Source organism: Aeromonas sp. FL131, from assembly GCF_049860615.1.
GTDB lineage: Bacteria > Pseudomonadota > Gammaproteobacteria > Enterobacterales > Aeromonadaceae > Aeromonas > Aeromonas hydrophila.
In genome coordinates this window covers 2988773-3043617 of record NZ_CP187595.1, presented here as the reverse complement: position 1 = coordinate 3043617, position 54845 = coordinate 2988773, and the positions used below count along the sequence as shown (strand labels likewise).

59 protein-coding genes, 1 tRNA gene and 3 pseudogenes (2 of these 63 running past the window's edge) are annotated in these 54845 nt (G+C 61.2%); 30 read left to right on the top strand and 33 right to left on the bottom strand.

All coding sequences use genetic code 11. From position 1 onward, the window contains the following. A protein-coding gene (locus ACPW75_RS14025) for a Tn3-like element ISPa38 family transposase (RefSeq protein WP_003100881.1) crosses the window boundary here: on the bottom strand, positions 1-51 show its 5' end (the start). Its footprint begins 2916 nt before the window's first position; the window shows 51 of its 2967 coding nt (coding positions 1-51); it begins with the start codon at positions 49-51; its stop codon lies off the left edge, out of view. 182 nt (positions 52-233) lie between these two features. Here ACPW75_RS14025 and ACPW75_RS14020 point away from each other — a divergent pair, with 182 nt between their 5' ends. The 9 genes from ACPW75_RS14020 to ACPW75_RS13980 all read left to right on the top strand — a co-directional run bounded on the left by ACPW75_RS14020 (position 234) and on the right by ACPW75_RS13980 (position 4581). Further along, the gene (locus tag ACPW75_RS14020) at positions 234-500 is read left to right on the top strand and encodes a nucleotidyltransferase family protein (RefSeq protein ID WP_016487057.1); all 267 of its coding nucleotides are present in this window, start codon (positions 234-236) and stop codon (positions 498-500) included. Continuing rightward, entirely contained in the window at positions 497-883 is a 387-nt protein-coding gene (locus ACPW75_RS14015) for a HepT-like ribonuclease domain-containing protein (RefSeq protein ID WP_003100872.1), read from the top strand. Before ACPW75_RS14020 ends, ACPW75_RS14015 begins: the two co-directional genes overlap by 4 nt. 236 nt (positions 884-1119) lie before the next feature. Further along, positions 1120-1476 (top strand): cupin domain-containing protein, encoded by a 357-nt coding sequence (locus ACPW75_RS14010; protein WP_003465043.1) that lies wholly within the window; start codon positions 1120-1122, stop codon positions 1474-1476. Positions 1477-1730: 254 nt separating this feature from the next. Further along, a complete protein-coding gene (locus ACPW75_RS14005; RefSeq protein ID WP_003100858.1) occupies positions 1731-2057 on the top strand; it encodes a hypothetical protein in 327 nt (108 codons plus the stop codon). Continuing rightward, positions 2054-2554, top strand: coding sequence for a hypothetical protein (locus ACPW75_RS14000; RefSeq protein WP_003100856.1), 501 nt, complete (start codon positions 2054-2056; stop codon positions 2552-2554). Before ACPW75_RS14005 ends, ACPW75_RS14000 begins: the two co-directional genes overlap by 4 nt. After that, on the top strand, positions 2551-2922 hold the full coding sequence (locus ACPW75_RS13995; RefSeq protein WP_003100853.1) for a hypothetical protein: 372 nt from the start codon (positions 2551-2553) through the stop codon (positions 2920-2922). Before ACPW75_RS14000 ends, ACPW75_RS13995 begins: the two co-directional genes overlap by 4 nt. Next, positions 2916-3473, top strand: coding sequence for a recombinase family protein (locus ACPW75_RS13990; protein ID WP_003100847.1), 558 nt, complete (start codon positions 2916-2918; stop codon positions 3471-3473). Before ACPW75_RS13995 ends, ACPW75_RS13990 begins: the two co-directional genes overlap by 7 nt. A gap of 257 nt (positions 3474-3730) precedes the next feature. After that, positions 3731-4369, top strand: coding sequence for a DNA-binding protein (locus ACPW75_RS13985; protein WP_077096050.1), 639 nt, complete (start codon positions 3731-3733; stop codon positions 4367-4369). Further along, complete coding sequence (locus tag ACPW75_RS13980) at positions 4369-4581, top strand: hypothetical protein (protein ID WP_077096051.1); 213 nt, start codon at positions 4369-4371, stop codon at positions 4579-4581. The genes ACPW75_RS13985 and ACPW75_RS13980 overlap by 1 nt, the downstream gene beginning before the upstream one ends. An 11-nt stretch (positions 4582-4592) precedes the next feature. Here the strand turns inward: ACPW75_RS13980 and ACPW75_RS13975 are convergent, their stop codons facing one another. From ACPW75_RS13975 to traD, 4 genes are read right to left on the bottom strand one after another with little or no spacing between them, the layout of a single operon-like run. After that, positions 4593-4904, bottom strand: coding sequence for a hypothetical protein (locus ACPW75_RS13975; RefSeq protein ID WP_077096052.1), 312 nt, complete (start codon positions 4902-4904; stop codon positions 4593-4595). Positions 4905-4918: 14 nt separating this feature from the next. Then, positions 4919-5632: a hypothetical protein gene (locus ACPW75_RS13970; protein ID WP_218668661.1), complete on the bottom strand. Its 714-nt coding sequence runs from the start codon at positions 5630-5632 to the stop codon at positions 4919-4921. Continuing rightward, complete coding sequence (locus ACPW75_RS13965; protein ID WP_179101394.1) at positions 5626-5874, bottom strand: hypothetical protein; 249 nt, start codon at positions 5872-5874, stop codon at positions 5626-5628. Before ACPW75_RS13965 ends, ACPW75_RS13970 begins: the two co-directional genes overlap by 7 nt. Then, entirely contained in the window at positions 5875-6348 is a 474-nt protein-coding gene (traD, locus tag ACPW75_RS13960; RefSeq protein ID WP_077096053.1) for a conjugal transfer protein TraD, read from the bottom strand. A 505-nt stretch (positions 6349-6853) separates the two neighbouring features. On the opposite strand from traD, the gene mobQ reads away from it, so the two are divergent. The 6 genes from mobQ to ACPW75_RS13930 all read left to right on the top strand — a co-directional run bounded on the left by mobQ (position 6854) and on the right by ACPW75_RS13930 (position 10292). After that, the gene (gene mobQ / locus ACPW75_RS13955; protein ID WP_077096054.1) at positions 6854-8077 is read left to right on the top strand and encodes a MobQ family relaxase; all 1224 of its coding nucleotides are present in this window, start codon (positions 6854-6856) and stop codon (positions 8075-8077) included. A 225-nt stretch (positions 8078-8302) separates the two neighbouring features. Next, a complete protein-coding gene (locus ACPW75_RS13950) occupies positions 8303-8635 on the top strand; it encodes a hypothetical protein (RefSeq protein WP_077096055.1) in 333 nt (110 codons plus the stop codon). A gap of 1 nt (position 8636) precedes the next feature. Beyond that, positions 8637-9245, top strand: a complete 609-nt coding sequence (locus ACPW75_RS13945; RefSeq protein ID WP_077096056.1) for a hypothetical protein — start codon at positions 8637-8639, stop codon at positions 9243-9245. Then, positions 9245-9520, top strand: a complete 276-nt coding sequence (locus ACPW75_RS13940) for a hypothetical protein (RefSeq protein WP_077096057.1) — start codon at positions 9245-9247, stop codon at positions 9518-9520. The genes ACPW75_RS13945 and ACPW75_RS13940 overlap by 1 nt, the downstream gene beginning before the upstream one ends. Further along, positions 9517-9975, top strand: a complete 459-nt coding sequence (locus ACPW75_RS13935; RefSeq protein WP_205733762.1) for a hypothetical protein — start codon at positions 9517-9519, stop codon at positions 9973-9975. Before ACPW75_RS13940 ends, ACPW75_RS13935 begins: the two co-directional genes overlap by 4 nt. A gap of 146 nt (positions 9976-10121) precedes the next feature. Continuing rightward, positions 10122-10292, top strand: a complete 171-nt coding sequence (locus ACPW75_RS13930) for a recombinase family protein (protein WP_081398589.1) — start codon at positions 10122-10124, stop codon at positions 10290-10292. 34 nt (positions 10293-10326) lie between these two features. On the opposite strand, the pseudogene ACPW75_RS13925 reads toward ACPW75_RS13930, so the two are convergent. The 11 genes and pseudogenes from ACPW75_RS13925 to lolB all read right to left on the bottom strand — a co-directional run bounded on the left by ACPW75_RS13925 (position 10327) and on the right by lolB (position 21622). Further along, positions 10327-11596: pseudogene (locus ACPW75_RS13925) on the bottom strand (transposase). Between the two features lie 273 nt (positions 11597-11869). Continuing rightward, a complete protein-coding gene (locus ACPW75_RS13920; RefSeq protein ID WP_077096058.1) occupies positions 11870-12445 on the bottom strand; it encodes a hypothetical protein in 576 nt (191 codons plus the stop codon). A gap of 72 nt (positions 12446-12517) precedes the next feature. Further along, positions 12518-13222, bottom strand: coding sequence for a hypothetical protein (locus ACPW75_RS13915; protein WP_077096059.1), 705 nt, complete (start codon positions 13220-13222; stop codon positions 12518-12520). Further along, positions 13209-14396 carry a tyrosine-type recombinase/integrase gene (locus tag ACPW75_RS13910; protein WP_077096093.1) on the bottom strand — a complete coding sequence of 396 codons (1188 nt, stop codon included), beginning with the start codon at positions 14394-14396 and terminating at the stop codon, positions 13209-13211. Before ACPW75_RS13910 ends, ACPW75_RS13915 begins: the two co-directional genes overlap by 14 nt. 220 nt (positions 14397-14616) lie before the next feature. Then, positions 14617-15708: a redox-regulated ATPase YchF gene (gene ychF / locus ACPW75_RS13905; protein WP_016351608.1), complete on the bottom strand. Its 1092-nt coding sequence runs from the start codon at positions 15706-15708 to the stop codon at positions 14617-14619. A 234-nt stretch (positions 15709-15942) separates the two neighbouring features. Continuing rightward, positions 15943-16539, bottom strand: coding sequence for an aminoacyl-tRNA hydrolase (gene pth, locus ACPW75_RS13900; protein WP_077096060.1), 597 nt, complete (start codon positions 16537-16539; stop codon positions 15943-15945). 197 nt (positions 16540-16736) lie between these two features. Then, positions 16737-18728 carry a bifunctional metallophosphatase/5'-nucleotidase gene (locus ACPW75_RS13895; RefSeq protein WP_077096061.1) on the bottom strand — a complete coding sequence of 664 codons (1992 nt, stop codon included), beginning with the start codon at positions 18726-18728 and terminating at the stop codon, positions 16737-16739. Positions 18729-18830: 102 nt separating this feature from the next. Continuing rightward, complete coding sequence (locus ACPW75_RS13890; RefSeq protein ID WP_005298464.1) at positions 18831-19778, bottom strand: ribose-phosphate pyrophosphokinase; 948 nt, start codon at positions 19776-19778, stop codon at positions 18831-18833. A gap of 309 nt (positions 19779-20087) precedes the next feature. Further along, positions 20088-20162 (bottom strand) — tRNA-Gln (locus ACPW75_RS13885). Next, positions 20142-21011 (bottom strand): 4-(cytidine 5'-diphospho)-2-C-methyl-D-erythritol kinase, encoded by an 870-nt coding sequence (gene ispE / locus ACPW75_RS13880; protein WP_077096094.1) that lies wholly within the window; start codon positions 21009-21011, stop codon positions 20142-20144. The genes ACPW75_RS13885 and ispE overlap by 21 nt, the downstream gene beginning before the upstream one ends. 26 nt (positions 21012-21037) lie before the next feature. After that, positions 21038-21622 (bottom strand): lipoprotein insertase outer membrane protein LolB, encoded by a 585-nt coding sequence (gene lolB, locus ACPW75_RS13875; RefSeq protein ID WP_077096062.1) that lies wholly within the window; start codon positions 21620-21622, stop codon positions 21038-21040. Between the two features lie 121 nt (positions 21623-21743). Between lolB and hemA the strand changes: the two genes are divergently transcribed. The 7 genes from hemA to ACPW75_RS13840 all read left to right on the top strand — a co-directional run bounded on the left by hemA (position 21744) and on the right by ACPW75_RS13840 (position 28847). Then, positions 21744-23003, top strand: coding sequence for a glutamyl-tRNA reductase (hemA, locus tag ACPW75_RS13870; protein WP_016351604.1), 1260 nt, complete (start codon positions 21744-21746; stop codon positions 23001-23003). 51 nt (positions 23004-23054) lie between these two features. Further along, positions 23055-24143 carry a peptide chain release factor 1 gene (gene prfA, locus ACPW75_RS13865; protein ID WP_011706935.1) on the top strand — a complete coding sequence of 363 codons (1089 nt, stop codon included), beginning with the start codon at positions 23055-23057 and terminating at the stop codon, positions 24141-24143. Then, entirely contained in the window at positions 24143-24991 is an 849-nt protein-coding gene (gene prmC / locus ACPW75_RS13860; RefSeq protein ID WP_049046181.1) for a peptide chain release factor N(5)-glutamine methyltransferase, read from the top strand. Before prfA ends, prmC begins: the two co-directional genes overlap by 1 nt. 43 nt (positions 24992-25034) lie before the next feature. Next, positions 25035-25418 carry a SirB2 family protein gene (locus ACPW75_RS13855; RefSeq protein ID WP_077096063.1) on the top strand — a complete coding sequence of 128 codons (384 nt, stop codon included), beginning with the start codon at positions 25035-25037 and terminating at the stop codon, positions 25416-25418. Between the two features lie 11 nt (positions 25419-25429). Further along, a complete protein-coding gene (locus ACPW75_RS13850; RefSeq protein ID WP_011706932.1) occupies positions 25430-26230 on the top strand; it encodes a SirB1 family protein in 801 nt (266 codons plus the stop codon). Between the two features lie 175 nt (positions 26231-26405). Beyond that, a complete protein-coding gene (gene kdsA, locus ACPW75_RS13845) occupies positions 26406-27260 on the top strand; it encodes a 3-deoxy-8-phosphooctulonate synthase (RefSeq protein ID WP_011706931.1) in 855 nt (284 codons plus the stop codon). A 306-nt stretch (positions 27261-27566) separates the two neighbouring features. After that, positions 27567-28847 carry a dicarboxylate/amino acid:cation symporter gene (locus tag ACPW75_RS13840; protein ID WP_029304184.1) on the top strand — a complete coding sequence of 427 codons (1281 nt, stop codon included), beginning with the start codon at positions 27567-27569 and terminating at the stop codon, positions 28845-28847. Between the two features lie 131 nt (positions 28848-28978). On the opposite strand, the gene grcA is transcribed toward ACPW75_RS13840, so the two are convergent. Beyond that, complete coding sequence (gene grcA, locus ACPW75_RS13835; RefSeq protein WP_011706929.1) at positions 28979-29359, bottom strand: autonomous glycyl radical cofactor GrcA; 381 nt, start codon at positions 29357-29359, stop codon at positions 28979-28981. Between the two features lie 829 nt (positions 29360-30188). On the opposite strand from grcA, the gene ung reads away from it, so the two are divergent. Both ung and ACPW75_RS13825 read left to right on the top strand, forming a co-directional pair. Continuing rightward, positions 30189-30857: a uracil-DNA glycosylase gene (ung, locus tag ACPW75_RS13830; RefSeq protein ID WP_077096065.1), complete on the top strand. Its 669-nt coding sequence runs from the start codon at positions 30189-30191 to the stop codon at positions 30855-30857. A 158-nt stretch (positions 30858-31015) separates the two neighbouring features. Then, a complete protein-coding gene (locus ACPW75_RS13825) occupies positions 31016-31564 on the top strand; it encodes a hemerythrin domain-containing protein (protein ID WP_077096066.1) in 549 nt (182 codons plus the stop codon). Between the two features lie 51 nt (positions 31565-31615). On the opposite strand, the gene ACPW75_RS13820 is transcribed toward ACPW75_RS13825, so the two are convergent. Then, positions 31616-31798 (bottom strand): DUF3545 family protein, encoded by a 183-nt coding sequence (locus ACPW75_RS13820; protein ID WP_016351599.1) that lies wholly within the window; start codon positions 31796-31798, stop codon positions 31616-31618. Between the two features lie 160 nt (positions 31799-31958). Next, positions 31959-32909 carry a transaldolase gene (gene tal, locus ACPW75_RS13815; protein WP_016351598.1) on the bottom strand — a complete coding sequence of 317 codons (951 nt, stop codon included), beginning with the start codon at positions 32907-32909 and terminating at the stop codon, positions 31959-31961. A gap of 743 nt (positions 32910-33652) precedes the next feature. On the opposite strand from tal, the gene ACPW75_RS13810 reads away from it, so the two are divergent. After that, on the top strand, positions 33653-35095 hold the full coding sequence (locus ACPW75_RS13810; RefSeq protein WP_011706925.1) for an alanine/glycine:cation symporter family protein: 1443 nt from the start codon (positions 33653-33655) through the stop codon (positions 35093-35095). 76 nt (positions 35096-35171) lie between these two features. Here ACPW75_RS13810 and ACPW75_RS13805 read toward each other — a convergent pair whose 3' ends face one another. From ACPW75_RS13805 to ACPW75_RS13795, 3 genes are read right to left on the bottom strand one after another with little or no spacing between them, the layout of a single operon-like run. Beyond that, entirely contained in the window at positions 35172-37145 is a 1974-nt protein-coding gene (locus ACPW75_RS13805; protein ID WP_252410852.1) for a transglutaminaseTgpA domain-containing protein, read from the bottom strand. Then, positions 37132-38118, bottom strand: a complete 987-nt coding sequence (locus tag ACPW75_RS13800) for a DUF58 domain-containing protein (RefSeq protein WP_077096067.1) — start codon at positions 38116-38118, stop codon at positions 37132-37134. Before ACPW75_RS13800 ends, ACPW75_RS13805 begins: the two co-directional genes overlap by 14 nt. After that, positions 38118-39038, bottom strand: a complete 921-nt coding sequence (locus ACPW75_RS13795; protein ID WP_077096068.1) for an AAA family ATPase — start codon at positions 39036-39038, stop codon at positions 38118-38120. The genes ACPW75_RS13800 and ACPW75_RS13795 overlap by 1 nt, the downstream gene beginning before the upstream one ends. A gap of 190 nt (positions 39039-39228) precedes the next feature. Here ACPW75_RS13795 and ampC point away from each other — a divergent pair, with 190 nt between their 5' ends. Continuing rightward, positions 39229-40377 carry an FOX/MOX family class C beta-lactamase gene (ampC, locus tag ACPW75_RS13790; RefSeq protein ID WP_077096069.1) on the top strand — a complete coding sequence of 383 codons (1149 nt, stop codon included), beginning with the start codon at positions 39229-39231 and terminating at the stop codon, positions 40375-40377. Positions 40378-40891: 514 nt separating this feature from the next. Continuing rightward, positions 40892-42397, top strand: coding sequence for a dipeptide/tripeptide permease DtpB (dtpB, locus tag ACPW75_RS13785; protein WP_077096070.1), 1506 nt, complete (start codon positions 40892-40894; stop codon positions 42395-42397). A gap of 46 nt (positions 42398-42443) precedes the next feature. Here the strand turns inward: dtpB and ruvX are convergent, their stop codons facing one another. Together ruvX and ACPW75_RS13775 are read right to left on the bottom strand one after the other, a co-directional pair. Then, the gene (gene ruvX / locus ACPW75_RS13780) at positions 42444-42866 is read right to left on the bottom strand and encodes a Holliday junction resolvase RuvX (protein WP_011706917.1); all 423 of its coding nucleotides are present in this window, start codon (positions 42864-42866) and stop codon (positions 42444-42446) included. Between the two features lie 46 nt (positions 42867-42912). After that, entirely contained in the window at positions 42913-43467 is a 555-nt protein-coding gene (locus ACPW75_RS13775; RefSeq protein ID WP_016351591.1) for a YqgE/AlgH family protein, read from the bottom strand. A gap of 118 nt (positions 43468-43585) precedes the next feature. Between ACPW75_RS13775 and ACPW75_RS13770 the strand changes: the two genes are divergently transcribed. Beyond that, complete coding sequence (locus ACPW75_RS13770; protein WP_077096071.1) at positions 43586-45211, top strand: methyl-accepting chemotaxis protein; 1626 nt, start codon at positions 43586-43588, stop codon at positions 45209-45211. 97 nt (positions 45212-45308) lie between these two features. Here ACPW75_RS13770 and gshB read toward each other — a convergent pair whose 3' ends face one another. The 5 genes from gshB to metK form a co-directional block, all read right to left on the bottom strand. Then, the gene (gene gshB, locus ACPW75_RS13765) at positions 45309-46262 is read right to left on the bottom strand and encodes a glutathione synthase (protein WP_077096072.1); all 954 of its coding nucleotides are present in this window, start codon (positions 46260-46262) and stop codon (positions 45309-45311) included. Positions 46263-46376: 114 nt separating this feature from the next. Next, on the bottom strand, positions 46377-47108 hold the full coding sequence (rsmE, locus tag ACPW75_RS13760) for a 16S rRNA (uracil(1498)-N(3))-methyltransferase (protein ID WP_077096073.1): 732 nt from the start codon (positions 47106-47108) through the stop codon (positions 46377-46379). Between the two features lie 63 nt (positions 47109-47171). Continuing rightward, on the bottom strand, positions 47172-47855 hold the full coding sequence (locus tag ACPW75_RS13755) for an endonuclease (RefSeq protein WP_060390007.1): 684 nt from the start codon (positions 47853-47855) through the stop codon (positions 47172-47174). A gap of 77 nt (positions 47856-47932) precedes the next feature. After that, positions 47933-48478, bottom strand: a complete 546-nt coding sequence (locus tag ACPW75_RS13750; protein WP_077096075.1) for a SprT family zinc-dependent metalloprotease — start codon at positions 48476-48478, stop codon at positions 47933-47935. 69 nt (positions 48479-48547) lie between these two features. After that, positions 48548-49699, bottom strand: a complete 1152-nt coding sequence (metK, locus tag ACPW75_RS13745) for a methionine adenosyltransferase (RefSeq protein WP_011706910.1) — start codon at positions 49697-49699, stop codon at positions 48548-48550. Between the two features lie 342 nt (positions 49700-50041). Here metK and tkt point away from each other — a divergent pair, with 342 nt between their 5' ends. Together tkt and ACPW75_RS13735 are read left to right on the top strand one after the other, a co-directional pair. Beyond that, the gene (tkt, locus tag ACPW75_RS13740) at positions 50042-52033 is read left to right on the top strand and encodes a transketolase (RefSeq protein ID WP_016351585.1); all 1992 of its coding nucleotides are present in this window, start codon (positions 50042-50044) and stop codon (positions 52031-52033) included. Between the two features lie 410 nt (positions 52034-52443). After that, complete coding sequence (locus ACPW75_RS13735) at positions 52444-52845, top strand: hypothetical protein (RefSeq protein WP_081398590.1); 402 nt, start codon at positions 52444-52446, stop codon at positions 52843-52845. A 145-nt stretch (positions 52846-52990) separates the two neighbouring features. On the opposite strand, the pseudogene ACPW75_RS13730 reads toward ACPW75_RS13735, so the two are convergent. The 4 genes and pseudogenes from ACPW75_RS13730 to ACPW75_RS13715 form a co-directional block, all read right to left on the bottom strand. After that, positions 52991-53305 (bottom strand): annotated as a pseudogene (locus tag ACPW75_RS13730) (RidA family protein); the annotation flags it as partial. A gap of 13 nt (positions 53306-53318) precedes the next feature. Beyond that, complete coding sequence (locus tag ACPW75_RS13725) at positions 53319-54101, bottom strand: IS3 family transposase (protein ID WP_223936907.1); 783 nt, start codon at positions 54099-54101, stop codon at positions 53319-53321. A 35-nt stretch (positions 54102-54136) separates the two neighbouring features. Next, positions 54137-54451: a transposase gene (locus ACPW75_RS13720; protein WP_039026396.1), complete on the bottom strand. Its 315-nt coding sequence runs from the start codon at positions 54449-54451 to the stop codon at positions 54137-54139. Between the two features lie 53 nt (positions 54452-54504). After that, positions 54505-54845: pseudogene (locus tag ACPW75_RS13715) on the bottom strand (RidA family protein) (its annotated part continues 628 nt past the right edge of the window); the annotation flags it as partial.

Here is a 54845-nt window from a genome sequence, read left to right as displayed (position 1 = left end):
CGCCAGCAGGCTTTCGCGCTCGGCGGCGGAGAGGATCGAACGGCGGGGCATGCGGTTTCCTTCTTCTTGAAAACGTAGGTTTGTGACAAGCCCGCCAAGGCAACCGGCGCGGCACGGGAATCAAGGCATTGCGATTCTCGAAAATAGTTCTTGAAATTCTATTCTTGATTGCATATCATCTCAACGAGTTTCGATAAGAAAGGATGCGCATGCGACCGTCTGTTGTGCTTGACATGAAGCGAAGCGCAGTGCGTGAAGCGGTAGGCCGCTTTCGCGCCGCGAACCCGCGCGTCTTCGGCTCGGTGCTGCATGGCACCGACCGGGATGGCAGCGACCTCGACCTGTTGGTCGATGCGCTGCCCGGTGCCACGTTGTTGGACTTGGGCGATTTGGAAGAAGAACTGAAATCGCTGCTCGGCGTTGACGTCGATCTGCTGACTCCCGGCGACCTGCCGCCGAAGTTCCGGGCCAAGGTGCTCGCGGAGGCGCAACCGATATGAGCGAGAACCGCCTGCCCGATTACCTCGACCACATTCAGCAGGCCGCAACCGATGCGCGCAGCTTCGTGGAAGGGATGGCCAAGGACGACTTCTTGGCCGACAAGCGCACCCAGCAGGCCGTCATCATGAGCCTGATCGTCATCGGCGAGGCGGCCACAAAGGTGATGGATGGCTACGTCGAGTTCACCCAGGCGCATGCCGACGTGCCGTGGCGCAGCATGCGCAATATGCGTAATCGCATGGCTCACGGCTATTTCGACATCAACCTCGATGTGGTGTGGGAGACGGTACAGGAATGGCTGCCGGCGTTGCTCCAGCAATTGCCCGCCGTGCGTCAGGATGCCGACGATGAAGACCGTAACGACAAAGGCATGGAGCCATGACCAATCAAGCCGCCGATGTTCGGCCCCTCTGGCGTGTTCGATCCCGCGACCTATGAGCCGCGCTCGGGCAAGACCTTCTGGATGGCCGCAACGGACGTGAGTTCGCTGGTGGGCAAGGAGGCAGCAGCCGACACGCTCATCGGCAACTGCACGACCGCACGACCAGCCTCCCGTTCAAATTCGAGTTAGAACTCATATCCAGCCTGTCTGGGGGCACTGTGAAAGAGGGATCTCCGATGACTGTTGAATCGAGAATATTTTCTGTAGCCGAGTATGTTCAGCCGTCCGAAGGCGAGCCTATTCGTTCCGTTGTGCTTGAAACCCGAGACTCAATTATCGTGGTTTGGCATGTCCATCCCGGGCAGGAAATTGCGGCTCACATTCATCCTCACGGCCAAGACACGTGGACTGTTTTGTCGGGAATGGCTGATTACTTTCAGGGCAATGGGATTGTTCGTGCCCTCAGGGAAGGTGAGATAGCCGTGGCAAGACCGGGCCAAGTGCACGGGGCGCGAAATACAGGTACCGAGCCATTTGTGTTCGTCTCGGTTGTGGCATCAGCCAATGCCGGTTTCGTATTGGCTGAGCGATAGAGCCCAATCTCTGGAGTTGGTCCAATGAGCGGTCGGGGAGATAGGTAACAGACATGCAGCGGACACGGCTGCTAAACCAGGTCGCAAACCTCCTTGCGTCGCAGCGTGCCGCAAGCGACGCGATCAATCGAATGGGGTCGGCATGAGACTGAACACCATCCAGTTCCCGACCGCGTAGCCGCCTGTCCTGCCGATCAGGTCTTGACCATCGACGCCTGGGATCAGTCCTGAATGTTCTTGGAGACCACTACGTTATGAGCCGCAGCCGCCGCAAAACACCCATCGTCGGGCACACGACCTGCGGCAGCGAGCGCGAGGACAAGAAGCTCTGGCATCAGCGCTGGCGCACCCGTGAGCGCACGGCGCTGACCAGCGCGTCGCCCGAAGCCCTGAGCGCCCATCTGCCCCTGCTGGAAAACCAGGCCAGCAGCGTCTGGTCGATGGGCAAGGATGGCCGCTCCTACTGGCCCGTCAAGCGCCAGGCCGCCACGGCGGATCGCATCGCCAATCACAAGGGACGCAACCCGCAAGAACGCGCCTCCCTGAAAAAGCGCCTGCTGCGCAAGTGGATGAGCAAATGAAGCTCTCCTTCCATCAGCACATTGCGCTGTTCTGGATGATCGGTGCTCCGGGCGTCTTCGCGCCCGTGATCGAGAACGCCAAGCGGCCCGATGCCGGCGCCGTCATGGCGTGGGGTGTCGCGATCGTGGCGGTGATGATCCTCTTCACCCCTTTGCTGCTGCGCTGTCCACCATTCCGGCGCTGGTATGGCCGGACGGATGCGCTGTCGGAGCGGCAGCGCCAGGCGCTTGCCGAGCGCGGCCTGCGCCGCTACTACCAGACCGCTTTCGATGACGGCTACGTGCCCCGCGTGATGCCCTACGTGTGGCGCATCATCTGGACGGTCGGCGGGTTGATGGCTGTGACCGCCGTACTGCCTACCAACACCGGACGGCCAGCCTTCGATGCCTTGGTGGTCTTCTCGACCTGGTATCCGATAGGCGTGATGCTGCTGGTTTTCGCGTCGAGGCCCCTTGGCCGGTTGATTCGCCAAAGAGCACAGGAGCGGCGGAAATGAGCACGTCAACCATCGAGGCGCTGGCCAGCGCCTGGGCAAGGATTGCCGAGGAAGCGGAATTCCCCGCTGACTACGAGGGGACTGCCACACCACAAGCGCATCGGGCTAGCGAAGCTATTCAGGAGCAGATTCGGGAGCGCATCGTCGCCACCAACGACATGCGGCTGTTCAGCCTGCTGCACCTGCTGGGTCAGGCGTCGCTGCGCATGGAGCAAGCGCTGTGGCCGGAGGATTACGAGCGGATGACGCGCGAGGTTGAGGAAGCCCTGCGGCAAGCCACCGACGCCAACGCCAGATCGTACACCCACGAAGAAGTGATGCAGGCGATGCAGGAACGCATCGACCGGGCGCGAGACAAGCCATGTTGATTGGCTATGCGCGCGTCTCGACGCAGGATCAGAACCTGGAGCTGCAACGCGAAGCCTTGAGCAAGGCCGGATGTAAAAAGGTCTTCGAGGACAAGGTGAGTGGCACGCGGGCAGACCGGCCTGGCTTGGCCAAGACGCTCGAAATGCTGCGCGAAGGCGATACTTTGGTCGTCTGGAAGCTCGACCGGCTGGGCCGGTCGGTCAAGCAACTGGTCGATCTGGTCGGCGATCTGCACAAGCACGGTGTCCAGTTCAGGAGCCTCACCGACTCCATCGACACCGGCACACCATCCGGGCGGTTCTTCTTCCACGTCATGGCGAGCCTTGCCGAAATGGAGCGCGAGCTGACCGTCGAGCGCACCCGCGCCGGGCTGGAAGTCGCCAAGCAGCTCGGCCGCAAAGGCGGCCGCAAGCCGAAGATGACCGACAGCAAGATCGAGTCGGCCAAGAAGCTGCTGGCCAGCGGGGTGCCGCCCAAGGACGTGGCCAAGAACCTCGGCGTGTCCATTCCGACGCTGTACCGCTGGGTGCCAGCCTCCACGCACGCTTAGCGTGCTTTATTTTCCGTTTTCTGAGACGACCCCAAGTAGCCCCTGTCATTCTTTGAATGACGAGTAGCCCCGGCAAGGGAGCCGGTGGGCATACCTGCGTACCCGCCAGCGGCGGGCCGACCTGTGGGCGGGCAGGTTGTCCACGGGCGGACGCGCAGCGACCGGAGGGAGCGAAGGCTGTCTCCTCTTGGTTTTTTCTTATCGTTACGTTATCATAACGTAACACGTTACGATGCTACGATGAGAAGGAGGCCGCCATGCAGCAGGTCGTCACTCAACAGGCGGTGGATGCCGCCGCTGATGCCATCATCGCCGCAGGCGGCAAGCCCACCTTCCGGCTGATCCAGCAGCGCGTCGGCGGGTCATTCACCACGCTCAAGCCGATGCTGGCCGACTGGGAGGCTCGACGCGAGAAAGGCGAAGAAGCTGCGGTAGAAGTGCCGGACGCCTTGCTGGCACGCGGGGCAGACCTCGTGCGCAGCATCTACGCCGAGGTTGCCCAGCAGGCGCGGGTGGAATCCGAGGCGGTGCGCAAGGACGCCGAGGCCCGAGTCAGCGCAATGAAGACCGAACTGGCCGAGGCGATCGAGGAAATCGCCCGGCTGGAGGCGCAGGACGCTGCCCGTGCCGATGAGCTTGCCGCGTTGCGTGAGACGAACCGGGCACTGGAATTGAAGGCTGGCCGACTGGAAGAGCGTGCGGAGCACGCAACGCGCATGGAGGTCGAACTGCGGGAAGCTCGTGCTGCACTCGCCAAAGCCGAGCAGCAGGTGATCGACTTGCAAGGCCAGCTTGCCACGGCTGGCGATGTTCAGCGGCAGCTTGCCAGCCTCGAAGAGCGACTGGCTGCGGCAGGCGTTGCGCCGAAGGGAGTCAAAAAGGGCCGGGGTGACTGATGCCGACCGCCGCCGAATATCAGAAACTGGCCGACGAGCTGCGGCAGCTTGGCGCGGTGTTCACTCAGGCTATCAATTTGGGCGATCAGGAACTGGCATTGTGGGCAGCCGGGGCGCTGTCGAGTGCTGCCGCCCAGCCAGCCTGGTGGGCGCGTGAGGCTCCCGACAACGAAGCGGCGGCTGTTGCTGCCGCCGCTATCGTGAAAGCCTGACAGGGGTAGGCTTACTGCCCCTCCATGACCTCCTGCTCGATCCGCATCTGGAGCATCGAGATGTACGCCAGCAGCGTGATTTTCTCGACGAGATCGAATCGGTCGCAGTAGATGACCAGTTCCTCACGGCGGTATTCCCGCTGTCGTCGGCAACTCGACGGAATCAGCACGATCCGAGGTTCTGGCCGGCGTATTCGTGGCGCGAACGGCAGCAACTCCAAGATCACGCCGGGGCACGAGCGCATCGCCTGGACAAACCTCTGACGTTCATCCTTCTCTATGCAGAGTCGTTCCATTACGTCTGGGTGCAGAAACACAAACATGTTGCCCTCCTTCACTATTGGATGCAGCGCGACACGCCGCCGCGCTGCGCCCGCTCATGTGCTGATTGAGCCTGACGCCGCAGCCGCTCGGTCTTCTGCGACGTGTAGGTGGCCAGCAGAGCTTCGACACGCTCCTTCTTGCGGTAGATGGCTTCGGCCATGACGTTACTGACGCCAATGGCATGGACGTAATCCGACCAGAGTGCCCGACTGGATACCTTGGTGACGTTGTTATTCCACTCAGCGTCGCTGAGCCGACGCCCCGCCTCAGTCAGCAGCATCTCTTGGGTGCTCATCGTCTGATAGCCGCCGATGGGCGCGGTCGGTAGCGAGCCGTAGCCGTCCTTGTCCGACAGCCATTCGGCGGGCGACTTGCCTTCGGCTGCGGCCAGCGCTGCGTCCGCGTTCGCCGCCGCGACCTGAGCAGGCTCGAACTTGACGTTCGGGGTCACGCCACCGGGTGGCACGCTGCCGAACAGGATTGCGTGCTGCTCTTTCGTATCCTTGCCCAGAATCGGGTAGTGCTGCGGGTTGCCGTCGTGAATTGGGAACGTCGCGCAGAAATACGGGGCCGGGTCGGTCTTCCAGCCGATTCCTTGTTGCTGGTTGAAGGCGGACGGGAGTTGGCCGGGGTTGAAGGTGCCCTTGGATGCATCCTGTGCGAATGCCTTGGCGCGGGCCTCGTCGCGTTGGGCGGTGCCGTAGGTGAAGTGCAGGTGCTTCACCATCGCGTCGCTCGGCGTATTGCCGCGACGTAGCTGACAATGAGCGTGCCAACGATCAGGATGCCGGAGTTGAAAAACGACATCATCGTCGCGATCACGTTGCTCGCGGCGCTGACGGTATCCGGGTCTGCTCCAGTTACTAGCGCATCAATGACCGGGCCGAAGATCGACCGCAGCATATCAACGGAGTGATCTGTGCAAGACGTGGCATCTTCGCACGGTGAGAAAGGCATGGCGGCGGCCATTTAGGATGCTCCTTCCTGATAGCGGGATTCCTGAGATGGCGCGACAACGGCCTCGACTCCAGTGTCGTCTTCATCGTCGTCATCGGTCTGCTTGCGGCCCTTGCGGGCGGCGGCACGGGCGGCCAGTACCTCATCACCTCGTCGCTTGTATTTCTCGAATACCGCGCTGGGCCAAGTGCCATCGCGGTCGCGCTGTTCCGCCGCTTCGAGCATGAGGCCGAGCACGAAACCGGGGTCGGCCTCCAGTAGCCCGGCTATCTGTGCGAGACCACCGACCGCGAACTTGCGCTGATTCAGGTAGGTGCGCCGCGCAGACTTCTGGGCCTTCCGCTGAGCCTCTTTCAGCTCTTCAAGCCGCTGCTGCTGTTTCGCCACTGCCGCTGCCAATGCGGCGATTTCGCGCTCGCGCTTCTCTTCCAGCTCGCTTGCCGGACGCCTTCCCCTGCCGCGCTTCTGCTCCTCTGCTTGCTGCACTTTTGCTCTGCTCCATTTGGCATGTCTCAAAGCGAACTATCAGTTAGCAATAGCGTTGCGTCAAGATGTGTCGCTGCGCTCGGATCATGGTCTATGCTCCATGCAAAACGCCTCTCGAAGCGCCCCTGAATCAATCAGCGATTGTGCTTGTAGACCTTTATTTGCGGGGACTATAGTCCATTCCGGCATGTAAATTATTTTTTGATGCTCGTCGTGTGCGAGCAACTGCGGACGTGCCGCCATTGGGTTTTCAACTTACAGTGGTGCTGCCAATAAATGCTATTTAATGAGGACAAAAACGCACCTTGGCGGTATCATCTTCGCGTGTCTCGTGCGCCTCGCATGGGGCCAAGATGGTGGTGGTTTTCATCTGTTGCGCCAGCCGCAACAGTGCAGTTACGCATCGCTGCGCGACGCCTGCGCAAGGGGCTGTGCCCCTTGACCCCCTTCAAGCTGCATTCAGCGAGGGAAGCGGTGCCAACGGGTTTTCAATGGAGGTGGTGGCATGTACCGGCTGGAGCTGAACTACATCAGCCGCGATGGCGGCAGCAAAGGAAAGAAGCGGGACGCCGCCAAGCAGGGGCACGGATTTTCGGCGACTGCCGCCATCGCCTACCGCAGTGGCTCCATCGTGACGGACTACCGCACCGGCGAAGTTCATGACTACACGCGCAAGTGCCGGGTCGGTCACACGGAAATCATCCTGCCACCCGGTGCGCCGTCGTGGGCCAACCACCGCGAGGCGCTGTGGAATGCGGTGGAGGCAGCAGAGGTGCGGAAGGATGCGCGGCTGGCGCACGAGTTCATCGTTGCCCTGCCGCATCACCTCACCCCGGAGCAGGAAATCGCCCTGGTGCGCGACCTTGCCCAAAGCGTTGCCGACCGGCACGGGCTGCCTGTGGACTTTGCCATTCACGGCGACGATCCGAAAACGTGGGATGGCTCCGCGAAGGGCGTCGTAGGAAGTCACGCGCACCTGCTGATGGCGACGCGGGAACTGACGTCAGATGGCTTCTCCAAGATCAAAGGGAGAGAGTTCATCGACCGCAAGCTAGGGCCGAAAACGCTCCGCTACTGGCGCGAACAATGGGCGCTGATTGGCAACAAGCACATGGAGCTGGCTGGTCTGGATGAACGGTGGGACCACCGCACGCTGTCAGTGCAGCGGGAGGTTGCGCTGGAACGCGGCGACACGGCCGCCGCCGAAGAGCTTGATCGCCAGCCCGGTGTGCACATCGGCGCCGCTGCTACTGCATTAGAGCGTCAGGGGATCGACACTTATTGGGGAAACCTGAACCGCGCCATCCTTGCCCGGAACGCCGAGCACAGGCTCGGGCGTGAGCGCAAGCGTGTTGAGGAATCGCTGGCCGACCTGGAGCGCCGCTTGGCTGAGTTGCGCGCAGCACAGGAGGCTGATGCGGCCCAGCCGGAATGCAGCAATGATGACCCTCGCTGGGCTGTGTTCGAGCGTGCATTCATGCAAGCCGCCCAGTTTGACTACGGCCTCAGCTTGACCGAACTGACTGCCCCTCTGGCTGGACTCAAGGCGCAGTTCGTGGCGTACATGGATACCGCCGAAGATCAGGGGATGACGCCGGACATGTTCGCCCACGCCTGCGCGAACGGTATGGCCGCGCAAGATCGGCGGAACATGCAAGAACAGGCCACGAAGGATGCCGACCCGAAATCGCAGCAGGAAGGCTATCCCGATGCTGCGCCGCCGCTCTGACTGCGCGGGGCAATGGTGGTGACAGTGTGGAAGGACGGTGGCGGCGTGGTGTCAATGATGGCGGTAACAAGGTGGTGACATGGTGGAACGATGGTGGCGGGATGTTGGTAGGACAGTGGTAATACTGTGGCGGCTGTGTGTGAGCATGGTGGCGACACCGTGGCACATCACCACAATACCGCCACATTCCCGCCGCCATCTTCTGCCGATCAAGGGGAGTGGCACATGAGAATCTGGACGTTCGATGAGAATCGAGCTGACTTCGTGATGGCTTCACCTGCCCGCATGGATGCCGACCCAGACGCCCTCTACATCATCCAGCGCGGCGGCGTGCTGGTGGTGCGCGAGGGCGGCCATGAGCGGCCAATGCCCGAACGGCTCGACGTGGGCGGGCTGACGTTCGACCGGGAGCAGTTCGAGGACGCCTATCCTCTGCCTTTGCGGGCGGAGATGGAGCGAGACGGCCAATGGGCGCGGGCGCAGTTGCAGGCCCGCGAGCGTGGCGAAGTCAGCCTGCCGCTGGAGCTGCCCATTTGGGTGACAAGGCGGTATGACTGACATGGCAATCGACAAACTCAACAGCCTGCAATTTCTCCTGTTTTCGCGGACAGCCTACTTTCACGAGTTTGGCGACAGGGATGGCGTGTATGTGGATCGTGTGCCGTTTGAGTTGCGGCAGCGATTGCTGCGGTGGACATGGCCGACGACTGAGCGCGATCAGTATTTTTTCCAGCATGAGGGGCGCGACGTCATCACACGGGAAGGCTGGGAGGCTTTTGTGCGCTGGGTCTGCCGAGCGATGGATCGACAGTTGGGGGCCGAGGGCGAGGCAACCGGCACCATCGACGGCTTTATCCATGCCCTCGATGGCAAGGCGCAGCCGGGGACACCCATGTCGATTGAGGACATAGAAAAGATAGCGGCGGCAGGCTGGGCCGGGGAGTTCGATTCCGGGGTGACGATTACCAGCGAGAGCGGGCAACTCATTGCACACCTCAGCGACGGGCGTGTGGTGAGTCATCACGACGCGGTGGCGCTGGCCGAGTTGCTGCTGGCAGCGGGCATCAGTGCTGATGACGTGCAAATGCCTGACTGGCGAGAGGGGGACAGTGCCCCATCGACCGGCCAGCGCATCGCCATTTTTCAGCGGATGCGGCAGGGGGGCTGATGAAGTCAGCTAGACTTTCCGGCGATCCGCTGGGGTCACTCGCAGGCATCGACGAGATCATCAATCGCGGTGACCGCGGGGCATTTGCCGGGCTGCTGCACGCCATCATCGAGCAGCCGGGCGGCCCCGTCGCTGGTCGTGTGCGCACGCTCTATGAGCGTGTCCAGCATCGCGCAGCCGACCCCGAGTTTGCAGCGTGGCCGCAGTATCAGGCGGCCTACTGGCTAACCGAGGCAATGGGCCAGTTTCGCAACGCCCGCGAGGACATGGCGTGATCCCGGCAACCTCTCTGCGTCCGCTGCGCTACATCGGCGGCATGGCGGCGCTGAATCTGCCGTCAGCGACCGGAACGGGCGATTGGCACTTTTGGCAGACCTTCGAGCGCGAGCGGCGGCACCGTTCGCGCTCGTTCATTTCGGGCGCAGGGTGTCTGACCGACACAACCGCCCTACTCGGGGACGCTGGTATCTACGAGGCCAGCGAGCTTTTGCGAACGCTGGGAATCAGGTTCGAGGGCGGCACCGCCTACGCGGCCAGCCATGCTCGTGCATGTGCCGATTTGGTACTGGCGGCCGCGATGCGTGGCTTGTCGCCGGACTTTGTGGCGCTGGATGACTGGATGCCCGGCGAGATCGACAAGCAGGCCGTCCATGACCTGATAGACCGTGCCCTGCCACGGCTGGATGCAACGCAGGCCGAGGCCGTGAAGGCGTGGCAGGGCAGGCAGTGAGCGGGATTTGTTGGTGTTTCATCGTGCCCGGCGAGTGTTCATAAAACGGTGGTTTCTCAGGCATCCGAGCAGCGGCCATAAAGCCCGTGTGGAATCGGCCTTTATGTGTAAGAATATCCGTCTGTTTATCTACGCTTGGTAAAGGTATGGGAAAGCGTCTTGGTTACGCCCGCGTTTCGACGGATGACCAGCGGCTCGACCTACAACGGGATGCTTTGACCCGTGCCGGGTGTGCCGACATCTACGAAGAGAAGGTCAGCGGGAAGTCTGCTGATCGGCCTGCTCTGGATTACTGTCTTCGCGCCCTGAGTGCATAGGCATCTACACAAGTTAGCTCAAACCCTATACACATTAACCAAAATATCGACTGGCTATCTTGGCCTGCCTCTGTAGCTCTTCCGGGGTATAGGTGTTCATTACTTCCTGCATCTGAATGAATTGATACAAACCGGCAAGGAGTGCGGGCAACGTGACCGGTTTCGACCGCTTGGTGACTCTCCCGCTCAGTCTGATCAAAAAGTGTTTCAGCTCTTGCGCGTCTTCACTTTCATCTTGATACAGCTTGAGGGCCAAGGTGCAAGCCATGCTGCTCACCAGTAGGCGACGGTATACCGCCTCGCCACTGGTTTGCTGCCAATTCTCAACGTGAAAGCCGTCTGATTTCAGTAACTTAAACCATGACTCTATGTTCCAGCGCCAGCAATACCATTGTGCTATCTCCCGGGCACTGACCTCCGTTACATTGCTCAGTAAATACCAACTGGCCAGCTCCTTGCCTGCTTCATCCACGACTCGGCTCAACACCAACCGTGCTGTGACCAGTTCATCTGGACGCGATTCTGTTTTGCGTTTTAAGCTGACGAGCGTTTCGCCGACAAACAGAAACCCAACGCGGCCTCGCAGTGATACCCTGCCAATCACCTCACTGGGTACACAGCTAGCGATCTGCTCTACCCGTTTGCTCTTACCGTCATGCAGCAGGGTCGAATCTTTTTTGCAGCGCGTCAGCCAGCGCGTGTTCATCAATTGCCGCAGATGAGGCAAGGAGTCCGCCTCACGGTCGATGATATGTACCAAGGGCTTGTCCAGCCCCAGTTGGTCTTGCCGATGAATACGCTCGACCAGCTCGTCAAGATGCCCCTGTGTAGGCTGAGGCGTGACCTCATGGCACTGATACACTCCACGGCTAGAGACCAGATTCACCAAGCGGAGCCAAGGGCTTCCCCGACGAGCCATCAATCAGCAAAGAAGCCTGTAACTCATAGCCGACGTCCAGTGCATGCGACATCTGGGTTTTGTCTAACTTACTATTATGCTTACGAAAATTACAGCGGCACCAGTCATGGGCCACTAATAAAAAGGGGCTATTCGACGTTGTTGCAGCCTCACGGGCCAGAGCAAATAATGGCTCAGCCAGCATAGGAAAAGTGACGTTGTCATTGTTGAAGAAACGCCAAGCCGCCTGAGTGAAACTCCAGGCCTGTTGATGATTGGCGAGGGCTTTGACGCCCGGAGCGTTAGATGGATTCACAATGGTATGCTCTTTGACCAAGGTTTCGTACCGCCTGAGTAAGCGGGGTTCGAGATTGCAGGGTAATTCGAGTTCAGTAAAGAGTCCCATAAATGTGCAGCCGGTGAAAGATGACTGCATAGATAGATCGGTGATCCTTGGATCAGTTCCAGGATCGGAAAATTTATTTTTGGCTGGTCAAATATTATTCAAAAAGATGTGTAGATTCTTATGCTCTGGCACAGGCGCTGCGGTATTCAGCTCAGACACCTTGGCAGAAGAGCTTTTTGTCTCCGCTGCGCATAGCGCTGACTGGTGCCATGCAATTGGCCAGTCAATCATGAGGAGAAGTACCACGGCCACAAAAATGGCTCCAGATGTACGTCACCGCTTACTCTTGTGCTTGGCTTTGGATACGCCTTTATCAGCGGTGAAATCCGGCAGTGCCGCCATCCGCTCATATATCTCTTCCTGCTCGGCTGCCAGCATCGGATCATCGTAGGGGCTGGTAAGGAGATCATCCGGCGTCGGCGTTTCGCTCTTCGACGGACGCCCGCGTGCTCGAACCGGCCTTGGGTGCCCAGCCTTCTCAAGCGCTTTTGCCAGCACGTCCAGTGCATCCCAAATCCGTCCGGGCTGGACTGGCTCCACTCCGGCAGCCAGTGCTTTTGCCGCCCATCCCATATGTTCGGCGACGTGCAGCAGATGATGTTTCTGGGTAAGTGCGGCAAGCTGCCGGTCTCTCTCCGCAGCCCACTCCCTGAATTCTTCGCGCTCGGCGTCAGTCAGGATGGTCGCAATCTCGGGCGGCAGTGCCGTTGCCCAGCGATCTACCGTGCCGATGATGACCTGCTTGGAGCGCCGCTTCTCTGGGTCATAGGCGTAGCGCAGCAGAGAAACGGACTTGCCCGGCTTGGGGTGTCCGTCCTTTCCCTTGTAGGTCTGTACCCGAATCTGCATGAAGCCTGCTTACCTTATCCGCTATTTTTCAAGATGATAAGGCTATTGCGCTGCCCAGCGGAAGTCTTGCCGTTACTCCACCAGCTTGATGCTATTGAAGATTGGCATCTCACGCATGAGAAGCCGGGCAATCTCCGCTTCCTCTGCCGTAACTGATATTCTTCCCTCTGAAAACACCACCTTCTCTTCGTCAGGATCGGTCAGCATCTGAAAGCCCAGCTTGACGATGGCGGCGGCTGTACCCCAATGCAGCTTCTTCACATCGGCTTCCAGCATGGCGAACATCACGCAGCGCATGGCAGTCGTCACATTGCGCTCATCCACATCCCAGTCATTGCGCGTGCTGAACGGGATTCTGAACATGGAAAGCGTGTTGGCAATGCTTTTCGCCGTCTGTCGTTTCCGCAGCCGCACGATGTCCGCCTGTTCGCCCTTGATGACGCGGGCCAGCGTATCGGCATCATTGGCCAGTTCCTCCAGGGCGTACAGACGGGTTGAGAGCGGGATGGTCTGGCTGTAGTTGAAGTCCAGGCTGGCGGCGTCCTTTGCATCGAGACGGCCAAGCGCAGCCCGCAGTCGACGCGCATCGGACGCAGCCTTTTCAAGCGCCCGGATACGCGATGTATCGGGCGGGGTATCGGTGATGCTCCAGCCATTTGCCAGCCACCGGAAAAGCGGCTTTTTGTGGTCACGTGGCAGCTTCCTGACCGACTCACAGCGCAGGATGCTTTTCACCAGTGCGAAGCGGAACCGACGCCGCTCATTAGCCTTTGCCATTGAGAGCCTCCTGCTTCCAGAGTTCGAGTTTGTCCGCCCATGCCTGCATCATGCCCCGCCGCTCTTCGAGGTAGGTGGCATGGTTATAGGTGCGGCGCACCGAGTTGGGTTCCGCGTGGGCAAGCTGCGCCTCAATGGCATCCGGGCGATAGCCCATTTCATTCAGCCGGGTGCTGCCCGTGGTTCTGGTGCCGTGCGGGCTGTAAGTGCCGCTCCAGCCCAGCACCTTGAGCGCCTGTCGGATCGAGTGTACCGACATTGGCTTGTTTCGGTCATCCCTGCCGGGAAACAGGTGGATTCTGTCGCCGCTGATAGCATGTAGGCGGTGCAGCATTTGCACAGCCTGGGCCGGTAGTGGAACCACATGCTCGCGGCGGGCTTTCATACGCCGGGCTGGGATCGTCCAAAGCGCTGCGTCGAGATCGAATTCGGTCCATTCCGCCTCTGCCGCCTCGCTCGGTCGTGCCAGTGTCCACCACATCAACTGTATGCAGAAATTGACCTGATAGCCGCAGCGGTGGTTGTCGAAGTCATTGAGCAGCTTGCCGATCTGCGTAGTAGTCAGTGCGGTTTTATGCTGCGTCTTGTTGGCAGGTAGTGCCTTCCGGACAGGCCATACCGGATCGGTATCTGCTCGTAGGGTTGCAACCGCCAGCTCGAAAATGCCGGACATGGTGCGCTTTGCTTCGGCTGCAACTGTCGGTGCGCCACGCTTCACTGTCCTAGTTAGGATATCGAGAACGTGAGCTGGTGTTATGTCTCTTACCGGTAGCTTACCGATGCTGGGGAAAACAACCCGCTCCAGCATATCCAGGCGACGCTTCTTGGTGACCTCCTCCCAGTCCCGCAGAGCTAGCCACTCTTTAGCTATTGCCTCAAAGGTATTGGCGGAATCGTGCTCGCGTTTTAGGCGCTCCAGCTGCCGGTTCTGAACGGGATTGATCCCTTGTTTGACCAGCTTACGTGCCTCATCGCACTTGGCACGTGCCTCGGCCAAGCTGACGAGAGGGTAATCGCCGAGTGCAAACCATGAGCCCTTGCCCGCGAGCTTGAAGCGGTAACGCCAAGCTTTCACTCCGTTGGGCTTCACTTCAAGGTAGAGGCCACGTAGGTCGTTCAAGCGGTAAAGCTGCTCCTTTGGCTTAGCAGCACGGCAGTGGGCATCTGTCAGCATGGTATTACGGGATCTGAGAAGATGAATGATAGGATTATCATATACACCATTCGTCATTCAGTTCAATGTTTGTATACACCAATGTAGTCACTTTGAGATGGTAAGGTAGAGTAGCCTTATGCAATCTCTAGAAAGTAAAAACCCCGGTATTCCGGGGTTTTTACGCTATTTTAGGACTTCAGAGTAATCTGATGAAATCTTGTGAAATGGCTTATTTGACTCAGACGTTGAACAGGAAGTTCATGATATCGCCGTCTTTGACGATGTACTCTTTCCCTTCGGCGCGCATCTTGCCCGCTTCCTTGGCACCTTGCTCACCCTTGTAGGTGATAAAGTCTTCGAAGGCGATGGTTTGGGCACGAATAAAGCCTTTTTCGAAGTCGGTGTGGATCTTGCCGGCCGCCTGCGGAGCGGTGGCGCCGACCGGGATGGTCCAGGCTCGCACCTCTTTCACGCCGGCGGTGAAGTAGGTCTGCAGCTTGAGCAGCTCGTAACCGGAGCGGATCACCCGGTTCAGGCCCGGCTCTTCGATGCCAAGGTCAGCCATGAACTCGGCGCGGTCGGCATCGTCCAGCTCGGCGATGTCGGCCTCGATGGCGCAGCAGACGACCACCACAACCGCATTCTCGGCGGCGGCGATCTCGCGCACCTTGTCCAGATAGGGGTTGTTCTCGAAGCCATCTTCCGCCACGTTGGCGATGTACATGGTGGGTTTGAGGGTCAGGAAGTTGAGGTGGCTGACGGCGGCCAGCTCATCCTTGTCCAGCTTCATGCCGCGGATCATCTGGCCGTTTTCCAGTGCCACCTTGATCTTCTCCAGCACTTCCACTTCCAGCTTGGCATCCTTGTCGCCGCCCTTGGCGCGCTTGGACTGGCGGTTGATGGCGCGCTCGCAGGCATCCAGGTCGGAGAGGGCCAGCTCGGTGTTGATCACCTCGATGTCGTCAGCCGGGGAGACCTTGCCGGCGACGTGGACGATGTTCTCGTCGTCAAAGCAGCGCACCACGTGACCGATGGCCTCGGTTTCACGGATGTTGGCCAGGAACTGGTTGCCCAGACCTTCACCCTTGGAGGCACCGGCCACCAGGCCGGCGATGTCCACGAATTCCATGGTGGTCGGCACAACGCGCTGCGGATTGATGATGGCCGCCAGCTGATCGAGGCGGGGATCCGGCATCGGTACCACGCCGGTGTTCGGCTCGATGGTGCAGAACGGGAAGTTGGCGGCTTCGATGCCGGCCTTGGTCAGCGCGTTGAACAGGGTGGATTTGCCTACATTGGGCAGGCCCACGATACCGCATTTAAAACCCATGGATTGTTACCTTACTTGATGGATGCTGTGTGAGGGCCGCAGAACCTGTCCACGCTCTTGCTGCGAGGCTGTGATCAAGGCTCATGTGCTGCTCGGAATCCTCACGTATGACTATACGCTCCGGTTCCTGCGCTGCGCTTTACCTTGCTGACAACCTCTCGTTACAGAGCATGAACAGGTTCTTGGGCGAACCCGTCATATTGTTCGATCCTGACGCGTGTCAGGCATCTGTATTCAGACTTTCTCGGCCTTGAAGCTATGTAAACGATTCATGGCCTTGGTCATGTCCTGCTTGAACAGAATGTCGGTGGCGCGCAGGGACTCGTCCAGTGCGGCGTCGATCAGGTTCTGTTCGCTGCTGGGGGCCTTGGTCAGCACGAAACCGGCGACCAGCTCCTTGGCGCCCGGGTGACCTATCCCCAGCCGCAGCCGGAAGAAATTATTGTTGTTGCCCATCCTGGCAATGATGTCCTTGAGGCCGTTGTGGCCACCGTGGCCGCCGCCCTGCTTGAATTTGGCGATGCCGGGGGGCAGGTCCAGCTCATCGTGGGCCACCAGCATGGCTTCCGGCTCGATCTGGTAGAAGCGGGCCAGCGCGGCCACCGCCTTGCCGGAGAGGTTCATGTAGGTGCTCGGGATGAGCAGGCGCACATCCTGGCCATCCACCTGGATGCGGGCGGTGTGGCCGAAGAACTTGGGCTCTTCGCGCAGGCTGACGTTGTGCCAGCGTGCCAGTTGCTCCACATACCAGGCCCCGGCGTTGTGGCGGGTCTTGGCATATTCCGGGCCGGGATTGCCCAGACCCACGATCAGTTTGATTTGGCTTGTCACGCTTGATTTCTTCACTCGCTGCTTGCAATGGGCCGACTGCCCAGGGCAATGGGACGCAATATTCTAGCCGCCGACTGGCGATCACTCAACCAAAGCTCGGCCAGTGCCGGGGAAAAGCGGGAGAACCGGTGGCCAACGGCAGCAAAACGGGCCCCAGCGTGGGGCCCGTGGTGTGGCTTGCCGGTGGCAGAGCCGACTTACTGGGCGGCCCGCACCAGGGTGACTGTCTCTTCCGCCAGTGCCGTCAGGGTCGGGTGCTGTTCGCGCACATACTGCACGAAGGAGGCGGCGTCGGTGCCGCAATCCATGCCGCTTGCCTTGCAGTCAAGCTGATGGCCGGCGGCATAGCGGGCGCTGAGCTGATCGCCGCTCTGCTCCACCCGCTCGACCGGGAACGCCGTCAACTTGCCATCCTGCCAGGCGAGATCCTGGCGCTCGGCGTGCTGAGCCTGGGCGCGGGCCAGCACCTGCCAGCCGTCGTTGCCGTTGGCGCTGTAGGCGTTCATCACCACCCGGTAGCGCGTCGCATCCACCAGATCCTGCCACTGGCCGTCAGCGTCCAGCCACTGCAGCTGGGTCAGCGTGCCGCGCTTGCCCGGCGTGGTCTCGGTGAAGGTGTAGCGCAGGTGACCGCCGTAGGGGAACTTGCCGGCGTGGGCGCTGGCGGGCAGGGTGGCGGTGATGGTCTCGGTCAAGAGAGCGCGCACGTCGGCGCCGGTCAGGGTGAGCACCGAGAGCTGGTTCTTGAACGGCAGCAGGGTGAGCGCCGCATCCCCTTCGCGCAGCTCGCCGGCCGGCAGATCGGCGCGCACGCCGCCCACCGCCAGCAGGGCGAAGTGGACCGGGCCGCCGGTCAGCGCCTGCACCGCCGGGGTATTGGCCCAGTAGTACTGACCCTCGGCCACCAGCGGGGCGACGTCGGAGCCGTGGCTGTCGCTGCCGTTGTCACCGGGGCGACGGGCATTTTGCAGGGCGGCCGGCAGGGTGGCGATGACGGGGCCGAAGGCCTGCTCGAGGGCGGGCTTGTAGTGGCTGTCGATGATGCCGCGCAGGCGGGGATCCTCATCCACGGTCACCAGATTGGGTTGGGCGTCGATGAACTTGGCTGCCTGCTTGCCGCGGGCCTCGTCCAGTGCCTGCTTGCGGGCGGGATCGGCGAAGAAGTCGCGGCTGGCCAGCAGCTGGTTCTGGCCCTTGCAGGCGATGACCCGGCCCTGAGCATCGAAGCTCACCTGAGCCAGTCCGATGGCCTGGGCATAGGAGCCGGCCTGCACCACGCAGGTCATGCCGACCCCGTCCGGGTTGGTGACAAGCGCCGCGTACTCGCCGGTGTTGCCCCAGCCGATGTTGCGAAAATCGCCGAGCAGGCTGTGGGAGTGGCCGCCGACGATGGCGTCGATGCCGTTCACCTTGGCCGCCAGCGCCAGATCCCGCTGGTTGCCGATGTGGGTGAGCGCCACGATCTGGTTGATGCCGTGCTGGCGCAGCAGGTCCACCGTCGCCTGGGCCGAGGTGATTTCGTTGCCAAAGCGCAGCTTGCCGACGTTGGGGGAGATGTTGGCCATGTCCTCCAGCACCAGCCCCATCACGGCGACCAGCTGTTTGCCCTGGGGCAGGTTGTTGAGATCGCTGACCGGGCTCTTCTGGTTGCCGTCGAAGGCGTAGATGACGAACGGCTTGAGATTGGCGGCGTGGCGCAGATCCGGATCGTCGCGGGTGTCCAGATTGGCGGCCAGCACCGGGAAGTTGACTCCCTGGATGAAGCGGGCGAGCTTCTGGTTGTCGAGATCGAACTCGTGGTTGCCAAGGGCCATGGCGTCGAGGCCGAACTGGCTCAGCAGCTCGGCGTTGGCCATCCCCTCGTTGAGCTTGAAGTAGCCGCTGCCCTGCCAGGCATCGCCGCCGTGCAGCAGCAGGATCGGCTGGTTCTTGGCCAGCGCATCGGCCTGGAAGGATTTCGCCATGGTGAGCAGGCGCGGATAGCCGCCGAAGCGGGTGTAGAGGGTGTCGGTCTCCCCCTGCTTGCCAAAGATGGGCCCCTTCAGCTCGGCGTTGACCGGGTCAAACTGGGAGTGAGTGTCGTTCATGTGAGCCAGGGTCAGCACGAAGGGCTGGCCTTCATTGCCGGGCTGACAGGCGAACAGGAAGCTGCAGAAGGCAAGGAGCAGCAGCGGGCGCAAGCGATTCATGGAACAATCCTTAACCTGCGACGGGGCAGGGCAGTACCGGGTGTAACTGGGACTAAAAAGACAAAAACCGCCAGCTGGCGGTTTTTGTCACAACAGGGTCTATCAATGCTCAAACATGGCAGAGATGGACTCTTCGTTGCTGATGCGGCGAATGGCTTCGGCCAGCACGGAAGAGAGCGTCAGCTGCTTGACCTTGTCGACCGCCTTCATCTCCGCGGTGAGCGGGATGGAGTCGGTGATGATCAGTTCGTCGATCACGGAGTTCTTGATGTTCTCCACGGCGGAACCGGAGAAGACCGGGTGAGTGGCGTAGGCGAATACACGCTTGGCGCCGCGCTCCTTGAGGGCTTCTGCGGCTTTGCACAGGGTGCCGCCGGTGTCGATCATGTCGTCGACGATGATGCAGTCGCGGCCGGCCACGTCACCGATCAGGTGCATGACCTGGGAGACGTTCGGGCGGGGACGACGCTTGTCGATGATGGCGATGTCGGTATCGTCCAGCAGCTTGGCGATGGCACGGGCACGTACCACGCCGCCGATGTCCGGCGACACGACCACGGGGGATTCGAGGTTCTTGGACTTCATGTCTTCCAGCAGCACCGGGCTGCCGAACACGTTGTCGACCGGGACGTCGAAGAAGCCCTGGATTTGTTCGGCATGCAGGTCAACGGTCAGCACACGATCCACACCGACGCTGGAGAGGAAGTCGGCGACGACCTTGGCGGTGATGGGAACACGGGCGGAGCGGACGCGGCGGTCCTGACGGGCATAACCAAAGTAGGGAATAACGGCAGTAATACGGCCAGCTGAAGCACGACGCAGAGCATCCACCATCACGATCAATTCCATCAAATTGTCGTTGGTCGGGGCACAGGTGGATTGAATGATGAAGATATCGCCACCACGTACATTCTCGTTGATCTGTACGCTGATCTCGCCGTCGCTAAAGCGACCTACGGCAGCATTGCCGAGTTTGATAAACAGGCGATCTGCGATCTTCTGGGCTAGTTCCGGCGTTGCGTTACCAGCAAACAGCTTCATGTCAGGCACGGTTTGAAACCTCGGGGTTGCATCCAGTATGTGGGGAGTCTTATTCAGACCCTTATCGTTTTGGGGCAAACGATTTATCAAGTTGACGGGTCAGACCACTATAGGCTGCTTTCAGGCCAGGTGCCTACGTTGCATGCGGCAAGTCGGTTGAGCGTCGTGCTGGTCGACGCCCCGTCATCCATGATGACCAGTGACCTCCCGACAACGAGAGGGTAACGATGGGTGCTGCAACCGGCGAGGGGGAGTGTGCACTCCCGGCAAGACTGCTGCGGCAGGTGAATCGATATACCCTGTTCGATGTTCAGGAGATGGCTGGGGTACTAGGATTCGAACCTAGGAATGGCGAGATCAAAACCCGCTGCCTTACCGCTTGGCGATACCCCAATCACTGACTTGTTGCAATGCAGCGAAGAGTGGTGATATGTTCTCGCCCTTGGCGACAAACCCATCCCATCCTTTCGGCACTTTTGCCAACACTTCCCGAGCAGCCACTTCGTCTTCAAACTGAGCAAAGACGCAGGCTCCTGTGCCCGTCATTCTTGACGGCGCGTATTCTAGCAACCAGCCGAGCGCATTGGCAACCTCGGGGTGGCGCTTTTTCACCAGCAATTCGCAATCGTTTTTCCACTCCCCTTCCAGCAGATTGTGCAATGCCATTTTCGGGGTATCTCTGGGCAGGTCAGGATCCTGGAACACGGCGGCGGTCGCCACATGGCAATCGGGCTTGAGCACCAGATACCAGGCACTCGGCAGCTCGACCGGCTGCAACCGTTCACCGACCCCCTCGGCAAAGGCGGCCTTGCCGCGCACGAACACCGGCACGTCGGCGCCCAGCTGCACGCCGAGTTCGGCCAGCTCGTCTTCGCTCAAACCGGCCTGCCACAGGTGGTTGAGGGCGACCAGGGTAGTGGCGGCGTCCGACGAGCCGCCGCCGATGCCGCCGCCCATGGGCAGCACCTTCTCCAGCCGGATATGGGCTCCCTGCGGGCTTGGCAGCTTGGCCTGCAACAGGCGGGCGGCACGGATGATCAGGTTCTGCTCGTCGGGCACGCCGGGAATGGCCGGGCTCAACGTGAGCTTGTCGCTTCCTAGGATCACATCGAACTCGAGCCAGTCGCCGTGGTTGAGGAAGATGAACAGGGTTTGCAGCTCGTGGTAGCCGTCCGGGCGACGGCCGTTGACGTGCAAAAAGAGATTCAGTTTGGCCGGAGCCGGCCAGCGCATGGCGCTCATGGGGGAGTCCTTGTCGATGGCCGCCATCAGCGGGCTATGGTCCACTGGTTGATCTGCAGCTTGAGGCGACTGCCCTGGCCGGTCATGGTGAGCAGGTGCGGCAGGCGGTAGCCGTCCTGATCCCGGTAGTCGTCATAGACGATTTGCCACTGACCGTCCCGCACGCTGGCCAGACTGCGGTCGGGGTTGAGCTCGAATTCGGCCTGGCCCGGCAAGCCCTTGATCCACTCCGGCAGCCCGGCCACCGGAATGTTCCAGCCAGTGAGCTGATAGATGAGCGCCTCGGCATCCTGGCTCTGGTGCGGGTTGCCCTCGTTGTCGATCAGGGTAATCTCGCCCTTGTTGCGGGAGAGCTCGAGGATGTGAGTGCCGATCAGGCTGGTGAGGTTGAGGCGGTAGTCGTCGCCATCCTGCTGCCAGTTGACCCGGGCACTGCCCTTCTGCTGGGCGGTGATAATGGCCATCTTGCCCGACAGCTGCCAGTGGCTGAGCTGCTCGAGGCGGGTACGTTCCTGCTGCCAGTTGACCTGATCACGCTGGGGTTGGGTAGTGGCGCAACCGGCCAGCAACAGCAGGCAGCCAAGGGTGAAAAGACGCAACAACAAGGTCATGCTCCGGAAAAGGTGATTTGCCACAGTATACGGGGCGGCCGTATCGCTTTTAAAGACTTACCCTTTCTCGTACAATTGGCAGCCTTTACTCCCAGCGCACAGATACGATCCACGCCCACTCATGAGTTTGCTTGCCCTCGGAATCAACCACAACACCGCCAGTGTCGCCTTGCGGGAGCGGGTCGCCTTCGGCCCGGACTGCATCGATCGCGCCTTGCGTGAGCTGGTCGCCCAACCCGGTGTAAGCGAGGCGGTGATCGTCTCGACCTGCAACCGCACCGAGCTTTACTGCAGCCTGGCGCAGGGGCAGGGCGAGCAGGTGTTGCAGTGGCTGCAGCGTTTCCACGGTCTGGATGCGGCCGAGGTGGTCTCCGCCATCTACCAGCATCAGGACGAGGAGGCGGTCCGCCACCTGATGCGGGTGGCCTGCGGGCTCGACTCCCTGGTGCTGGGGGAGCCGCAGATCCTGGGGCAGATCAAGCAATCCTACGCCCATGCCCAGCAGTCCGAGGCGGTGAAGGGGTCGCTGGAGCGGCTGTTCCAGAAATCCTTCTCGGTGGCCAAGCGGGTGCGTACCGATACCGAGATTGGCGCCAGCGCCGTGTCGGTGGCCTTTGCCGCGGTGAGCCTGGGGCGGCGGATCTTCTCCGATCTCTCCCAGACCAAGGTGCTGCTGGTCGGCGCCGGCGAGACCATCGAACTGGTGGCCCGCCACCTGCGCGAGCAGAACGTCACCCAGATGATGGTGGCGAACCGCACCCTGCAGCGGGCCCAGCTGCTGGCCGAGGAGTTCGGCGCCCAGGTGATGACGCTCGAAGAGATCCCGGACTACCTGCACGAGGCGGACATCGTCATCAGCTCCACTGCGAGCCCGCTGCCCATCATCGGCAAGGGCATGGTGGAGCGCGCCCTCAAGGCCCGCCGCTTCAAGCCCATGTTCCTGGTGGACATCGCCGTGCCCCGCGACATCGAGGCGGAGGTGGACGAGCTCTCGGACGCCTATCTCTACACGGTGGATGACCTGCAGGGCATCATCGAGCAGAATCTCGAGACCCGCAAACGGGCCGCCGCCGAGGCCGAGCTCATCGTGCAGGAAGAGCGCGACGACTTCATGGGCTGGTATCGCAGCCAGCACTCGGTGGATCTCATCCGCGATTACCGCCACCAGTCCCAACAGGTGGCCGACGAAGAGCTGCAGCGCGCCCTGCTGGCCCTGCAGCAGGGCGAGAATGCTGAGCAGGCGCTCAAGGCGCTGGCCCACCGCCTCACCAACAAGTTGATCCACGCACCGACCCAGGCCCTGCGCCATGCCGCGGCCCAGGGGGATCACCACCAGCTGGCCCAGTTGCGCCAGGTGCTGGGGTTGTCACAAGAGTCATAGTTTTGGGGCGACCAGCCGGTCGTCCCGTCCTCCATCGAGAACACAAGATTTATGAACCCGTCACTGATCAGAAAGCTGGAAGGCCTCATCGAGCGCCACGAAGAAGTACAGGCCATGCTCGGCGAGCCGGACGTGGCCGCGGATCAGGATCGCTACCGCGCCCTGACCCGGGAATATGCCCAGCTGGAAGATATCGTTCACGCTTTCCAGCAATTCCGCCAGGCCGAAGAGAACCTGGACGCCACCCGCCAGATGCTGGAAGAGGATGATGCCGACCTGCGCGAGATGGCGCAGGAGGAGCTGCCGCTGGCCAAGGCGACCTTCGAGGAGCAGGAGCAGGCGCTGCAGGTGATGCTGCTGCCGCGCGACCCCAAGGATGACAACAACTGCTACCTGGAGATCCGTGCCGGTGCCGGCGGTGACGAGGCGGCGATCTTTGCGGGCGATCTGTTTCGCATGTATTCGCGCTACGCCGAGCGCCAGGGCTGGCGGGTTTCCATCGTCAGCTGCAACGACGGCGAGCATGGCGGCTACAAGGAGGTAATTGCCAAGGTGGAGGGCGAGCACGTCTACGGTCGCCTCAAGTTTGAATCCGGTGGTCACCGGGTGCAGCGGGTGCCGGAAACCGAATCCCAGGGCCGGGTGCACACCTCCGCCTGTACCGTCGCCGTGCTGCCGGAAGTGCCGGAAGCCGAGCAGATCGAGATCAACCCTTCGGAGCTGAAGATCGACACCTTCCGCGCCTCCGGGGCCGGTGGTCAGCACGTCAACAAGACCGACTCCGCCATCCGCATCACTCACCTGCCCACCGGCCTGGTGGTGGAGTGCCAGGATGAGCGCTCCCAGCACAAGAACCGCGCCAAGGCGATGTCGGTGCTCTCCGCCCGCCTGCAGGCGGCCGAGGATGAGCGCCACCGCGCCGCCGAGCAGAGCACCCGCCGCAACCTGGTGGGGTCGGGGGATCGCTCCGAGCGTATCCGCACCTACAACTACCCGCAGGGGCGCCTCTCCGAGCACCGCATCAACCTCACCCTCTATCGCCTCGGCGAGATCATGGAAGGGGACCTGGACTGCGTCATCAGCCCGATGATCCAGGAGTACCAGGCCGATCAGCTCGCCTCCCTGGCCGAGAGCAACTGATGCAGATCCAGCAGGCTCGCGCCCACATCATGGCGACCCTGGCAGGGGGGGAATCCCCCCGCGCCGATGCCGATGCGCTGCTCTGCCATCTGCTGGAGTGCCGGCGCAGCTACCTGATGACTTGGCCGGAGCGCGAGCTCGATGCCGCCCAGCAGGCGACCCTGCAGGGCTGGCTCGAACGCCGTCTCAATGGCGAACCCATCGCCCACCTGATCGGCGAGCGGGAGTTCTGGTCACTGCCGCTCAAGGTGAGCCCGGCCACCCTGATCCCGCGCCCCGATACCGAGGTGCTGGTCGAACAGGCGCTGGCGCGGCTGCCAGCAGGCCCTTGCGCCGTGCTGGATCTGGGCACCGGCACCGGCGCCATTGCACTGGCGCTCAAGTCGGAGCGACCGGATGCCGATGTATGGGCGGTGGACAGGATGCCGGCAGCGGCAGCCCTGGCCCGTGCCAACAGCGCCGCCCTCGGTCTGCCCATCGAGGTGCGCGACGGCAGCTGGTTTGAGCCGCTGGTCGCGCCCTCGTCAAGCAAGGCGCCGCGCTTTGCGATGATCGTCTCCAACCCGCCCTACATCGACGGGGCGGATCCGCATCTCGATGAGGGGGATGTACGCTTCGAGCCCCGCTCCGCCCTGGTGGCGGACGAGCAGGGACTGGCGGATATCCGGCTGATCGTGGCAGGCGCGCCGGCCCATCTGTTGCCGGGTGGCTGGCTGTTGCTGGAGCATGGCTGGCAGCAGGGGGAGGCGGTGCGTCAACTCCTGCTGCAGCAGGGCTACCTTCAGGTGGAAACCGTGCGCGATTACGGCGATAACGAGCGGGTGACCCTGGGGCGGCTGGCTCAGTGATGATGACGGGCAGGCCGGGCCTGCCTTTGTTCAAGGACACGTTATGTATTTTGCTATCAAACATCTGCACCTGCTGCTGATAGGCCTGGCGGTGCTGATGTTCATGTTGCGCTTCTATTGGCTGCAGACCGGCTCGAGCCGCGCCGCCAGCGCCCGTACCCTCAGATTGAGCGGCTGGCTCAACGGCCTGGTGGTGCTCTCCGGCGTGCTGCTGTGCATGGTGCTGGATCTCAACCCGCTCAACAACGCCACCCCCTGGCTCAGCGAAAAGCTGACCGCCATCCTGGTGGTGGCTTTTCTGGCCATGATGGCACTGCGCCTGGCCCGCAGTAACGGCATCCGCTGGTTTGCGTTTCTGGGAGCCCTCGGCAGGGTCTTCTTCATCGCCAAGCTGGCCGTCTACAAGCAGGCCAGCCTGTTCGGTTAAGGATGATGACGATGATACGCGTAGACGAATGGACCGATTTCGAAGCCCATGACATCGCCGAGCTGGCGCTGTCGGTGAGCGACGAGATCCATGGCATCAGCGGCCGCGGGACGGCGGAGCTGGCCCGGCTCGACGCCTGGCTGGACGAGGCCATCGAGGAAGGGGATTGCGATCAGGTGCGCCGCCAGCTGCTGCAGGGCTTCTACCAGACCTTAGGGTTTCACGGCGACTGGCAGGACTACTTCTCGGTGGCCAACTGCGATCTGGCCGAGGTTCTGGCCCGCAAGCAGGGCATTCCGGTCAGCCTTGGCATCCTCATCATTCAGCTGGGGCGCAAGCTCGGGCTGGACGTGGAGGGGATCTGCTTCCCCGGCCACTTCCTGGTGAGCTTTGCCGGCAGTGAGGGGGAGGTTTATGTGGACCCCTTTACCGGCGACGAGCTGAGCCTGCACCACATCGAGCTGCTGCTGCGCGGGGCCCTCGGCAATCTGGCCACCCTCAGCTCGGATCACCTGCAGCCTGCCGGCCAGTGGGAGATCATCGAGCGGCTGCTCAACGTCAGCAAGGGTGCCCTGCTGCGGGAAGACCGGATGACCGAGGCGCTGCGCTGCAGCGAACTGCTGCTGCGGATGAAGCCCGGCGACCCGCTGGAGACGCGGGATCGCGGCTTCATCTACGAGCAGCTCGACTGCCCGCGCTTTGCCGCCGACGATTTTGAATACTTTATTGAACAGTGCCCGGACGATCCGGTGGCCGACGTGCTCAAGGCCCAGCTGGCCGCGCTGGATCTGAGCCCCAAGCCCCTCCACTGAGGGGCGGGTAACGGCCCCGCTGCATGGCGAGGCCCTGGCCGAATGAAGAGTCCCATGCCGTTGCATGCAAGGCCTGGGAGATGCAACCGACGAGTATCGAGGCCGCGCTGCCCTGGGCAGCGCGGCCGGATGTGGATTCAAGCCCTGCAAGCCCTTTTACCTAAGGAAGCCTGAGATGGAACAGAAGAATATCAAGGTCAATGGCATCGACGTCGCCAACGACAAACCGTTCGTGTTGTTCGGCGGCATGAACGTGCTGGAATCGCGCGACATGGCGATGGCGGTGTGCGAGAAGTACGTGGAAGTGACCTCCAAGCTGGGTATCCCGTTCGTGTTCAAGGCGAGCTGGGACAAGGCCAACCGCTCCTCCATCCACTCCTACCGCGGTCCGGGTCTGGAAGAGGGGATGAAGATCTTCCAGGAGCTGAAAGCGACCTTCGGCATGCCGGTCATTTCCGATCTGCACGAGCCCCATCAGGCCAAACCGGTGGCCGAGGTGGTCGACGTCATCCAGCTGCCCGCCTTCCTGGCGCGCCAGACCGATCTGGTGGAGGCCATGGCCCGCACCGGCAACGTCATCAACATCAAGAAGCCGCAGTTCCTGAGCCCAAGCCAGATGAAGAACATCACCGACAAGTTCGAGGAGTGCGGCAACGACCGTCTGATCCTGTGCGAACGCGGTGCCAACTTCGGTTATGACAACCTGGTGGTGGACATGCTGGGGCTGGGTGTGATGAAGAAGAGCACCGGCGGCTACCCGGTCATCTTCGACGTAACCCACTCCCTGCAGTGCCGCGATCCCATGGGCGCTGCCTCCGGTGGTCGCCGCGAGCAGGTGACCGAGCTGGCCCGTGCCGGCATGGCGGTCGGTCTGGCCGGTCTGTTCATTGAATCCCACCCGGACCCCAAGATTGCCCGTTGCGACGGCCCGAGCGCGCTGCCGCTGGAGAAGCTGGAAGGCTTCCTCAAGCAGATGAAGGCCATCGACGATCTCATCAAGGGTTTCGAGCCGCTCGATACTTCCATCTAAGTCCGGCTTTGCTTGCCCAATAAAAATGCCCCGCACTGCGGGGCATTTTTGTTTGCGGTCTGTTTTTATTTCTCTGGCCAGCATAAATCAATCACAGAATAAATACAGCCAGGTTTCCGTGGTGTTAATGTTGTTAAATCTGTTGTGTGATTGATGTCTATTAATTGTTTTTTTTAACATGGGAAAGTAGCTCCTGTTGTGATGAGGGAACGGCACGAACCGGGCGAAATAACACTATTTCGTCACGGATTGCTGCATGCGTATTTCTGCCATGACACATCTCATTAAATTGACAGGACGTTAAGAATGCAGAAAAGAATAGTCAGCAGCCTGTATTTTCAGGTGTTGTTAGCGATCACCCTCGGGGTCATTCTGGGACATATATATCCCGACCTCGGTGCGGACATGAAACCGCTGGGGGATGGTTTCGTTAAATTAATCAAAATGATCATCGCTCCGGTTATATTCTGCACCGTGGTGACCGGTATTGCCGGCATGGAGAGCATGAAAGCGGTGGGTAAAACCGGCGCCATCGCGCTGCTCTATTTTGAAGTGGTCAGCACCATCGCCCTCATCATCGGGCTGTGCGTGGTCAACCTGCTGCAACCGGGGGCGGGCATGAACGTCGACCCCGCCACGCTGGACGCCAGCGCCATCTCCGCCTACGCCGAGCAGGCCAAGGCTCAGGGCATCATCCCCTTCCTGCTGGACGTGATCCCGGGCAGCGTGATCGGCGCCTTCGCCAGCGGCAACATTCTGCAGGTGCTGTTATTTGCAGTGCTGTTCGGCTTCTCCCTGCATCATATCGGCGAGAAGGGCAAAGTGATATTCAATGTCATCGACAGCTTCTCCCAGGTTATTTTCGGGATCATCAACATGATCATGCGGCTGGCACCGGTTGGGGCATTTGGCGCGATGGCCTTTACCATCGGAAAATATGGTATCGGCTCGCTGGTTCAGCTCGGACAATTAATTGCCTGCTTCTACATGACCTGCCTGCTGTTTATTTTCCTGGTGCTGGGCAGTATTGCCAGAGCGAATGGCTTCAGCATCCTGCGCTTTATTTCCTATATCCGGGAAGAGCTGCTGATCGTGCTGGGAACTTCCTCTTCTGAATCCGTATTGCCGCGCATGCTGGTGAAGATGGAGGCGCTCGGCTGCAAGAAGTCGGTGGTGGGGCTGGTGATCCCGACCGGTTACTCCTTCAACCTGGACGGCACCTCCATCTATCTGACCATGGCGGCCATCTTTATCGCTCAGGCCACCAACACCCCGCTCGATCTGTTCCAGCAGATCACCCTGCTGGTGGTGCTGCTCATCTCCTCGAAAGGGGCCGCCGGGGTGACCGGCAGTGGCTTCATCGTGCTGGCGGCCACCATCTCGGCGGTGGGCCACCTGCCGCTGGCCGGGTTGGCGCTGATCCTCGGCATCGATCGCTTCATGTCGGAGGCCCGCGCCCTGACCAACCTCATCGGCAACGGGGTGGCCACCCTGGTGGTAGCCCGTTACTGCGATCAGCTCGATGAGCAGCAGATGCACGAGGCGCTGAGCAACCCGCCGCAAGCCGTCAAGCTGGATCAGCATTGAGCCGCCGATGCCCGCACCGTGCGCTGCCAGTCTGTCGTTCAAGGGCGGCGAGCGCGGGTGGGTGAATTCAAGCTATAAAAAAAACGGCCCGTTTGGGCCGTTTTTCATGATACCGGTTGCTGCAGAGCGACTTACAGGCTCTGGGTGAAGGTGCGGGTCACCACGTCACGCTGCTGTTCCGGGGTCAGTGCGTTGAAGCGCACGGCGTAGCCGGAGACACGGATGGTCAGCTGCGGGTACTTTTCCGGGTTGGCGATGGCATCTTCCAGGGTCTCGCGACGCAGGACGTTGACGTTCAGGTGCTGGCCACCTTCGACAGCCGGCTCGGCTTGTACCGGCAGTTCACGGTATTCGAACTGGCCCAGGTCAGAGACGCTGACTTCCTGATCGGCGGCGAAGGTATCGCCTTTGGCGCAGATGCAACGAGCCTGTTGCTTCTCTTCGTCCAGCAGCCAGAACGAGTTCAGCAGAGCGGCGTTGGCAGACTGGGTGATTTGGATGCCCTTGATCATGGTATGACTCCTCATAGGAAAGCGGATTCAACTGTAAGGAAATTACCCTGATGTATTTAAACCACCGGGATGATTTAAAGGGCCCTTGCCTTACACCTTTACTTTGTTGGGTCATATATACCACGATGGTAATATTACGAAAATTGATCTAAATCAAAAAATGCGCGGTTTGCGCGAGCTGGAAGGGATTAAATTATTGAGATTAATCAAAAAGAGGTCATTTTTCTGATTATGTAAGATATCTAAATTATGCATCTTCTATTAATTAAATCTAGTAATTTAACTACATGTTTTAAGGTTTGTGTCATGCATGAGCCGATCTCATCTCCCCTGTGGGGGCATCGGGGCCAAGCCTGCGGTGAAGGTGGCTGGGCCAGGTTTGCCCTCCCTCTGCTGCTCACACATCTATATAAGGTTGCCTCAGCCGAGCCGCTGATTGCCACGGTCACCATGACCCCGCTGCCCGCAGTGGCCGGGGGCACTGGGTGAATGGGGTCGTTGCACGCGGTTGCCATGCAGTTGCCATTCGGGGGCAAGGGGACTCGGAAGAGGGTGCCAAGGTTGCGTCCCGGGGGCTGGCCCCCTATCCTGAGCCCCTTGCCGCATTAATGAGGGCATGGTGACGCCAGCACTGGCCCAGCACCATGTCCTGCCGCATTCAGCGAGGATGGCGGCGTGCTGGCTCGCATGGCCCGGCATGGGCCAAGCCTCATGCCGCAAAACCCGCCGTATTCATCGAGGATGGTGGCGTGCCGACCCGCATCAGGCGGTGTGACCCTGCACGGGGTAACAGGGCGTCCATCCGGACAGATTCAATGAGGAGATTGGGGTGCAGACCTGGACTGATGTAATTGGCTCCGAGAAGGAGCAGGACTATTTCAAGGCGACCCTGGCGACCGTCAGGAGTGAGCGGGAGGCGGGCAAGGTGATCTATCCGCCGGCGACCGACGTGTTCAATGCCTTCAAGCTGACCGAGCTGGATCAGGTCAAGGTGGTGATCCTGGGTCAGGATCCCTATCATGGCCCCAATCAGGCGCACGGTCTCTGCTTCTCGGTGTTGCCCGGGGTGCGCACGCCCCCCTCGCTGGTCAACATCTACAAGGAGATGCAGCGGGACCTGCCGGGTTTTGTCACACCCAACCACGGCTTTCTGGAGTCCTGGGCCAGACAGGGAGTGCTGCTGCTCAATACCGTGCTGACGGTCCAGGCGGGCCAGGCCCACTCCCATGCCCATCTGGGCTGGGAGACCTTCACCGACCGGGTCATCGAACAGATCAATGCCAGCTGTCAGGGAGTGGTCTTCCTGCTGTGGGGCGCTCATGCCCAGAAGAAGGGGCGCTTCATCGACAGGCAGCGTCATCACGTGCTGAGCGCGCCGCATCCCAGCCCGCTCTCTGCTCATCGCGGCTTCATCGGCTGCGGCCACTTCTCCGAAACCAACCGGTTGCTGAGCCAGCAGGGGATGAGCCCCATCAACTGGCACTCGGTCTGCGAGTAAGGGGCCCGACGGCTGGCGAGCGGGGGCATGAACAGGGGGGCGGCATTGTGCGTTACCCGCTGTTTTGTCTACAGATGACTTGATTGAGTGCAAAGTTGGCGCGATAAATGACCGTATACTCGAAACAGGATCGTCTCATTTCAGCGCAAGGAGTGCCCATGCTAGCCAGTCTGCACAAGGACCATCTCAACATCGCCAGGTTGCTGGATCTGCTCAAACACAAGCTCGCCGCCATTCGCGACGAACAGCGGGTCAGCTATTTCCTGATCCGCGATGTGGTGGATTACCTGAGGGAGGTGTCGGACAAGTATCACCATCCGAAGGAAGACATCATTTATGACTACTACCTCAAGTACCGGGTCGTGGAGGGGGACGTCGCCAACCGGCTGCAGGCTGAGCATGCCAAGTTGCTGGAGGCCGGCACCGAACTCAAGGAGATGGTGGAGATGATCCTGATGGATGCGGTGATCCCGCTCGATCAGTTTACCGCCAAGCTGGAGCAGTTCGTGGCGCTGCAGGAGGCGCACATGAACTACGAGGAGGGGGTCATCTTCCCCCATCTGCGCGATTCGCTGACCGAGGATGACTGGCGTCACCTCGAACAGATCTGGCAGAACCGCGCCATCGGGGATCCCCTGTTCGGGCCCGAGATCAGCCAGCACTTTCAGGCACTGGCCAAGCGCCTGTCGCTGCCGCTCTCTTCCTGAGGGGTGACACTCTCTTAAAAAACAAGGCCCCGGTTAACCGGGGCCTTGTTTTTACAGTTCGATCTCGTCTGAGAGACCTTCGTAGGCGATGTCGATGGATTGCAGCTCCTTCTGCAGGCGGTGCTTGTCTTTCAACGCCTCAATCTCACGCCATTTACGTTTCTTTCCCGTTGTCCCGCGGCTACGTGAACCGAGCTCAACTACATCGTCATATTCGAAGTTGAACATTTCCATGGCTCCCTCCTTGGTTATTCTCGTTTTCACCATCCGTATAACATAACGGCATTGAAAATAAAACGTTTTCGTGACGAACACATGACAAGGGTCCGGCGCCCATAAAAAAACCGGGTTCCCTTGCGGGAACCCGGTTTTCATCGGCTCATGACGGCTCTCATCAGAGGCGGCTGGCCAGCATGGTTTCCAGCTTGCCCTGGTCGATGGCAAACATGCGGATGCCTTCGCCCAGCTTCTCGTGGGCCATGGCGTCCTGGTTCAGTTCCCAGCGGAATTCGGCTTCGGTCATCGGAGCCGGTTTGGCTTTGCGCTCGCCGGTGTAGTTCAGCTTGCGTACCACGGCGCCTTCGGTTTTGCTCAGCTCTTCCAGCAGGGCCGGGCCAATGGTCAGACGGTCGCAGCCGGCCAGTTCCAGGATCTCGCCGGTATTGCGGAAGCTGGCGCCCATGACCACGGTCGGGTAGTCGTGCTGCTTGTAGTAGTCGTAGATGGAGGTGACGGAAACCACGCCCGGATCTTCGCTGGCGGTGTAGTCACGGTTGTGCTTGGCCTTGTACCAGTCGAGGATGCGACCGACGAACGGGGAGATCAGGAAGGCGCCGGCTTCGGCACAGGCACGGGCCTGGGCGAAGGAGAACAGCAGGGTCAGGTTGCACTGGATGCCCTCTTTCTCCAGCACCTCGGCGGCACGGATGCCTTCCCAGGTGGAGGCCAGCTTGATCAGGATGCGATCATTGCTGATGCCGGCTTCGTTGTAGAGACGGATCAGTTTGCGGGCCTTGGCGATGCTGGCCTGGGTATCGAAGGAGAGACGGGCATCCACTTCGGTGGAGATGCGGCCCGGGACGATTTTCAGCACTTCCAGGCCGATGTTGACCGCCAGCTTGTCGCCCGCGTCGATGATTTGCTGCGCCTTGTCCTGGCTCTGGGCTTTGGCCCAGTTGATGGCGTCTTCGATCAGCGCCGCGTATTCGGGGATCTCGGATGCCTTCAACACCAGAGAGGGGTTGGTGGTGGCATCGATGGGCTGGTAGCGCTTGATGGCTTCGATATCACCGGTGTCGGCGACAACTGTGGTCAGGGCTTTCAGCTGGGTTAATTTATCGGCCATGGCAAATATCATCTCTTTATGAGGGCGCACTCTCTTGCAAAGGGTGCTGGCTCGGGGGTGGCGGGCATGAGACGACAGTTCTGAAATAAAATTACAAAATCCCGGCGACTCAGGCTCAGAAAAGCGCGATGGGTGTGCCCCATCGTCATTGCCTGCCTAATTAATACGGATGTGGCTCATCCTGCAATAGGGGGGGCTGTATGCTTATCAGCCACTCCCTGGCCGCAGTGGGAAAGAGTGGCTAAAAGTATTTGATAAAAAACGACTTTTATCCTTTTTGCCGGAGTGAATTTAGCGGCCGCCAAAAACAACTTTTTTGGTTGATTATCGGTTTTGTGGCATCGATCACACAAATTGTCCGATCAGCCTCTTGAAATTTTATTACGTGTAAAACGTTTGGCGAAACAACGGGGTTTTGGCTACCCGGATGGATAAACGCTTGCGTAATGGTTTGCCCCCTTCTTTGCTTGCTCTACCTCTATGTAGATAATTGCCAAAAAGTGCTCTTTTGGGTCTAATTTGTCGGCTGATTGATTGGATTCTCAGTTTTGTTGAAATTTTGCGAGTTAAATGAAGCTTTAATGCACTGGATCGCTCGTTTTTTGTTTCCGCAGTGATCCCGATCACTATTCTGAACTCCCTCGCTATGCTAGATTCCGCCCCTTTAGTGAACCGCAAATTCAGAAACAGACAGCAAGGGGTCAGCGCAGACTGACCATGGATGTGATAACAACGAGAGAAATATGGACACCTTGATCGCAATGATTAACGACCTGATGTGGGGAGCCGTGCTCATCTACCTGCTCATCGGCGTCGGCATCTTCTTCACCTTCCGCCTGGGTTTTATCCAGATCCGCCACTTCGGCCACATGTTCTCCGTCTTGCGCAACAGCCGCAAATCAGACAACGCCGGCATCTCCTCCTTCCAGGCCCTCTGTACCAGCCTTGCCGCCCGCGTGGGTACCGGCAATCTGGCCGGGGTGGCGGTGGCCATCTATCTGGGTGGCCCGGGTGCCATCTTCTGGATGTGGCTGATCGCTTTCATCGGCATGGCGACCGCCTTCGTCGAGAGCACCCTGGCCCAGCTCTACAAGGTCAAGGATGAGGACGGCAACTACCGTGGCGGCCCCGCCTACTACATGGAGAAGGGGCTCGGCATGCGCTGGATGGGGGTGTTGTTCTCGCTCTGCCTGATCCTGGCGTTCGGTCTGGTGTTCAACGCGGTACAAGCCAACTCCATCAGCCTGGCGATGAACGTGGCCTTCGGCATCCCCGACTGGGTCAGCGGTTTGGCGCTGGTGGTTCTCTCCGGTCTCATCATCTTCGGCGGCATTCGCGGCATTGCCCGTTTCGCCGAGCTGGTCGTGCCCTTCATGGCGCTGGCCTACATCCTGATGGCGCTGTTCGTGGTGGCCATGAACATCAGCGAGCTGCCGGGGGTATTCAGCCTCATCATCAAGTCTGCCTTCGGTCTTGAGCAGGCCGGCTCCGGTGCGCTGGGCTACGCCATCTCCCAGGCGATGATCAACGGCATCAAGCGCGGTCTCTTCTCCAACGAAGCCGGTATGGGCTCCGCTCCCAACGCCGCCGCAACCGCGACGCCCTATCCGCCGCACCCGGCCTCCCAGGGCTATGTGCAGATGCTGGGGGTGTTCCTCGATACCATCGTCATCTGTACCTGTACTGCCGCCATCATCCTGATGTCCGGCCAGTTTGAACCGGGCTCCGGCATCACCGGGGTGGAGCTGACCCAAAGGGCGCTCTCCTCCCAGATCGGTGGCGGTGGCAACATCTTCATCGCGGCGGCCATCTTCTTCTTCGCCTTCACCTCCATCGTGGCGAACTACTCCTACGCCGAGACCAACCTGGTGTTCCTCGAGCACAACCACAAGGGCGGCCTGATGCTGTTCCGGATGTTCGTGCTGGGCATGGTGATGTTCGGCTCGGTGGGCGAGCTGCCGACCGTGTGGGCCATGGCGGATGTCTCCATGGGGCTGATGGCCATCGTCAACCTGGTGGCGATTCTGCTGCTCTCCGGGGTGGCCATCAAGCTGGCGCGGGACTACAACGACCAGCTCAAGCTGGGCAAGGTGCCCACCTTCGACGCCAACAAGTACCCCGAGATCCGCAGCCAGCTGGAAGAGGGGATCTGGGACAATCCGGCGCAAAACAGCAAGCAGGCATAAGCCTCGCAGTCGCCGTTGTCTGACAACAAGGGGAGCAACTGGCTCCCCTTTCGTTTGGGCGTCGTTTTCACCGCCGTCAGCTGTAGGCATCCCAGCGCCGGCAGATCTGGCGCAGCCGTCGTCGCAGCTGGCGCAGAGTGCGGTGACGCTGCGCCGCCGACAAGGGGGCATAACGCCAGCGCCGGTAGAGCCAGGCGCCCTGTTGCAGCGGCCGCGTGAGAAAGGGTCTGAGGTCGGCGAGGCGCTCGCACCAGCTGGCCAGGCTCTCCCCCGCCAAGGGCTGCCAGCCATGGCGCGCGGCGCGCCGGCGCAGAGGCTGCCATAGCCGCAGGGGCAGTGGAGCCGGGCCGCGCCAGATCAGCAGGCCGCCTACCAGGCTGGCTACCCCCAGCAGGGCGGCTAGGATCAGCCAGTGAGTATGGCCGGCCAGCACCGGCCAGCGTTGTCCCAGCTGCTGCCACAGGCTGGCGGCATCATAGTTGAGCACCCAGCGGGTCCATTGGTAATCGAGATTGGCCCCCCACCAGCGCAACTGGTTGAGCAGAGCCCAGTTGCGATAACGCTGCAGGGAGAGGGGGTCCGCGGCGGCGAACTCGCCACCAAGGGCCGCCGGCATGCCCCCCTCGATGCGCTGGGGGGCCACTGCGGCGGTGGGATCGAGCCGCTGCCAGCGGTTCTGCTCATCCAGATACTCCACCCAGGCGTGGGCATCAAACTGATGCACCTCCAGATAGTTGCCCCTCGGATTCCACTCACCGCCGAGGTAGCCGGTCACCAGCCGGGCCGGGACGCCGGCCGCCCGCAGCACGAAGGCGGTGGCCGTGGCGTAGTGACCACAAAAGCCGCGCCGGCTCTCGAACAGAAAATCATCCACCCCGTCTTGCCCCAGCCGCGGCGGCTGCAGGGTGTAGTAGAAGTCGCCTTGGCGAAACTCGCCCAGCAGGGCGGCGGCCAGCGCCTCTGGCGCCGGATGGCGGGCCTTGAGCGCCAGGGCGTGGGCCCGGGCCTTGGGGTTGCCACTGGCGGGCAACTGCAGGTTGAGGTGACGGGCAGCGTCATCGGCAGGTGGCGCCATGGCGGCCGTGCTGACCCGGTAGCTGACACGGCCATCCCCCCGATCCTGGCGATAGAGGGTGGTGAGGGGGCTCAAGGTGACCGGGCCGCTCAACACCTCGGGGTCGGCCAGGGCCAGGGTCCAGCGCAGGCGCTGGGGCTCGGCGATCACCTGATAACTGCCGGCCGGCAGCGGCGTCGCCGGGTTGGCCGCCGGCAGCATCTGCACGGATTGGGATTGTTGCCAGCGGCGCACCTGGTCGCTGAGCAACCAGCGCCGGCCATCGAACAGCTCCTGGCGCATCAGCGGGAAGTAGCGCTCCTTCGGCGGGGGCGGGGCGGCGGCGAAGGTGATGCGAAAGGCAAGCTCGGAGGAGTTGACCAGCTCGCTGATGTCGCCGGGGGCCACCTCCTCCGAGAGGCCGGAAAGGGCGCGGCTGCTGCTCGGCATCTGCCACAGCGGCGCCAGCCTTGGCAGCAGCAGAAATAGGGTGAGCAGCAGGGGGATGGCCAGCAGCAGGATGAGCCCGGCACGGCGCCACAGTCGCTGGCCGAGGGGCTGCACCGCCGCCAGCAGCGTGGTGACCGCCAGCCAGAGCGCCCCCGTCATCGCCAGGGCCCACCCCATGCTTTGCCGTTGCACCAGCGCCAGCGCGACGAGAAAGAAGGCGAGCAGCAGCACCTGCTCCACATCCCGCTCTCGCCGTACCTCGATGAGCTTGAGGCCGTAGCCGAGCCAGAGCAGGTTGATGAGGGCCGGCAGGGTGCCGAGCTGGCGCCACTGCCAGCCAAGCAGCGCCACACCCAGCATGGCCAGCAGTGCCAGCGCGGCAGCGGGCGGCGGGCGCCAGCCCCGCCACAGCATCATGGCCCGCATGCCCAGAGTGAGCAGTGAAACGGCCACCACCCAGAGTTGCAGCTGGGGCCAGAGTGCCGGGATCAGCAGCAGCTGCAGCAGGGCGAGCAGCGGCAGCAGGCGCCGGTTATCGAGCAGCATCGAGGTCGACCTCCTGCTGTGACTCCACGGTATCGACGCGGGCCAGCGCCAGCCGGCAGCGCTGTAAAAAGGCGGCGCCGCTGTCCGGCCCGAGCGTCTGGGCCGCCAGCGTCAGGCTGAAGGGAATGCCCCGCTTGGCATAGTCATCACACCACCAGGTGAGCACCGCCAGCCGCTGCTCCAGATCCCGGCCGCCGACCCGCGGCAGGCTGAGGTGGGTATCATCCTGCCCCGGCTCGCAGAACTGCTTTACCAGCAGGCCGCGTCCCTGGGCGAGCTGCTTCCAGGCGACCCGGCTCAGCGGCTCCCCGCTCTGGTGGGCCCGCAGCATGTCGAAATCCCCCATCGAAGCCGGGGTAGGCTGCCCCCGACTACCCGCTGCATCGGTCGCGGTCTCCCCGCGCAGGGGGCCATACTCGGGAGCCGGCGCGAGCCAGCCCTCCAGCTGCAGGTCCAGCAGCGTCCAGCAATGAAACAGGCCGAGGGGGTAGCGGCTCTCCACCCGCAGCCTCTCCAGCGGCAGGCGTCCGCGCCGGGGGCCCAGCACCGGCAGGAGCAGGGGTTGGGGCACCGCGTCCACCTGCGCCAGCCAAAGCCGCCCTTCATTGAGGGAAAATTGCAGTGCCTGCAGCGGCCGTTCGCTGCGCACCGTGATGGGCATGGGCAGGGGGCTGCCCGCCTCTCCCAGCACGGTGGGCCCCCCCAGCAGAGACAACCCCAGCAGGTTGCGGTGGGTGAGCCACATGGTGACCATGAACAGGCTGCCGAGGCCGTAGGCCACCAGCAACACCAGGTTGTTCTGGTAGTTGGTGCCGAGCAGATAGATGGCCAGCATCACCAGCAGATACCAGAGGCCGAGCCGGGTGGGCAGGATGAACAGGCAGCGCCCCTGCAGGGTGATCTGGCGGGCCGGCGGGATGCGCCGGGCCAGCCAGCCTTGTTGCCACCTGGCCCTGCGCTGGCGCCAGTTCATCAGGGGCGATCCGGATCGACCCGGGCCAGCAGGCGCTGGCTGAGCGGGCAGGCTTCGCCGCGCTGCACCCCGAAGCTGCCCCTGAGCCTGTGTTCGGCCACGTAGGGGAAGACTGCCTGCACATCCTCCACGCTGACGAAGCGGCGGCCCGCAACCAGGGCCCAGGCCCGGCTCACCGCCAGCAGGGTCTGGGCGGCGCGGGGCGAGAGTGGTTGCGGCAGGTCGGCGTCGAAGCGGCTCTGCTGCACCAGCGCCAACAGGTAGTCGAGGCTGGCATCGGAGAGGTGGATCTGCTCCGCCTCGGCCTGCAGGGCGGCCAGCTCGGCGGCGCTCAGCTGCCGTTCGAGGGGCGCGATCTGGCTGGCCCCGCGCAGCAGTCGCCGCTCCGCTTCCGGGGTGGGAAAACCGAGGGAGAGGCGCACCGCGAAGCGATCGAGCTGGGATTCCGGCAGGGGGTAGGTGCCCGCCTGATCCGCCGGGTTCTGGGTGGCGATGACGAAGAAGGGGGAGGGCAGCGGGTGGCTCTCTCCCTCTATACTCACCTTGCCTTCGGCCATGGCCTCCAGCAGGGCACTCTGTACCTTGGGGCTGGCGCGGTTGATCTCGTCCGCCAGCAGCACCTGGGCAAAGACGGGGCCAGGATGAAAGCGAAACTGCTGCTGGTGGGGATCAAAGATCTGCAGCCCCAGCAGATCGGCCGGCAGCAGATCGGCGGTGAATTGCACCCGCCGGCAGTCGAGCCCCAGCACCTGCGCCAGGGCATGGGCCAGGGTGGTCTTGCCCATGCCGGGCAGATCCTCGATCAGCAGGTGACCACGGGCCAGCAGGGTCACCAGGGCTATCTTGAGTTGCAACGGCTTGCCGAGGATCACCTGCTCCAGTGCCGTCAGCAGCCGGGTTATCTGTGGTTGTGTCTGCACGTGCGCCTCCCTGTGTGATGCCGCCCCTACAGCTTATACGCCCGTGGCCGGGCAAGAGGGGCAAGTCATGGATAACTCATTGAATCTGGATGATTTGGCTGGTGACTTCACACAGACTTCACCCAGGCTCATGCCCGGCACACGCAGGTCGGTTAGGCTGACAGCTCCTGAACATACTGAGATTTTTGCCATGAAACAGACCAGATCCCTGCCACTGCTGGCCCTCGGCACCCTGCTGCTTGCCCCGCTTTCCCTGGCGGCCCCCGTCGATCCGCTGAACGCTGTGGTGGATGACGCCATCCGCCCCATGCTCAAGCAGCACAGGATCCCGGGCATGGCGGTCGCCGTGCTGAAGGGGGGGCAGGCCCACTACTTCAACTACGGGCTGGCCGATATGGCGGCCGGGAAGAAGGTCAGCGAGCAGACCCTGTTCGAGATTGGCTCGGTCAGCAAAACCTATACCGCCACCCTTGGTGCCTACGCCGTGGTCAAGGGGGGGATTGGGCTGGATGACAAGGTGAGCCGGCACGCGCCCTGGCTCAAGGGCTCCGCCTTCGATGGCGTCACCATGGCGGAGCTCGCCACCTACAGCGCCGGCGGGCTGCCGCTGCAATTCCCCGACGAGGTGGAATCGGTCGAACAAATGCAGTCTTACTATCGCCAGTGGACGCCGGCCTATCAGCCGGGCAGCCATCGCCAGTACTCCAATCCCAGTATCGGTCTGTTCGGCCATCTGGCGGCGAGCAGCCTGCAGCAGCCATTTGCCCAGTTGATGGAGCAGACCCTGCTGCCCGGGCTCGGCTTGCATCACACTTATCTCGATGTGCCGAAGCAGGCCATGGCGAGTTATGCCTATGGCTATTCGAAGGAGGACAAGCCTATCAGGGTCAATCCCGGCATGCTGGCCGACGAGGCCTACGGCATCAAGACCAGCTCGGCGGATCTGCTCGCCTTCGTGAAGGCCAATATCAGCGGGGTTGATGACAAGGCGTTGCAGCAGGCCATCTCCCTGACCCACCAAGGGCGCTACTCGGTCGGCGAGATGACCCAGGGGCTGGGCTGGGAGAGTTACACCTATCCCGTCAGCGAGCAGACGCTGCTGGCGGGCAACTCCTCGGCGGTGATTTACAATGCCAACCCGGTCAAACCTGTTGCCGCGTCCCAAGAGACGGGGGGGGCGCGACTCTACAACAAGACCGGCTCGACCAACGGCTTTGGTGCCTATGTGGCCTTCGTGCCGGCCAAAGGGATCGGCATCGTCATGCTGGCCAACCGCAACTACCCCAACGAGGCCAGAGTCAGCGCGGCCCATGCCATTTTGAGCCAGCTGGCCCCCTGATCCGCCGCACTTGGCGGACGGCCCACGGGTCGCCAACACCATGTAGAAAAACGCCGGCCAGTCCGGCGTTTTTTTATGCATAGAGGGTTGGTAGCGGGAAAACAGATCCGTTTGCACCAATAAAACTAATGTGGTTTCATTAGAAAACTTCACCTATTTCAACAAGTGAAGTGTGATCGGCTATTGGTTTGCGTTAATAGTAGTGTCTTATCATGCCATCTGTCGATTTTTCGGCTTTTACAATTGTCGCGAGATTGTCGGGTGTGCGATGACGGGGGCAAACAGCTGCCAGCCCGTTGCCAAACGCCTGCGGAATATTGTGCCGGGCATGAAGTCGCCCGATCCCCCACCTTATCGTGTCAGGAGCCATCCGGCTTGTTCCCAGCCCTGCCAGCTGACCATCCGCCGCTGCGAGCGCAGTGGTGATCACCACAGACAGAGGTGCCCGCGCACACTTATCCGTGCGGCGGCCCCATATCACACCAATAAAAAACACCAAGACAGGTAGGTTAGCATGCGTCCATCGGCCCCGACCGGGTTGTTGCAACAGCCCAAACCCTTTTTCATGATCTTCTTCGTCGAACTCTGGGAGCGCTTCGGTTATTACGGCGTCCAGGGGATCCTGGCGGTGTTCTTCGTCCAGCAGCTGGGATTTTCACAGGAGCAGTCGTTCATCACCTTCGGTGCCTTCTCGGCGCTGGTATATGGCCTCATCTCGGTGGGTGGCTATGTGGGCGACCACGTGCTGGGCACCAAACGCACCATGGTGCTGGGGGCCATCGTGCTGGTCATCGGCTATTTCATGACCGGCATGTCCATCTACAATCCCGACCTCATCTTCTATGCACTGGGCACCATCGCGGTCGGCAACTGCCTGTTCAAGGCCAACCCCGCCAGCCTGCTCGCCAAGTGTTATGAGCGCGGCGATCCCCGGCTGGATGGGGCCTTCACCCTGTTCTACATGTCGATCAACATCGGCTCGCTCATCTCGCTGTCGCTGGCGCCGGTCATCGCCGATCACTACGGCTATACGGTGACCTACAACCTGTGCGGGGTGGGCCTGGTCATCGCGCTGCTGACCTTCTTCGCCTGTCGTCACATGGTCAGGGACATCGGCTCCGAGCCCGACCATCTGCCGCTCGATTACGGCAAGCTGCTGCTGGTCTTGCTGGGGTCGGTGGCGCTGGTCTTCTTCTGCGCCTGGCTGATGCACCACGTGGTGATCGCCAACATGGTGCTGATGACGGTGACCCTGGCCGTGGTGATCTTCTTCTTTCGCGAGGCCTTCAAGCTCGATGCGGTGGCTCGCAACAAGATGTACGTGGCCTTCGTGCTGATGCTGGAAGCCGTGGTGTTCTACGTGCTCTACGCCCAGATGCCGACCTCGCTCAACTTCTTTGCCATCAACAACATGCATCACGAGATGCTGGGGATGAGCGTCAACCCCATCAGCTTCCAGGCGCTCAACCCCTTCTGGGTGGTGGTAGGCAGCCCGGTGCTGGCGATGATCTATACCCGGCTGGGCAGCAAGGGGCGCGATCTCACTATGCCCCTCAAGTTCACTCTGGGCATGCTGTTCTGCTCCCTCGGCTTTCTCACCGCGGCGGCCTCCGGCATCTGGTTTGCCGATGCTCAGGGGCTCACCTCACCCTGGTTCATGGTGCTCATTTATCTGTTCCAGAGTCTGGGAGAGCTGATGATCAGCGCCCTGGGGCTGGCCATGGTGGCGGCATTGGTGCCGCAGCGGCTGATGGGCTTCATCCTCGGGATGTGGTTCCTGACCCAGGCGATGGCCTCTTTGCTGGGGGGCTATGTGGCGACCTTTACCGCCGTGCCGCAAGGGGTGACCGATCCGCTGCAGACCCTGCCCATCTACACGGACGTGTTTGGCAAGATTGGGCTGGTGACCCTGCTGGTGGCGGTGGTGATGGCGCTGATGGTGCCCTGGCTCAACCGCATGATGCATGCCGGTCAGGGTGAAGAAGAGGAGGATCTGCTCTCGCAACAGGCCAAGGCCTGATGCAGGCATGGGGAGGGGCGGGATTAACCTGCCTCTCCCCCGGCTGTCAACCGTACTGCTCTTCCATCCAGGCTTCCAGGATCAGCTGGGCGGAGACCCCGTCCACGCTGCCTTTCTCCAGCGCCCGATAGCCTCCCCGCTCGAACAGTCGTGCCCGCGCATCCGTGGTGGTGAGCCGCTCGTCCTTGAACTCCACCTGCTTGCCGAAGCGGCCGTGCAGCCGGTTGCCGAATTTGCGGGCCCGCACCGTGATCTCCTGCTCGGTGCCGTCCATGTTGAGCGGCAGGCCGACAACCAGCAGATCCGGTTGCCACTCCTTGAGCAGCTTGTCGATGTCGTCCCAGTTGGGGATGCCGTCGTTGGCCTTGATGGCGCGCAGGGGCTGGGCCGTGCCGGTGAGCTCCTGACCGATGGCCACCCCTATGCTTTTGGTGCCGTAGTCAAAGCCCATGATACTGCGTGATGACATTGCATTGATTCCTCAAAATGCCTCGCAAAATGCGTGGCAAACGGCATCAGCTGTGGCCGATGTCGCTGGATAGATGGATGGGGTTGACCCCTATGCTGGCGGCGGCCTGCTGCCAGCGCTGATGGATCGGGGTCTTGAACACCAGATCCGGATTGGGCGGTATTACCAGCCAGGCACCGTCGACCAGCTCCTGCTCCAGCTGGCCGGCACTCCAGCCGGCATACCCGAGCGCCACCAGCCAGTGGGCGGGGGCCTCCTCGGTGCCGAGGGTTTCCAATATATCCTTGGAAGTGGTGACCATGAGCTCGTCTCCCACCTGCAGGGTGGAGTTGAAGCCCGGTCGGAAGCTGTGCAGCACGAAGCCACGGTCGGCGTGCACCGGCCCTCCCTGCAGCACCGGCTGCTTGAGCTCGGGGCTGGGGGGCGGCGCCAGTTTGAGCTGGGTCAGCATGGCATCCAGCGACATGTCCACCGGGATGTTGACCACCAGCCCCATGGCGCCTTCTTCGCTGTGTTCGCACAGGTAGACCAGCGAACGCTCGAAATAGGGATCGGAGAGGCTCGGCATGGCGAGCAGGAAGTGATTTTGCAGTGTTTGCATATGGGCCAAATATTGCAAAGGTATTTGGGTCAATTATGGCAGTTCGCCGAGGCGGGCAAAACCGCTTTTTACCGCTTGCGGGCCGGTTCCCCGCCGCAGTCAGGATGGAGATAACACCATGGAAGGTATTTCGATCAGACAGAAGTTGATCCTGGGCTGTGTGGTACCCCTGCTGGCACTGGTGCTGCTGGTGATCGGGGCTATCCAGGCGATGTCCCAGCTGATGGCTGGCATGAACAGCATGTATCAGGGGGAGGTGGTGCAGCTCAAGGAGCTCAAGCAGATCGCCGATCTCTACGCGGTCAAGGTGATCGATGCGGCCAACAAGGCCAATGTGGGGGGCTTTGACCCCGCCAGATCGCGCGCGGACATGAGCGCCGCTCAGCAGGAGATCAAGCGCATCTGGCAGGGCTACCGCAGCCAGCCGATGAGCCAGGCCGAGCAGCGGGAAGCCGACCAGATGCAGGGGCTGTTCGCGGCGGCAGACCGGGAGATTGAGGCGGTGATGCAGATCCTGGCCGACATGCAAGGGAGCAATCAGGGTCAGCTGGCCGCCCATATCATGCCGCTCTATCGGGTGATCGACCCGGTCAGCGACGGGATCAGCGCCCTGGTGGAGTATCAGCTGAAGGAGGCCGAGAAGAACATGACCGAGCTCAACGGGCTCAGGGTGCAGCTCAACCGGCTGTTTATCTTGCTGCTGGTGGTCGGCGGCGCCTGCATCCTGTTCTTCGGGGTGTGGGCCGGGCGCAGCGTCAGCCAGCCCCTGGCTGCCATGGGCGGGATCTTGCGCGGCATGCAGAGGGATCTCGATCTGAGCAAACTGGCACCGGTGCTGCGCAAGGACGAGATGGGCGGGTTGGCCCACTCCCTCAACGATGTGATATGCCATTTTCGCGAGCTCATCACCCAGATCAACGGCATGGCGGAGCAGCTTGCCAGGGAGTCGGCCCAGCTGGCCCATATCGGCGTCGAGAGCCGCCAGCGCTTCGCCCAGCAGCAGGCCGAGACCGATCAGACCGCGACGGCCATGAACCAGATGAGCGCGACCGTGGCGGAAGTGGCCAACAGCTCCAACAATGCTGCCGATGCGGCGCGCCATGCCGACGGGAGTGCCCGGCACGGTCACCAGATAGTGGCGGACGCCATCCAGTGCATGTCCGGGCTGTCGTCCCAGATCCAGAACACCGCTGCCATGATCACCCAGCTGGCCGATGACAGCCGCAATATCAGCAGCGTGATGGATGCCATTCGCGGCATCGCCGAGCAGACCAACCTGCTGGCGCTCAACGCCGCCATCGAGGCGGCGCGGGCCGGTGATCAGGGACGGGGTTTTGCGGTGGTGGCCGACGAGGTACGCACCCTGGCCCAGCGTACCCAGCGCTCCACCGAGGAGATCGGCAAGACCATCGTCAAGTTGCAGCAGGGGGCCACCCAGGCAGCTTCCAGCATGGAGCTGGGGCTGGATCAGGTGGAGCAGTCCAACCGCACCGTGCTGGCCTGTGGTCAGGCGCTTGGCGAGATAGTCAGTTCGGTCAACGTGATCAACGAGATGAATACCCACATCGCCACGGCGGCGGAGGAGCAGAGCAAGGTGGCCGAGGACATCAGCCGCAATGTGGTCAATATCGCCCACATCGCCAGCGAGTCGACACAGGCCGCCTCCCAGTTGAACCAGAGCTGCCACGAGCTGGAACAGCTATCGAGCGAACTCAAGGTAAAGGTGGGGCAGTTCCGCTGTTGACGGGGCTGAGACAGGATAGAAAAGAGGCGGCCCCGGGGCCGCCTCTTTTTATTACCGCTCGCTCACTAGAGCGAGCAGCAATTTAACTGTGGCTGGCTCAGGCCTTGGCCAGCCGGTGTTCGATGGCATCCATCAGCATACCGGTGATGTGCACGTCGAAGGCCGCTTCAATCTCGCGGATGCAGGTCGGGCTGGTGACGTTAATCTCGGTCAGCCGATCGCCGATGATGTCGAGACCGACGAAGATGAGCCCCTTCTCTTTCAGCGTCGGGCCCACCGCACGGGCGATGGCCCAGTCTGCTTCGCTCAGGGGGCGCGCCTCGCCACGGCCGCCGGCCGCCAGGTTGCCACGAGTCTCCCCCTGGGCCGGGATGCGGGCCAGGCAGTAGGGCACCGGCTCACCGTCCACCACCAGCACCCGCTTGTCGCCATCCTTGATGGCGGGCAGATAGGTCTGCGCCATGCAGTACTGGCTGCCGTGAGAGGTTAATGTCTCGATGATGACGCCGACGTTGGCGTCATCCTCCTTCATGCGGAAGATGGAGGCACCGCCCATACCGTCCAGCGGCTTGAGGATGACATCCTTGTGCTTGGCGTGGAAGGCGCGCAGCTTGTCGGCACGGCGGGTCACCAGCGTGGTCGGGGTGTGCTCGGCAAACCAGGCGGTGTAGAGCTTCTCGTTGGCGTCGCGCAGGCTCTGCGGCTTGTTGACGATGAGGCAGCCCTCATCCTCGGCCCGCTCCAGCATGTAGGTGGCGTAGATGAACTCGGTGTCGAAGGGGGGATCCTTGCGCATCAGGATCACGTCCAGGCTGGAGAGCGGCTGATCCACCACCTCGCCCAGCGTGTACCAGTCGGCATAGTCATATTTGACGGTGAGCGGACGCATGGTACCGAAGGCGCGACCGGCCTCCATGTAGAGGTCTTTCATCTCCAGATAGAACAGCTCGTAGCCGCGCTTTTGCGCCTCTTCGAGCATGGCGAAGCTGGAGTCCTTCTTGATGTTGATGGCCGAGATGGGGTCCATCACGATGCCGAGTTTAATGGTCATCCGCTGTTCCTTCTTAATGGCTCGATGGGGTTGTAGGCTCGATTAGCGCAGCGTAATCGGCCGCTTGCGGCTGCATCGAGGTTGCCATGGGGCTGATCGATGCGGCCGATGGTATCAAGCGAGATCGCCAAAGCGGCATTGCAGCGCAGTAATCGCCGTCAGGGCGGCGGTTTCGGTGCGCAGCACCCGCGGCCCCAGCAGCATCTCTTTGAAATCTTCCTGCACGGTACGGGCGATCTCGTCGCTCGACAAGCCCCCTTCCGGGCCGATCAGCAGGCGCACGCCGTGCTCAGGAACGGGCAGGGTGTTGATGCTGTAAGGGGCGCGCGGGTGCAGGTTGAGCTTGAGCTCCTGGGTCTTTTCCGCCAGCCAGGCGTCCAGCTCCATCGGCATGCGCACCTCGGGCACCACGTTGCGGCCGCACTGCTCGCAGGCGCTGATCACCACTTTCTGCCACTGCTCGCGTTTTTTCTCCAGCCGATCGGCCGGCAGCTTGACGCCGCAGCGCTCGGAGAAGAGCGGGGTAATGCAGGTGACGCCCAGCTCCACCGATTTCTGGATGGTGAAGTCCATCTTGTCGCCGCGGCTGATCACCTGACCGAGGTGGATGGCCAGCGGGGATTCCACCGAGCGGGTGTCGCAACTGTCGATGGTCACTTCCACCGACTTCTTGCCGACGCTGGCGATGGTGGCGGGGTACTGGTTGCCGTCGCCGTTGAACAGCTCGAGCTGCTGACCCGGCTGCATGCGCAGCACCCGGCCGATGTGGTTGGCACCGTCTTCCGACAGGGCGAGGGTCTGGCCCACCTGCAGGGCGGCCGGTTCATAGATACGTGGAATGCGCATGGCTCAGTGTCAGTCTCTGGTTCAAGAAGAGGGATTTTAAATCCCTTGTGTCCATAGATGGGGTTATCGGCACTGCTTTTCAATAAAGGGGTTGGTATTGCCCTGCAGCTTGCCGATGCGGCGGTTGCGCTCGCACTCCCAGCCGTCGGCCGGGTACTGCCTGTCCCAGGCTTCGAACAGTTTACGCTGTTGCGCCGCCAGACGCAGCCCATACTGCTGGCTCATGTAGAGGTAGGCGCGGGCGATCTGGCCGCGTACCGGCCCCTTGGGCGGCTGCACCTGGCGATTTTTGAAGTCCACCAGCATCCGGCACTGGCCGTACTGATCCGGGGTGCCATTCCAGTCGGAGAAGCGGAAGTTGGCGCGATCGCCGTTCACCTCGCCGATGGCGGGGAAGAGGTTGTGCATGTCCCCTTCCATCTGGTTGAACTCGTCGCTCTTGCCGCAATTCTTGCGACCGCCCTGCTGCCAGCACTGCAGCTGGTGGCCGAACTCCCAGGCCGGTACCACGTGTTCCCACTCGATGCGAGCTGCGCGCTTGGGCTGCTTGCGCGGCTCATAGCCGCAGCTGGCCAGATCCGGGCTCATTTTCTTGCCCTGATAGTCAATCTTGCAGCCGCAATAGAAGGTGACCGGGTGATCCTGATAGAGGCGGTTCAGATCCTGTTTGGCGGCGCGAAAAGTCTGGGCATGCAGGGGCAGACTGACCAGCAGGGTCAGGGCGAGAGAGAGCAGGGGACGAAACATGGTGATCCTTGGCAATGAGATGGTTGGCGGAAAAAAGCAGAGAGGCACCCTAGCACAGGGACGCGACACCGGCTGGCTTACAGCGACGAGCCAACCCGCTCCAGCGGCTGCTTGCAGCGGCGGCAGTGGTAGCGAGCCTCGCCGCGCACCACCTTGTTGTGGCGGCGCACCGACAGCTGATGCTGCTGGCAGAGGCAGCGATAGGGGATGGTCGGCTGCGCCAGTACCGCCAGATCGAAGCTGTGGGTGGTTCTGGGCTCAAGGCCGAACACCGCCCGCATCACCGATTGCCACTGGCGGCCGTGAGGCAGTACCCGCGATCTGCCGCGCCCTTCGCCGCTATGTTCACCCCAAAGGGCATAGACCAGCAGGTGGGCCACCTCGTGGGGCACCACCTCGGCCAGAAACGCCCGCTGGTTGGCCTGGTAGAGGGCCGGGTTGAAGCGCAGCTCCCAGGTTTGCAGCCGCGCCGACCCTGCCGCCCGGCCGCGCATGTTGCAATGGACTTGCGGGCGGGGAAAGGGGCGGCCAAGGCGCGCTTCGGCCTGCACAAAACAGGCGTCGACACGGGCGAGCAACTGATCGTGCAGGGCGGGATCGAGGCGGGTAGCGGTGGCGGACATCGGGTTCTCGGCAAATGGCGGACAAGCAAAAGGGGAGCCAGGCTCCCCTTTATACCACAAGCGTGACGCTTACAGACCGGCGGCGGAACGCAGCAGTTCGGCCTTGTCGGTCTGTTCCCACGGGAACTCGTTGCGACCGAAGTGACCGTAGGCGGCAGTGGCCTGGTAGATCGGGCGCTTCAGATCCAGCATCTGGATCAGGCCGTACGGACGCAGTTCGAAGTGCTCGCGCACCAGCTTGACCAGCAGATCCTCGGCGACCTTGGCAGTGCCGAAGGTTTCGACGCTGATGGAGGTCGGCTCGGCCACGCCGATGGCGTAGGAGATCTGGATTTCGCAGCGATCGGCCAGACCGGCGGCGACGATGTTCTTGGCCACGTAGCGGGCGGCGTAGGCAGCGGAGCGGTCAACCTTGGACGGATCCTTGCCGGAGAAGGCGCCACCACCGTGACGGGCCATGCCGCCGTAGGTGTCGACGATGATCTTGCGACCGGTCAGACCGCAGTCACCCATCGGGCCGCCGATGACGAAACGGCCGGTCGGGTTGATGAAGTATTTGGTGTCCTTGTTGACCCACTCGGCCGGCAGCACCGGCTTGATGATCTCTTCGCGCACCGCTTCCACCAGATCCTTGTGGCTGATGGATTCGGCGTGCTGGGTAGACAGCACCACGGCATCCACACCGATGATCTTGCCGGCGTCGTCGTAGGCGAAGGTCAGCTGGCTCTTGGCATCCGGACGCAGCCACGGCAGGGTGCCGTTCTTGCGCACTTCAGCCTGACGCTTCACCAGCAGGTGAGAGTAGGTGATGGGGGCCGGCATCAGCACGTCGGTTTCGTTGGTGGCGTAGCCGAACATCAGGCCCTGGTCGCCCGCGCCCTGTTCCAGCGGATCGCTGCGGTCAACGCCCTGGTTGATGTCCGGGGACTGCTTGCCGATGGCGTTCAGCACGGCGCAGGAGTCGGCATCGAAGCCCATGTCGGAGTGGGTGTAGCCGATGTCGCGCACGGTGTCGCGCACGATCTGCTCGATGTCTACCCAGGCGGTGGTGGTTACTTCACCGGCCACCATGACCATGCCGGTCTTGACCAGGGTCTCGCAGGCGACACGGGCCTTGGTGTCTTGCTTGAGGATGGCGTCCAGGACCGCATCGGAGATCTGGTCCGCAATCTTGTCGGGATGGCCTTCGGAGACCGACTCGGAAGTAAACAGCTTTGCCATGATGGGATTCTCAGCTTGTCTGGGGTTATCGCCGCAGCAATAACCGGGTGATGATAGGATGATTGTAGAGGTATCTACATCTGGACGTCCATTTTAGTTAGCGCCCCCCTCGATTGCCAGCACTATTTTGGTTTTACCGCCCCCTGGCCGAACAAGATCCGCGCTTTACCCCATTTGGGGTGTAAAGCGGTTACGGCTCAATCGTTTGCCCCGTCAAGAAAAGCGATTGAGCTCCCAAAGCCACTTTATTCGCCCAGATAATATTTGCACGCCGCGCCCCCTGCTGGGACAATAACGCGCCTTAATCTTGGCCATCAAATGAAGCAATCGCAGGAGATACAGATGCCTTCTCGTAAAGAGCTTGCCAATGCCATTCGCGCATTGAGTATGGATGCCGTTCAAAAAGCCAACTCCGGTCACCCGGGCGCCCCCATGGGAATGGCGGATATCGCCGAAGTGTTGTGGCGCAGCCACCTCAAACATAACCCGAACAACCCCAAGTGGGCCGACCGCGACCGTTTCATTCTCTCCAACGGCCACGGCTCCATGCTGCTGTACTCCCTGCTGCACCTCTCCGGTTATGACCTCTCCATCGACGATCTGAAAAACTTCCGCCAACTGCACTCTCGCACCCCGGGTCACCCGGAGTACGGTTACGCGCCGGGCGTTGAAACCACGACCGGTCCGCTGGGTCAGGGCATCACCAATGCCGTCGGCATGGCGATCGCCGAGAAGGCCATGGCCGAGCAGTTCAACCAGCCGGGTCACGACATCGTTGACCACTACACCTACGCCTTCATGGGCGACGGCTGCCTGATGGAAGGTATCTCCCACGAAGCCTGCTCCCTGGCCGGTACCCTGCAACTGGGCAAACTGATCGCGTTCTGGGATGACAACGGCATCTCCATCGACGGTCACGTGGAAGGCTGGTTCACCGACGACACCGTCAAGCGCTTCGAAGCTTACGGCTGGCACGTGATTGCCGCCGTTGACGGCCACAGCCCGGAAGCGATCAACGCCGCCATCGAAGCCGCCAAGGCCGAGACCGGCAAGCCGACCCTGATCTGCTGCCGCACCATCATCGGTTACGGCTCCCCGAACAAATCCGGTTCTCACGACTGCCACGGCTCACCGCTGGGCAACGACGAGATCGCCGCCGCCCGTGCCTTCCTGAAGTGGGACCACGCGCCGTTCGTTATCCCGTCCGACATCGCTGCCGAGTGGAACGGTCAGGAGAAGGGCGCCAAACTGGAAGCCGACTGGGCTGCCAAGTTCGCCGCCTATGAAGCCGCTCACCCGACCCTGGCTGCCGAATTCAAGCGCCGTACTGCTGGCGAACTGCCGGCCAACTGGGCCGCTGAATCCGCCAAGATCATCGAAACCCTGCAAGCCAACCCGGCCAAGATCGCGACCCGCAAAGCGTCCCAGAACTCGCTGGAAGCCTTCGGCAAGCTGCTGCCGGAGTTCATGGGTGGTTCTGCCGACCTGGCGCCGTCCAACCTGACCATGTGGTCCGGTTCCAAGTCCCTGACCAACGACGATGCCTCCGGCAACTACATCCACTACGGTGTACGCGAGTTCGGCATGTCCGCCATCATGAACGGTATCGCCCTGCACGGTGGTTTCATCCCTTACGGCGCCACCTTCCTGATGTTCATGGAATACGCCCGCAACGCCCTGCGCATGGCCGCCCTGATGAAGCAGCGCGCCATCTTCGTTTACACCCATGACTCCATCGGTCTGGGTGAAGATGGCCCGACTCACCAGCCGGTCGAGCAGATCGCTTCCCTGCGTCTGACCCCGAACATGAGCACCTGGCGTCCGTGTGACCAGGTTGAGTCCGCCATCGCCTGGAAGCACGCCATCGAGCGTACCGACGGCCCGACTGCGCTGATCTTCTCTCGTCAGAACCTGGCCCAGATGGACCGCAGCGCCCAGCAACTGGCCGATACCGCCAAGGGTGGTTACGTGCTGAAGGATTGTGCCGGCAAGCCTGAGCTGATCCTGATCGCCACCGGTTCCGAAGTGGAACTGGCCGTTGCCGCCTATGAGCAGCTGACTGCCAAGGGCCGTGCCGTGCGCGTGGTCTCCATGCCGGCCACCGACGTGTTCGATGCCCAATCTGCCGAGTACAAAGAGTCCGTCCTGCCGGCCTCCGTCACCAAGCGTGTGGCCATCGAAGCCGGCATCGCCGACTACTGGTACAAGTACGTCGGTTTCGGCGGCAAGATCATCGGCATGACCACCTTCGGTGAGTCTGCACCGGCCGAGCTGCTGTTCAAGGAATTCGGCTTTACCGTGGAAAACGTGGTTGCGACTGCTGAATCCCTGTAATCGCTGAATATTGGGTCAATCTGACTCAATAGCCGGAACGATAAAACGCCCTCCATCGCAAGATGGGGGGCGTTTTTTATGGCTGCTTGGGTATGACGAAATAGCGTGTGAGCCAATACGGGAGGTATTCAGATCGATTACTTGATCAATCTCGCTTTTTCTTTTGAATTTGCTTTCAAGTTTGGCGTCATACGATACCATGCTGGGCGGCTTACCCCCGTCATTACAAGGCATAAACCAATATTCGGTAGCGTCCATTGAACAAGCTTGGTTAGCAACGTTCGGGCTATTTGATGGTTGCTGGCTGCTTGGTGTCATGCAGCAGGGTTGTCGGGATGGCGGTCAGTTTTTCATGAAGAGTTCTTGATTATAAAAATGTCATGTGACGTATATCTGAAATGGAGTTTCCCATGTCTTGTTCCATTGTCATCAATCAGTCAGCACAGAAACTACAAGTCAATAAGGACAGCTACGATCTGGGAAGAATATCGAACGTACAGGTTAGGGTCCTTTCCTGGAAAGACAAAATACTCAATATGATGATATTGGGGGCCCTTGCTTCCAGTTTACTGTTCATATTCGTGCCAACGGATGCACAAGGTCAGGTTATTACATGGATTCTTCCTGCTATTGCATTTTTGATTGGTGCATGTCTGGCACTGGTGATAAGTACCAAGTATGAGTTCAGGTTGGAATTCAGACATTCTGATGAGGTAGGAGTGCAATGGTTCACGGCTGCCAAGAGTCGAGCCGAGAGTGACTTTACATTGTTCAAACAGTGGGAAGCTGAACTAAAGCACCATATTCGATAGCCTGTTATTGGCCCGCAGGTTCGATTGGCGAAGCGTCATCGAATGTTCGCGCATCTGCGTCGATGCCATAAAAATAATATCCCTCCCTGTTACCAAACAAGAGACCGGCATATAGCCGGTCTCTTTTTATTATTCAGGGCATGTCTTATACCTGCGGCGGGGTGCTTTCCGCGTTGGACATCACCGCATCAATCTGCACCAGGGCGCCGGCGGGCAGCTCGCTTACACCAATCACGGTGCGGGCGGGCAGATAGGCCGGGAAGTATTTGGTGTAGATGGCATCCACATCTGTCAGATCCGCGATGTTCTTCACCTGGATATTGACCTTGACGATATCGTCCATCACGTGGCCGATGCTCTCGACGATGGTCTTGATATGGCCGAGGCACTGGGCGGTCTGCTCCTTGACACAACCGGTCAGGATCTTGCCGGTAGCCAGGTCAACCTGTAATGACCCAGCCGTTCCTGCACAACTAAGCGGCTTCGGCATAGGCCTGCGCCGGTGTTTTCATCTTTAGCGCCTGGTGAGGACGCTTCTGGTTGTAAAACTGGATCCAGTCGCCAATCACCCGACTGGCATGCTGCAAGGTCTCGAACCTCTGCCGATGGGCACACTGCTCCTTGAGCGTTCTGATCACCCGCTCGACCATGCCGTTTTGTTCCGGCGTGTACGGCGTGATGAACTCCTGCTGCAACCCATAGCTCTTCACCAGTGCTGTGTAGTTGCGGCTGGTAAACACCAACCCATTGTCGCTACGTAACAAAAACGGCGATGCAACTCGTCCCAAGCTGCCGAAGCGAGCAATTAAGGCTTGCTCCAGCGCTGCCTCGGCCGTTTTCGATTTACCACTGCGCGAGAGATGCCATCCCAGTAGTTCACGGGTATGGCAATCAATCACCAGCGCCAAGGAACACCAGCCATCGCGACCAGCCCAGATCCGGCATAGGTCCGTCGCCCAGCGTTGGTTGGGCGCTGAGGCCACCGAAGGCAGGGCCTGGATCCGGGGGCGAAACCCAACCGGACGCTTGCGAACTTGCCAGCCCTTGAGCTGGAAGATGCGCTGTACCGTGTTCTTGTTGAACCCCAACAGGGCTGCAACCGTCCGGTAACCGAACGATGGGTTCTCCTCAATCATGTTTTTGATCGGGGTGACCAGATGCTCCTGAAGCTTGGGCGCGGCCTTGACGCTGCGGTAGTACCAACTACGACGCGGCAGGCCAAACCAGCGGCAGAGCTTGCTGACGGAGACATCAATACCTTCTGCGCGTAATCCCTGCTGAACATCGGCGACTATCTGTCGTCCTCGCCCAGCAGGGAGGCCAGCTTTTTTCTGGCGCGTAACTCCAGCATGGCCTCGCCATAAGCTTCCTGGAGTTCCTTGAGCTGCTTCTCGTACTGCTCGCGAATATCCAGTGGCTTGGCCCGTAAGGCGTTTTCCATGCCCCGTTTGGCGTCATCTACCCATTCTTCAATCTCGGAGGGCGGCAAATCAAAGGCTCGAGCCGCTTCGGCGACGGTGGTCTTGCCCTGAATGATTTCCATGACCAAGGCGGACTTGCGCTTGGCCGTCCAACGTTTGATTTCTTCGTCCATCGTGATGCTCATGTCTGTGATCTCCACTCATTATGACCTGAGCAGGATTTCAGTGGGTCATTACAAACCGGCAGCTGGCCGGCGATGTGGTTGTAGTGGGAGAAGGCGACGGTCTGGGTGTGCAGCGGGCTTCTCGGCGCCTTGTCGGTATTGCGGGCGCTGATCACCAGATTGTGTCTGTCTTCCACCAGCTGTGGCGGGGTGCCGTCACCGTGGGAGATGACCGCATCCATCTGCACCCGGGCGCCCTGCGGCAGGGCGGAGGCCACGATCACGCTGCGCGCCGGCAGGTAGGCGACGGCGCGGGCAATGGCGGAGTCCGGGAAGAAGGTGGTGTAGACCTCGTTGACGGCGTCCAGATCGGCCAGGCTGGTCAGATAGACGGTGACCTTGACGATATCGTCAA

Excerpts from the sequence above, each read along its gene's own strand:
- ACPW75_RS14020 (WP_016487057.1), top strand. The coding sequence starts at position 234 with ATGAAGCGAAGCGCAGTGCGTGAAGCGGTAGGCCGCTTTCGCGCCGCG.
- ACPW75_RS14015 (WP_003100872.1), top strand. The coding sequence starts at position 497 with ATGAGCGAGAACCGCCTGCCCGATTACCTCGACCACATTCAGCAGGCC.
- ACPW75_RS14010 (WP_003465043.1), top strand. The coding sequence starts at position 1,120 with ATGACTGTTGAATCGAGAATATTTTCTGTAGCCGAGTATGTTCAGCCG.
- ACPW75_RS14005 (WP_003100858.1), top strand. The coding sequence starts at position 1,731 with ATGAGCCGCAGCCGCCGCAAAACACCCATCGTCGGGCACACGACCTGC.
- ACPW75_RS14000 (WP_003100856.1), top strand. The coding sequence starts at position 2,054 with ATGAAGCTCTCCTTCCATCAGCACATTGCGCTGTTCTGGATGATCGGT.
- ACPW75_RS13995 (WP_003100853.1), top strand. The coding sequence starts at position 2,551 with ATGAGCACGTCAACCATCGAGGCGCTGGCCAGCGCCTGGGCAAGGATT.
- ACPW75_RS13990 (WP_003100847.1), top strand. The coding sequence starts at position 2,916 with ATGTTGATTGGCTATGCGCGCGTCTCGACGCAGGATCAGAACCTGGAG.
- ACPW75_RS13985 (WP_077096050.1), top strand. The coding sequence starts at position 3,731 with ATGCAGCAGGTCGTCACTCAACAGGCGGTGGATGCCGCCGCTGATGCC.
- ACPW75_RS13980 (WP_077096051.1), top strand. The coding sequence starts at position 4,369 with ATGCCGACCGCCGCCGAATATCAGAAACTGGCCGACGAGCTGCGGCAG.
- ACPW75_RS13975 (WP_077096052.1), bottom strand. The coding sequence starts at position 4,904 with ATGTTTGTGTTTCTGCACCCAGACGTAATGGAACGACTCTGCATAGAG.
- ACPW75_RS13970 (WP_218668661.1), bottom strand. The coding sequence starts at position 5,632 with ATGGTGAAGCACCTGCACTTCACCTACGGCACCGCCCAACGCGACGAG.
- ACPW75_RS13965 (WP_179101394.1), bottom strand. The coding sequence starts at position 5,874 with ATGGCCGCCGCCATGCCTTTCTCACCGTGCGAAGATGCCACGTCTTGC.
- mobQ (WP_077096054.1), top strand. The coding sequence starts at position 6,854 with ATGTACCGGCTGGAGCTGAACTACATCAGCCGCGATGGCGGCAGCAAA.
- ACPW75_RS13950 (WP_077096055.1), top strand. The coding sequence starts at position 8,303 with ATGAGAATCTGGACGTTCGATGAGAATCGAGCTGACTTCGTGATGGCT.
- ACPW75_RS13945 (WP_077096056.1), top strand. The coding sequence starts at position 8,637 with ATGGCAATCGACAAACTCAACAGCCTGCAATTTCTCCTGTTTTCGCGG.
- ACPW75_RS13940 (WP_077096057.1), top strand. The coding sequence starts at position 9,245 with ATGAAGTCAGCTAGACTTTCCGGCGATCCGCTGGGGTCACTCGCAGGC.
- ACPW75_RS13930 (WP_081398589.1), top strand. The coding sequence starts at position 10,122 with ATGGGAAAGCGTCTTGGTTACGCCCGCGTTTCGACGGATGACCAGCGG.
- ACPW75_RS13920 (WP_077096058.1), bottom strand. The coding sequence starts at position 12,445 with ATGCAGATTCGGGTACAGACCTACAAGGGAAAGGACGGACACCCCAAG.
- ACPW75_RS13915 (WP_077096059.1), bottom strand. The coding sequence starts at position 13,222 with ATGGCAAAGGCTAATGAGCGGCGTCGGTTCCGCTTCGCACTGGTGAAA.
- ACPW75_RS13910 (WP_077096093.1), bottom strand. The coding sequence starts at position 14,396 with ATGCTGACAGATGCCCACTGCCGTGCTGCTAAGCCAAAGGAGCAGCTT.
- ychF (WP_016351608.1), bottom strand. The coding sequence starts at position 15,708 with ATGGGTTTTAAATGCGGTATCGTGGGCCTGCCCAATGTAGGCAAATCC.
- ACPW75_RS13895 (WP_077096061.1), bottom strand. The coding sequence starts at position 18,728 with ATGAATCGCTTGCGCCCGCTGCTGCTCCTTGCCTTCTGCAGCTTCCTG.
- ispE (WP_077096094.1), bottom strand. The coding sequence starts at position 21,011 with ATGAGCGCCATGCGCTGGCCGGCTCCGGCCAAACTGAATCTCTTTTTG.
- lolB (WP_077096062.1), bottom strand. The coding sequence starts at position 21,622 with ATGACCTTGTTGTTGCGTCTTTTCACCCTTGGCTGCCTGCTGTTGCTG.
- hemA (WP_016351604.1), top strand. The coding sequence starts at position 21,744 with ATGAGTTTGCTTGCCCTCGGAATCAACCACAACACCGCCAGTGTCGCC.
- prfA (WP_011706935.1), top strand. The coding sequence starts at position 23,055 with ATGAACCCGTCACTGATCAGAAAGCTGGAAGGCCTCATCGAGCGCCAC.
- prmC (WP_049046181.1), top strand. The coding sequence starts at position 24,143 with ATGCAGATCCAGCAGGCTCGCGCCCACATCATGGCGACCCTGGCAGGG.
- ACPW75_RS13855 (WP_077096063.1), top strand. The coding sequence starts at position 25,035 with ATGTATTTTGCTATCAAACATCTGCACCTGCTGCTGATAGGCCTGGCG.
- ACPW75_RS13850 (WP_011706932.1), top strand. The coding sequence starts at position 25,430 with ATGATACGCGTAGACGAATGGACCGATTTCGAAGCCCATGACATCGCC.
- kdsA (WP_011706931.1), top strand. The coding sequence starts at position 26,406 with ATGGAACAGAAGAATATCAAGGTCAATGGCATCGACGTCGCCAACGAC.
- ACPW75_RS13840 (WP_029304184.1), top strand. The coding sequence starts at position 27,567 with ATGCAGAAAAGAATAGTCAGCAGCCTGTATTTTCAGGTGTTGTTAGCG.
- grcA (WP_011706929.1), bottom strand. The coding sequence starts at position 29,359 with ATGATCAAGGGCATCCAAATCACCCAGTCTGCCAACGCCGCTCTGCTG.
- ACPW75_RS13825 (WP_077096066.1), top strand. The coding sequence starts at position 31,016 with ATGCTAGCCAGTCTGCACAAGGACCATCTCAACATCGCCAGGTTGCTG.
- ACPW75_RS13820 (WP_016351599.1), bottom strand. The coding sequence starts at position 31,798 with ATGGAAATGTTCAACTTCGAATATGACGATGTAGTTGAGCTCGGTTCA.
- tal (WP_016351598.1), bottom strand. The coding sequence starts at position 32,909 with ATGGCCGATAAATTAACCCAGCTGAAAGCCCTGACCACAGTTGTCGCC.
- ACPW75_RS13810 (WP_011706925.1), top strand. The coding sequence starts at position 33,653 with ATGGACACCTTGATCGCAATGATTAACGACCTGATGTGGGGAGCCGTG.
- ACPW75_RS13805 (WP_252410852.1), bottom strand. The coding sequence starts at position 37,145 with ATGCTGCTCGATAACCGGCGCCTGCTGCCGCTGCTCGCCCTGCTGCAG.
- ACPW75_RS13800 (WP_077096067.1), bottom strand. The coding sequence starts at position 38,118 with ATGAACTGGCGCCAGCGCAGGGCCAGGTGGCAACAAGGCTGGCTGGCC.
- ampC (WP_077096069.1), top strand. The coding sequence starts at position 39,229 with ATGAAACAGACCAGATCCCTGCCACTGCTGGCCCTCGGCACCCTGCTG.
- dtpB (WP_077096070.1), top strand. The coding sequence starts at position 40,892 with ATGCGTCCATCGGCCCCGACCGGGTTGTTGCAACAGCCCAAACCCTTT.
- ruvX (WP_011706917.1), bottom strand. The coding sequence starts at position 42,866 with ATGTCATCACGCAGTATCATGGGCTTTGACTACGGCACCAAAAGCATA.
- ACPW75_RS13775 (WP_016351591.1), bottom strand. The coding sequence starts at position 43,467 with ATGCAAACACTGCAAAATCACTTCCTGCTCGCCATGCCGAGCCTCTCC.
- ACPW75_RS13770 (WP_077096071.1), top strand. The coding sequence starts at position 43,586 with ATGGAAGGTATTTCGATCAGACAGAAGTTGATCCTGGGCTGTGTGGTA.
- gshB (WP_077096072.1), bottom strand. The coding sequence starts at position 46,262 with ATGACCATTAAACTCGGCATCGTGATGGACCCCATCTCGGCCATCAAC.
- rsmE (WP_077096073.1), bottom strand. The coding sequence starts at position 47,108 with ATGCGCATTCCACGTATCTATGAACCGGCCGCCCTGCAGGTGGGCCAG.
- ACPW75_RS13755 (WP_060390007.1), bottom strand. The coding sequence starts at position 47,855 with ATGTTTCGTCCCCTGCTCTCTCTCGCCCTGACCCTGCTGGTCAGTCTG.
- ACPW75_RS13750 (WP_077096075.1), bottom strand. The coding sequence starts at position 48,478 with ATGTCCGCCACCGCTACCCGCCTCGATCCCGCCCTGCACGATCAGTTG.
- metK (WP_011706910.1), bottom strand. The coding sequence starts at position 49,699 with ATGGCAAAGCTGTTTACTTCCGAGTCGGTCTCCGAAGGCCATCCCGAC.
- tkt (WP_016351585.1), top strand. The coding sequence starts at position 50,042 with ATGCCTTCTCGTAAAGAGCTTGCCAATGCCATTCGCGCATTGAGTATG.
- ACPW75_RS13735 (WP_081398590.1), top strand. The coding sequence starts at position 52,444 with ATGTCTTGTTCCATTGTCATCAATCAGTCAGCACAGAAACTACAAGTC.
- ACPW75_RS13720 (WP_039026396.1), bottom strand. The coding sequence starts at position 54,451 with ATGAGCATCACGATGGACGAAGAAATCAAACGTTGGACGGCCAAGCGC.